Annotated in this window: 44 protein-coding genes, 1 pseudogene and 2 riboswitches (1 of these 47 only partly in view); of the genes and pseudogenes, 33 read left to right on the plus strand and 12 right to left on the minus strand. The window is 32.9% G+C overall.

The annotated features are described in order from the left end of the window. Positions 1-506: the start of a ribosomal protection-like ABC-F family protein gene (gene abc-f, locus BLP68_RS06330; RefSeq protein ID WP_091541357.1), read on the minus strand. 1,402 nt of this gene lie to the left of the window's left edge; the window shows 506 of its 1,908 coding nt (coding positions 1-506); its start codon is at positions 504-506; its stop codon lies off the left edge, out of view. Between the two features lie 118 nt (positions 507-624). Beyond that, on the minus strand, positions 625-774 hold the full coding sequence (locus tag BLP68_RS21665) for a hypothetical protein (RefSeq protein WP_176758893.1): 150 nt from the start codon (positions 772-774) through the stop codon (positions 625-627). Positions 775-939: 165 nt separating this feature from the next. Here BLP68_RS21665 and wrbA point away from each other — a divergent pair, with 165 nt between their 5' ends. From wrbA to BLP68_RS06400, 15 genes are all read left to right on the plus strand, one after another. Continuing rightward, positions 940-1,551 carry an NAD(P)H:quinone oxidoreductase gene (wrbA, locus tag BLP68_RS06335; RefSeq protein ID WP_091541359.1) on the plus strand — a complete coding sequence of 204 codons (612 nt, stop codon included), beginning with the start codon at positions 940-942 and terminating at the stop codon, positions 1,549-1,551. Positions 1,552-1,744: 193 nt separating this feature from the next. Next, positions 1,745-3,190 carry an NAD(P)/FAD-dependent oxidoreductase gene (locus BLP68_RS06340; protein WP_091541361.1) on the plus strand — a complete coding sequence of 482 codons (1,446 nt, stop codon included), beginning with the start codon at positions 1,745-1,747 and terminating at the stop codon, positions 3,188-3,190. Between the two features lie 173 nt (positions 3,191-3,363). Continuing rightward, positions 3,364-3,699, plus strand: a complete 336-nt coding sequence (locus BLP68_RS06345) for a cytochrome b5 domain-containing protein (protein WP_207647883.1) — start codon at positions 3,364-3,366, stop codon at positions 3,697-3,699. A 12-nt stretch (positions 3,700-3,711) separates the two neighbouring features. Then, positions 3,712-4,071, plus strand: a complete 360-nt coding sequence (locus tag BLP68_RS06350) for a hypothetical protein (protein WP_091541364.1) — start codon at positions 3,712-3,714, stop codon at positions 4,069-4,071. 392 nt (positions 4,072-4,463) lie between these two features. Continuing rightward, positions 4,464-5,822 (plus strand): M28 family metallopeptidase, encoded by a 1,359-nt coding sequence (locus BLP68_RS06355; protein ID WP_091541367.1) that lies wholly within the window; start codon positions 4,464-4,466, stop codon positions 5,820-5,822. A 185-nt stretch (positions 5,823-6,007) separates the two neighbouring features. Then, positions 6,008-7,468 (plus strand): M28 family metallopeptidase, encoded by a 1,461-nt coding sequence (locus tag BLP68_RS06360; protein WP_091541369.1) that lies wholly within the window; start codon positions 6,008-6,010, stop codon positions 7,466-7,468. Between the two features lie 257 nt (positions 7,469-7,725). Next, complete coding sequence (locus BLP68_RS06365; RefSeq protein ID WP_091541371.1) at positions 7,726-8,484, plus strand: DeoR/GlpR family DNA-binding transcription regulator; 759 nt, start codon at positions 7,726-7,728, stop codon at positions 8,482-8,484. 10 nt (positions 8,485-8,494) lie between these two features. Beyond that, positions 8,495-9,424 (plus strand): 1-phosphofructokinase, encoded by a 930-nt coding sequence (pfkB, locus tag BLP68_RS06370; RefSeq protein WP_091541373.1) that lies wholly within the window; start codon positions 8,495-8,497, stop codon positions 9,422-9,424. Between the two features lie 12 nt (positions 9,425-9,436). Then, the gene (locus BLP68_RS06375) at positions 9,437-9,880 is read left to right on the plus strand and encodes a PTS sugar transporter subunit IIA (protein ID WP_091541375.1); all 444 of its coding nucleotides are present in this window, start codon (positions 9,437-9,439) and stop codon (positions 9,878-9,880) included. A gap of 20 nt (positions 9,881-9,900) precedes the next feature. Further along, on the plus strand, positions 9,901-10,692 hold the full coding sequence (locus BLP68_RS22315; protein ID WP_330389098.1) for a fructose-specific PTS transporter subunit EIIC: 792 nt from the start codon (positions 9,901-9,903) through the stop codon (positions 10,690-10,692). A 23-nt stretch (positions 10,693-10,715) separates the two neighbouring features. Continuing rightward, a complete protein-coding gene (locus BLP68_RS22320; RefSeq protein WP_330389099.1) occupies positions 10,716-11,267 on the plus strand; it encodes a PTS fructose transporter subunit IIC in 552 nt (183 codons plus the stop codon). Between the two features lie 85 nt (positions 11,268-11,352). Beyond that, positions 11,353-11,616 (plus strand): HPr family phosphocarrier protein, encoded by a 264-nt coding sequence (locus BLP68_RS06385; protein ID WP_091541377.1) that lies wholly within the window; start codon positions 11,353-11,355, stop codon positions 11,614-11,616. A gap of 416 nt (positions 11,617-12,032) precedes the next feature. Next, positions 12,033-13,247, plus strand: coding sequence for an efflux RND transporter periplasmic adaptor subunit (locus BLP68_RS06390; RefSeq protein ID WP_176758894.1), 1,215 nt, complete (start codon positions 12,033-12,035; stop codon positions 13,245-13,247). Next, positions 13,247-16,342 (plus strand): efflux RND transporter permease subunit, encoded by a 3,096-nt coding sequence (locus tag BLP68_RS06395; RefSeq protein ID WP_091541382.1) that lies wholly within the window; start codon positions 13,247-13,249, stop codon positions 16,340-16,342. The genes BLP68_RS06390 and BLP68_RS06395 overlap by 1 nt, the downstream gene beginning before the upstream one ends. 201 nt (positions 16,343-16,543) lie before the next feature. After that, complete coding sequence (locus BLP68_RS06400; protein ID WP_091541384.1) at positions 16,544-17,575, plus strand: mechanosensitive ion channel family protein; 1,032 nt, start codon at positions 16,544-16,546, stop codon at positions 17,573-17,575. Between the two features lie 62 nt (positions 17,576-17,637). Here BLP68_RS06400 and BLP68_RS06405 read toward each other — a convergent pair whose 3' ends face one another. Together BLP68_RS06405 and BLP68_RS06410 are read right to left on the minus strand one after the other, a co-directional pair. Continuing rightward, entirely contained in the window at positions 17,638-18,807 is a 1,170-nt protein-coding gene (locus BLP68_RS06405; RefSeq protein WP_091541387.1) for a M20 family metallopeptidase, read from the minus strand. Positions 18,808-19,110: 303 nt separating this feature from the next. After that, entirely contained in the window at positions 19,111-20,064 is a 954-nt protein-coding gene (locus tag BLP68_RS06410; protein WP_091541390.1) for a TDT family transporter, read from the minus strand. A gap of 295 nt (positions 20,065-20,359) precedes the next feature. Between BLP68_RS06410 and BLP68_RS22245 the strand changes: the two genes are divergently transcribed. The 3 genes from BLP68_RS22245 (at position 20,360) to BLP68_RS06420 (ending at position 22,735) form a co-directional block, all read left to right on the plus strand. Then, the gene (locus BLP68_RS22245) at positions 20,360-20,491 is read left to right on the plus strand and encodes a hypothetical protein (protein WP_278278198.1); all 132 of its coding nucleotides are present in this window, start codon (positions 20,360-20,362) and stop codon (positions 20,489-20,491) included. A 146-nt stretch (positions 20,492-20,637) separates the two neighbouring features. Continuing rightward, positions 20,638-21,552 carry an ABC transporter ATP-binding protein gene (locus tag BLP68_RS06415; RefSeq protein ID WP_091541392.1) on the plus strand — a complete coding sequence of 305 codons (915 nt, stop codon included), beginning with the start codon at positions 20,638-20,640 and terminating at the stop codon, positions 21,550-21,552. Next, positions 21,545-22,735 carry an ABC transporter permease gene (locus BLP68_RS06420; protein WP_091541394.1) on the plus strand — a complete coding sequence of 397 codons (1,191 nt, stop codon included), beginning with the start codon at positions 21,545-21,547 and terminating at the stop codon, positions 22,733-22,735. The genes BLP68_RS06415 and BLP68_RS06420 overlap by 8 nt, the downstream gene beginning before the upstream one ends. A 57-nt stretch (positions 22,736-22,792) precedes the next feature. Here the strand turns inward: BLP68_RS06420 and msrB are convergent. Continuing rightward, positions 22,793-23,200: pseudogene (gene msrB / locus BLP68_RS06425) on the minus strand (peptide-methionine (R)-S-oxide reductase MsrB); the annotation flags it as partial. 206 nt (positions 23,201-23,406) lie between these two features. On the opposite strand from msrB, the gene BLP68_RS06430 reads away from it, so the two are divergent. Beyond that, complete coding sequence (locus tag BLP68_RS06430; protein WP_091541396.1) at positions 23,407-25,212, plus strand: MutS family DNA mismatch repair protein; 1,806 nt, start codon at positions 23,407-23,409, stop codon at positions 25,210-25,212. Between the two features lie 358 nt (positions 25,213-25,570). On the opposite strand, the gene BLP68_RS06435 is transcribed toward BLP68_RS06430, so the two are convergent. Next, positions 25,571-26,278: a cell wall hydrolase gene (locus BLP68_RS06435; protein WP_091541399.1), complete on the minus strand. Its 708-nt coding sequence runs from the start codon at positions 26,276-26,278 to the stop codon at positions 25,571-25,573. A gap of 6 nt (positions 26,279-26,284) precedes the next feature. Next, positions 26,285-26,414: riboswitch (cyclic di-AMP (ydaO/yuaA leader) on the minus strand. A 310-nt stretch (positions 26,415-26,724) separates the two neighbouring features. On the opposite strand from BLP68_RS06435, the gene BLP68_RS06440 reads away from it, so the two are divergent. From BLP68_RS06440 to BLP68_RS06460, 5 genes are all read left to right on the plus strand, one after another. Further along, positions 26,725-27,486, plus strand: coding sequence for an IclR family transcriptional regulator (locus BLP68_RS06440; RefSeq protein ID WP_091541400.1), 762 nt, complete (start codon positions 26,725-26,727; stop codon positions 27,484-27,486). Positions 27,487-27,787: 301 nt separating this feature from the next. Then, entirely contained in the window at positions 27,788-30,265 is a 2,478-nt protein-coding gene (locus BLP68_RS06445; protein ID WP_091541403.1) for a heavy metal translocating P-type ATPase, read from the plus strand. A gap of 295 nt (positions 30,266-30,560) precedes the next feature. Next, entirely contained in the window at positions 30,561-32,360 is a 1,800-nt protein-coding gene (locus BLP68_RS06450) for an HD domain-containing phosphohydrolase (protein WP_176758895.1), read from the plus strand. A 161-nt stretch (positions 32,361-32,521) separates the two neighbouring features. Next, positions 32,522-33,727 (plus strand): efflux RND transporter periplasmic adaptor subunit, encoded by a 1,206-nt coding sequence (locus BLP68_RS06455; protein ID WP_091541407.1) that lies wholly within the window; start codon positions 32,522-32,524, stop codon positions 33,725-33,727. A 16-nt stretch (positions 33,728-33,743) separates the two neighbouring features. Next, on the plus strand, positions 33,744-36,779 hold the full coding sequence (locus tag BLP68_RS06460) for an efflux RND transporter permease subunit (RefSeq protein WP_242876926.1): 3,036 nt from the start codon (positions 33,744-33,746) through the stop codon (positions 36,777-36,779). A gap of 71 nt (positions 36,780-36,850) precedes the next feature. Here the strand turns inward: BLP68_RS06460 and BLP68_RS06465 are convergent, their stop codons facing one another. After that, positions 36,851-37,327, minus strand: a complete 477-nt coding sequence (locus BLP68_RS06465; protein ID WP_091541410.1) for a C-GCAxxG-C-C family protein — start codon at positions 37,325-37,327, stop codon at positions 36,851-36,853. A 254-nt stretch (positions 37,328-37,581) separates the two neighbouring features. On the opposite strand from BLP68_RS06465, the gene BLP68_RS06470 reads away from it, so the two are divergent. The 4 genes from BLP68_RS06470 to BLP68_RS06485 all read left to right on the plus strand — a co-directional run bounded on the left by BLP68_RS06470 (position 37,582) and on the right by BLP68_RS06485 (position 43,289). Continuing rightward, a complete protein-coding gene (locus BLP68_RS06470; RefSeq protein ID WP_091541411.1) occupies positions 37,582-39,771 on the plus strand; it encodes a DNA topoisomerase III in 2,190 nt (729 codons plus the stop codon). A 412-nt stretch (positions 39,772-40,183) separates the two neighbouring features. Continuing rightward, positions 40,184-40,564, plus strand: a complete 381-nt coding sequence (locus BLP68_RS06475; RefSeq protein WP_091541414.1) for a hypothetical protein — start codon at positions 40,184-40,186, stop codon at positions 40,562-40,564. 325 nt (positions 40,565-40,889) lie between these two features. Beyond that, complete coding sequence (gene rsgA, locus BLP68_RS06480; RefSeq protein ID WP_091541416.1) at positions 40,890-41,921, plus strand: ribosome small subunit-dependent GTPase A; 1,032 nt, start codon at positions 40,890-40,892, stop codon at positions 41,919-41,921. Positions 41,922-42,422: 501 nt separating this feature from the next. Beyond that, on the plus strand, positions 42,423-43,289 hold the full coding sequence (locus BLP68_RS06485; RefSeq protein ID WP_091541418.1) for a tRNA 2-thiocytidine biosynthesis TtcA family protein: 867 nt from the start codon (positions 42,423-42,425) through the stop codon (positions 43,287-43,289). Between the two features lie 27 nt (positions 43,290-43,316). On the opposite strand, the gene BLP68_RS06490 is transcribed toward BLP68_RS06485, so the two are convergent. The 4 genes from BLP68_RS06490 to BLP68_RS06505 form a co-directional block, all read right to left on the minus strand. After that, the gene (locus tag BLP68_RS06490) at positions 43,317-44,321 is read right to left on the minus strand and encodes a calcium/sodium antiporter (RefSeq protein WP_176758896.1); all 1,005 of its coding nucleotides are present in this window, start codon (positions 44,319-44,321) and stop codon (positions 43,317-43,319) included. Between the two features lie 265 nt (positions 44,322-44,586). After that, positions 44,587-45,327, minus strand: a complete 741-nt coding sequence (locus tag BLP68_RS06495) for an amino acid ABC transporter ATP-binding protein (protein ID WP_091541422.1) — start codon at positions 45,325-45,327, stop codon at positions 44,587-44,589. 12 nt (positions 45,328-45,339) lie between these two features. Then, the gene (locus tag BLP68_RS06500; RefSeq protein WP_091541425.1) at positions 45,340-46,011 is read right to left on the minus strand and encodes an amino acid ABC transporter permease; all 672 of its coding nucleotides are present in this window, start codon (positions 46,009-46,011) and stop codon (positions 45,340-45,342) included. A gap of 19 nt (positions 46,012-46,030) precedes the next feature. After that, positions 46,031-46,828, minus strand: coding sequence for an amino acid ABC transporter substrate-binding protein (locus tag BLP68_RS06505; protein ID WP_091541427.1), 798 nt, complete (start codon positions 46,826-46,828; stop codon positions 46,031-46,033). A 191-nt stretch (positions 46,829-47,019) separates the two neighbouring features. Here BLP68_RS06505 and dmpI point away from each other — a divergent pair, with 191 nt between their 5' ends. Next, on the plus strand, positions 47,020-47,211 hold the full coding sequence (dmpI, locus tag BLP68_RS06510; protein ID WP_091541429.1) for a 4-oxalocrotonate tautomerase DmpI: 192 nt from the start codon (positions 47,020-47,022) through the stop codon (positions 47,209-47,211). 51 nt (positions 47,212-47,262) lie between these two features. On the opposite strand, the gene BLP68_RS06515 is transcribed toward dmpI, so the two are convergent. Then, positions 47,263-48,051 carry a hemerythrin domain-containing protein gene (locus BLP68_RS06515; RefSeq protein WP_091541431.1) on the minus strand — a complete coding sequence of 263 codons (789 nt, stop codon included), beginning with the start codon at positions 48,049-48,051 and terminating at the stop codon, positions 47,263-47,265. Positions 48,052-48,245: 194 nt separating this feature from the next. On the opposite strand from BLP68_RS06515, the gene BLP68_RS06520 reads away from it, so the two are divergent. The 4 genes from BLP68_RS06520 to BLP68_RS06535 all read left to right on the plus strand — a co-directional run. Further along, the gene (locus BLP68_RS06520) at positions 48,246-49,463 is read left to right on the plus strand and encodes a sensor domain-containing diguanylate cyclase (RefSeq protein ID WP_091541433.1); all 1,218 of its coding nucleotides are present in this window, start codon (positions 48,246-48,248) and stop codon (positions 49,461-49,463) included. Positions 49,464-49,680: 217 nt separating this feature from the next. Further along, positions 49,681-49,763, plus strand: a riboswitch (cyclic di-GMP riboswitch). A gap of 201 nt (positions 49,764-49,964) precedes the next feature. Further along, complete coding sequence (locus tag BLP68_RS06525) at positions 49,965-51,179, plus strand: bacterial transcriptional activator domain-containing protein (protein WP_091541437.1); 1,215 nt, start codon at positions 49,965-49,967, stop codon at positions 51,177-51,179. A gap of 254 nt (positions 51,180-51,433) precedes the next feature. Next, positions 51,434-52,879 carry an HD-GYP domain-containing protein gene (locus tag BLP68_RS06530; protein WP_091541440.1) on the plus strand — a complete coding sequence of 482 codons (1,446 nt, stop codon included), beginning with the start codon at positions 51,434-51,436 and terminating at the stop codon, positions 52,877-52,879. Positions 52,880-52,999: 120 nt separating this feature from the next. Then, a partial coding sequence (locus BLP68_RS06535; RefSeq protein ID WP_143003063.1) for a VWA domain-containing protein occupies positions 53,000-56,083 on the plus strand: 3,084 nt, incomplete at its 3' end.

The following is a 56,083-nucleotide window of genomic DNA, read 5'->3' on the forward strand; positions in this document are numbered from 1 at the left end:
GTTTTTTCTCCACCACTTAGGCTGGAGAAATGTCTAGACTTAAGTTCTTCACTTATCTTTAATCCATTACATATTCTACTAAGCTTTTCATCGATTTCATAGCCACCTAAGCACAGAAACTCCTGCTGTAAAATACTGTATTTTTTCATTATCCCATCGAGAGTTGCTGTACTAGAATCAGCCATTAAAACCTCCAACTGCCTCATCTTCCCCAATATTCTAAACTCTTCTTCGAAGGCGGTATTTAAAACATCAATAACTAGATAATCATCTGAAAATATAGGTATTTGATCTAGGTATCCTATTCTCGTATCTTTTTTAATAGATATATCACCACCGTCGTGCTTTTCTACTTGGTTAATTAGCTTGAATAAAGTTGTTTTTCCGGTGCCATTTCTGCCAATAATACCTACCTTTTCTCCAATTTGCACATCAAAGGTTATATCCTTTAATATTTCATTACCACCAAAATATTTTTTAATATTCTTTAAATATATATGTATCATATAAGTACCTCCTCAAATTAATGGTATATTAAACTCTTATAAAATTTAAATATCAAAAACAAAAAAACCTAGGTTAAGTAAATCTATACCTAGGCTATTTCTATGTTATCAATTATTCTCAAACATGTGGCAAAGGTGACTCACTTTCTTTAATCATTAAAATATCTAATTTTGGATAGACTACTCCCTTGTTTGAAAAATTCACATGGATTATTCCAAGTATTGGAAGTCTATTCAAAATCATATTGATTAAAGTAAGTAACTTCATTTCTTTACCTCCTGTTCCCAAGTATTTTAACACATTTATAGTTATTAAATCAATGATTTTTATTAAATCGTAAATTAAAGTAGCAAATTTAACCAATAAAAAACGGTTTTGATAATAATTCTCAGGGTATATAAGAAATATAAATTAATAAAAGGAGGCATTTAAATGAAATTACTAGTATTATTTTACTCCACCTATGGACATGTGTATCAGATGGCCAAGGCTATTGCTGAAGGAGCAATGGAAGTAGAGGGAGCAGAAGTGGAAATTAAAAGAGTTGAGGAAACTTTGCCAATGGAAGTTTTAGAAAAGCTAGGTGCTGTAGAAGCTCAAAAAGCTTTTAAAGATATTCCAATTGCAAATATAGATGATTTAGAGAAGGCAGATGCCATTATTTTTGGAACACCGACTCGGTTTGGAAATATGGCAGCTCAAATGAAGCAGTTTTTAGATGCAACAGGCTCTCTTTGGAGCAAAGGATCATTAATAGGTAAAGTTGGTAGTGTTTTTACAAGTACTGCAACTCAGCACGGTGGACAGGAATCAACAATTTTAAATTTCCATACTACATTGCTACATCATGGAATGGTGCTTGTAGGTCTACCCTATAGCTTTGGCGGACAGACTAGAATTGATGAAATTACAGGTGGCTCTCCCTATGGGGCTTCGACAATAGCTGGAGGTCAGGGGGAAAGGATGCCAAGTGAAAATGAGTTGGCAGGTGCTAGATTTCAAGGTAAACATGTAGCTGAAATTGCACTTAAACTAAATAAATAGACAGTAGTAAAAAAGATCTAATTGTTTATCGACAATTGGATCTTTTTCATTTATATTTCTGACAAGATAGAAACCGTTTACTTACATTTATAATGGGTAAAAATACAGCACTAGAAGAATATCACTTAATATACTATACATAAGTATTAAATATAATTAATAAGGTTAGATAGTTAAAAAAGGAGATGAGTCCATGTATGATATTGGTATAATAGGTGCTGGTGTTATTGGGTCAGCCATAGCTAGGGAATTATCAAAATACAAATTAAATGTCTGTTTAATTGAAAAGGAAAAGGATGTTTCGCAGGGAGCAACTAAGGCAAACAGTGGCATTGTCCATGGTGGATATGTAGCAAAACATGGAACCTTGAAGGGAGAGCTATGCTATAAGGGAAACAAGATGTTTCATAAGCTTAATGAGGAATTAAACTTTGGATATAGAAAAACTGGAGCACTGGTTATTGGCTTTGACCAAGAGGATGAAGAGAAAATTTTAGAAATATATGAAAATGGCTTAAAAATTGGGTGTGACGATTTACAGATAATAAATTATGAAGAAATTAAAAAAATAGAACCCCATATTAATGATGAAGTAAAGGTAGCACTTTATAGTAAAAGTGTTGGAGTAACATCACCCTATGAATTAGTTATAGCCTTGGTGGAAAATGCTATGGAAAATGGAGTTGAATTAAAGCTAGAAACTGAAGTTTTAGATATTAAAAAAAGGAATGGATCATTTACAATAGTCACCAATAATGGCGAAATAAATAGTAAATATATTATTAACGCTGCTGGATTATACAGTGATAAGATAGCAAAACTTCTAAATGTGGATAACTTCAGTATACTACCAAAGAAGGGTCAATATATTCTTTTCGGGAAAGATCAAGCCCACTTAGTAAATAGTGTTGTTTTTCAAGTGCCAACAAAAAAAGGTAAGGGGATATTGGTGACAACTACATATCATGGAAACTTTATGATTGGTCCCAATGCAGAAGAGGTGAATGATATTAATGATGTGGCTACCTCTATAGAAAGCCTAGAATATATTATTGAAACAGCGAGAAAATCAATACCAGGCTTTAAGGTTAAAAGAGCATTAACAACCTTTTCAGGAGTAAGGGCTAAAAGTAATCTTGATGAGTTTATTATAGAAGAAAGTACAGTAAAGGGTTTTATTAATGTAGCTGGTATAGACTCTCCAGGGTTAACTGCAGCTCCAGCCATAGCAGAAAAAGTGCTGGATATTTTAGAAAATTCAGGAATGGAGTTAAGCAAAAAGGAAGAATTTAACCCATATAGAAAAGCAATTTTTATTAAAAAAGATAAGGATTTTGATGGCTCCACGGAAGAAAATAATCCAGAAAAAAAGATTATTTGTAGGTGTGAAAATGTTACAGAAGCAGAAATTATTGATGCAATACATAGAGGTATTCCTATTAAAGCCACTGACTCCATAAAATTTCGTACAAGGGCTGGAATGGGAGCCTGTCAGGGAACTTATTGTAGATCTAGGGTGCGGGAGTTAATTGAAAAAGAATTGAAAATTCCATCTGAAGATATTACTGTAGAAATAAATAAAGCTACTAAGGATTCCCAGCGGGTAGATATAAAGATAATAAGAAAAAGTGAAAAATAAGCACATTGACTATAGGTATTCTCCATTTAGAATACCTCTTTTTTTATAAAAATTGTTGTAAAAATTCTTTCCTATTAATTATAATAAGTCATATTTTTTTCACATAAATATATCATAATTTGCTTTAAATTTCAGCTTATGGGTATCACAATTTATAGAAGGAGGAAGTGAATATGAAAAGAAAAAAAATAACAATGCTTTTAATTATACTATTACTGTTGGCTTTCTTTGTGATAGGTTGTAAAACAGAAACAGGTCCAACATCAGAAGAGGGGCTTCAGGAATTTACAATAGAAGAGCTTGCACAATATAATGGTAAAAATGGCATGGCAGCTTACGTAGCGGTTGATGGTGTTGTATATGATGTGACTGAGATTTCAGCGTGGAAGGATGGACAGCACAATGGATTTGAAGCTGGTAAAGACTTAACAGATGCCATAAAAAACCAGTCGCCCCATGGAGTATCTAAGCTTAGAAATGTTAAAAAAGTTGGAATATTAATTGAGTAGAAGGTGAATAATATGGGCGGATTATTAGGATGGATTAACATATTTTTAATTTTAACTATGGCTATGATTTATCCAATAAAAATGCAATATCAAAGGACAAGAAATAAAGATCTATTAGCAGTTTATAAGAGGGTGAAAATAGCTCATCCATTTGTAGGGGGAGCCATCATAATAATTGCTTTTGTACATGGGTATCTACAATTAGGAACACTCCGGATGCATTCAGGTTTATATGTTTTGATAACTATTGCCCTGATGGGGATTATAGCATTGATAGGACCAAGAATAAAAGTCCTTAGAAAAAGATGGAGAAGTATTCATAGGCTTCTATTCTTACCTTTAATTATACTTATATTGCTACATGTTTTATAAGACTGAACCTAGCACCCTCACGTATTTCTCTATACGCTGCAGTCGCTAGGTTTTCTTGCGCCTCAAATCTGTGGCTTTTTCATCAGTCTGCATTTTGATGACTTTGTCATCAAACTATCCATATCCTTTTAGGATATGGATTTATTTGTGGATTTCTATATAAGAAAGTATAATAATATTTACAAAAATGTAAAAATTATGAACAAAATGAAACAAGGAAAGAATTAAAGATAATCGAATAAACTAAAATAATTGAATTACATTAATAAACTGAATTAACTTACAATTATACATGACACATCAAAACAAATTTTAAGGAGGGGATTAAAATTTTTAAACAAGGATACAAACGTTACTCAATACTAATAGCTTTAGTTTTAACATTGGTTTTAATGGTTGGATGTGTTCAGACACCACCAGCTTCAACTGATTTTGTTTTCAGTATTAATGAGGATTTAGTTAATGGAACCAATGCAATGGAAATTATTGAAGAGCTAACCTCAGAGGCATACTCAGGAAGATTAACCGGAACAGAAGGTAATGAAATGGCAGTACAATATATTGAGAACTATTTTGAGGAAATTGGGCTAGAGAGTCCAAGTGGTCTAGAAGGGTATAGACAAGCTTATAAGCAAAAGGTGTTAATAAATAAAAGTAAACCAGTAATTGGAGTTACTGATGAAGAAGGAAATATAATCAAAGAGTTTGATTTTCTCTTGGATTATAGAATAATTACTAGTCAAGAGGAAGTAAAAATACAAGGTGAAACAACAGCTGAAATGATTATTATTGAAAAAGCTGAAGAAATTAATGATGAAAATGATGCTCTAGCTGGAAAAATATTACTTGTGACCAATGATACAATTATCAATAATTCCAATGGACCATTTGACATATTGGAAAGAGTTTCAGAATTAAATAGCAAAATTGCGGGAATTATTATACATCTAGATAACAGAAAAGAAGGGTATTATATAGTAAGTACAACATTGGGAGACATAAGCGCTAATTACAATGAAGCTTATAATAATGAAAATGGACCTATAATGGCCTATTTCAGCGACGAAGCATTTGAAGAGTTAACCCAAGCTGCTTTGGAAGGAAGAAGCCTGCATATGAAGGTTGATTACAGTTATACTGATGATATTATGAATAATGTTGTAGGTGTTATTTCTGGAAGAGATGAAGAAAACGAAGGATATATAATAGTAGGTGCTCACTTAGACCACGTTGGAGATAATCAAGATGGAACCTATAACCCAGGTGCTTTAGACAATGCATCAGGAACTGCTGCATTAATGGAGATCGCTAGAATTTTAAAGTCATCAGGAATAGCTCCTAAAAAAACTATAATTTTTATTGCCTTTAATGGAGAAGAACAATTTTTATATGGCTCGAGATATTATGCAAATAATCCATTATATCCTCTGGAAAATGCAACAGTCATAAATATGGATATGGTTGGATCAAATGGCAACAGCCCTTTATACATAGCAGGTTTAAGTTATAACTTGAATATGGATTTAACTGTAGTGGCAAAAGAACTAGGAATAAATGCAGTTGCCGAAACAGTATCAGTAGGCAGTGATCAAATGCCATTTAACGATCTTGGCATCGAAGCAGCAACAATTATTCATCCAGATATGAACAGAATTCATACTCCACTAGATACAATCGATAATATTGATGAGGATAGATTAAAAGATGTAATAATGCTGGTACTAAGCTATATTGTTAAAAATGCATATTAATCAAATAATTTTATCTACATACATGCTCTAATTACTAAAATCCATACCTTAACGGAATGGATTTTTAGTTTTTTCAATTGATTTATCGAGAAGTTTTTATATTATTTAAAAAATTGTAAGAGTTATGAATAAAATGACACAAGGAAATTTAAATAGTATATTGAATAAACAAAAAATACATATAAATGATTAATACATATAATTTAATAAGGGAGGGGATTAACATTATTAGTAAACGGTTTAGAGGATTAGCGATTTTTGTAGTTATATTTGTAGCTTTATCTCTAATGGTAGGATGTGTTGAAACAAAGCCAGTATCATCAGATATAGTTTCTAACATAAGCATAGAATCAATAAATGTCACCAATGCAATGGAAATTATTGAAGAGCTTAGCTCAGAAAAGTATATGGGTAGACTAGCCGGGACTCATGGAAATGAACTTGCGGTTAAATATATTGAGAATTATTTTAAAGAGATTGGTTTAGAAAGCCCAGAGGGGTTAGATGAATTTAGGCAGACATATCCTCAAAAAGTACTTATTAATGAAGCTGCACCAATAATTCGTATAGAAGATAAAAATGGAAATATAGACAAAGAATTCGACTTCCTACTGGATTATAGGATAATGGCTATTTGGCAAGATGTAAAAGTTCAAGGAAGTACAACAGCAGAAATGGTTGTAATTAACAGCGCTTTAGATATTAATAACAGTAATGAAGATTTAGATGGTAAAATTCTACTTATAGATAATAGTATAGTAGCAGGTAATCCAAATGGAGCTTATAATATTTTGCAAATGGTATTAAAGCTGAACCAGCAAATAGAAGGTATTATTATAAACCTAGATAACAGAAATAGTGAGTATTATATAGTAAGTACATCATTATTTGGTGTAGATAGAGGTAATAAGGTTGATGCCTTTAATAATAAAACAGGTCCTATTATGGCCTACTGCACAGACGAAGCATTTGCTGAGCTATCACAGGCAGCATCAGAAGGAAAAAAGCTTCATATGGAAGTAAATTATAATTATAGAGATGATATATCCCATAATGTTATTGGTGTAATACCAGGTAGTGAGGATGAAAGTAAAGAATACATAATTATAAGTGCTCATTTAGATCACGTGGGGGATAATAAGGATGGGACCTATAACCCTGGAGCCTTCGACAATGCCTCGGGGACAGCCGCATTAATGGAAATTGCAAGGGTTTTAACGTCAACAGAAGCAACTCCTAAAAAAACTATAGTATTTCTTGCATTTAATGGTGAAGAGCAATATCTATATGGGTCAAACTATTATGTTAATAATCCTTTATATCCATTAAAGGATACGGTTCTTATAAATATGGATATGGTGGGATCTAAAGAGATAATACCATTGAAAATTTCAGGTGAGCTTGATCTATTAAAAAACAAACTGTATGATTTAGCATTAGAGTTAGGATTAGATGTAGTTAAAGATGCAGATGTGGCAAGTGATCAAAGACCATTTAACCAAGCAGGGGTAGAGGCAGTAACCTTAATTCATCATGATGTTAGCAAAATTCATACCCCGAAAGATACAATAGAATATATTGATAGTAATCGACTTGAAGAAGTTATAGGTTTTGTACTGAATTATATAGATAGATATGGTTACTAGTTACTGATTCTCTTGACAGTTAAATAAGAAAGAAAGCTATTGATGTCCTATAAATACGGAAGCATATCAATAGCTTTTTTTATTGGGAATAATACAATTATAAATTTAATTAAATATTCTCTAAAAATCATAAACGGTCAGTTGACATAGTGAATATCTAATGATATAATCATAAACAATCATATAAAATCACAAACAATCAAATAACATCAAAAATTTTTAATGTATATTTTTAATAATAAATTGGAGGTATGTATATGTTTCCTGAGGAACGTAAAGCAAATATATTAAGAATCTTAGAAAGAAACTATAGAATTCAAGTAAATGACTTAACGGAAGAATTGAAAGTATCAGAATCAACAATTAGAAGAGACCTACAAGACTTAGAGCAGGAGGGTCTTCTTAAAAGAACACATGGTGGAGCAGTGAAACTCGAAAATACAAGTTTTGAGCCTACTATGGATGAAAAAGAACAAGTGAATATTGCTGCAAAAGCAGAAATTGGCAAAAGGGCGGCTGCCTTAATTGAAGATAATGATACTGTTATTTTAGATGCAGGAAGTACTACGCTTCAAATAGCAAAAAATATTAAGTCTAAAAATGTTACTGTCCTTACAAATTCAATTTTAATTGCTTTAGAGTTATCTAAAAACAATGATGTGGAGGTAGTAGTAACTGGGGGTTATATTCGTAAGGAAATCGTTTCTCTTGTTGGGCCGATTACAGATAAAATAATTAAAAGCTTTAGAGTAGATAAAGCTTTTATAGGAGCTAATAGTATCACTATTGAAGATGGATATACAACACCAAATATAGATGAAGCCCATACAAAAAGTATTATGATTAAATCTTCAAAAGAGGTTTATATTGTAGCAGACAACAGCAAGTTTGGGAAAGTTTCGTTTTCAAAAATTGCAGATGCCAATGAAGTCGATGGGATTATCACAGATAATGGAATTGAACAACATTTAATTGAGAAATATATGTCAAAAAACATACAGATTATATACAACTAAGGAGGATAATATGATTACTACTGTTACATTAAATCCTGCTGTTGATAAGACAGTAGAGATTGATGGTTTTAACCCAGGAGAAGTTAACAGAATATTAAATACAAGGTTAGAGCCTGGAGGAAAAGGAATTAATGTTTCTAAGGTATTAAGAGCCTTTGGCACAGATACTTTGACCACAGGATTTGTAGGTGGTGAAAATGGGAAATGGATAGATCAATGGTTGAAGGCGAAAGAAATACACACAGATTTTGTATGGATAGATAAAGAAACAAGGACGAATATTAAAATTGTAGATATTGCAACAAGTACTATAACAGATATTAATGATAAAGGGAAAAAAATACATGAAACCTATTTAACTGAGTTTTATAAAAAAATAGAGTATTGGGCTGAAAAAAGCAAGGTAATGGTTTTTTCAGGAAGCACACCAGATGGTCTGCCAATAACAACATATACAGATTTAATAAGAATTGCTCAAGCTAAGGGTTGTAAAGCAATACTAGATGCTGAAGGAGATAAGCTTCTTGAAGGGATTAATGCAAAGCCCTACATGATAAAGCCAAATATTCATGAATTAGAAAATCTATTAAATGTTAAATTTAATAGCGAAGGAGAGATTGTTAATTATTGTAAAGGCTTTATGAAAGATGGAATTAAATTTGTAGTTGTATCAATGGGAGAAAATGGAGCTCTACTTGTTAGTAACAAGAAAGTACTAAAGGCTGAAAAAGTCTCAGTAGAAGTGAAAAGCACTGTAGGTGCAGGAGACTCGATGGTAGCAGCATTTGCGTATGGGATAATGAAGAATCTAAATTTAGAAGATACTTTTAGATTAGCTGTTGCTGCAGCATCACTAAGTGTTAATAAAGGTACTACGCTATTTCAGTTAAACGAGGTAGAAGAATTAAAAGAAAAAGTTCGAATTATATCCATGGAGTAAAGGAGATTATATATGGAAATTAAAGATGTACTAGATCGAAAGCTAATGATTCTTAACTTAAAATCAAATAGTAAAAAAGAAGTAATAGAAGAACTTATTAATCCGTTGGTTGATGAAGGGATTATTAATAGCAAAAATGAGTTTCTAGAGAAAGTTATGGCTAGAGAGGCTCAATCAACTACTGGAATTGGCATGGGAGTTGCGATTCCACACGGAAAGTCAAAAGTAGTAAGAAAGCCAGCAATTGTTTTTGGAAAGTCACAGAAAGGTCTCGACTATGAAGCGCTAGACGACAAACCAAGCTATATCTTCTTCCTTATTGCTGTACCAGAAGGCTCTGAAAATGAACATTTGAAAGTACTTAGTCTGCTTTCTAGAAAGCTCATGCATGAGGAAATACGTACTAAATTGATGGATGCAAAAAGTGAAGAAGAAGTAATAGAAGCATTTAACTAATATTAAAAAGGGGGATTAAAATGAAATTAGTAGCAGTAACTTCTTGTCCAACTGGTATTGCCCATACCTATATGGCAGCTGAAGCCTTAGAAAAAGCTGCAAAACACAAAGGAGTTAATCTGAAGGTAGAAACCCAAGGGTCAGTTGGTGTTGAAAATGAGCTTACCACTGATGATATCCAAAATGCCCATGCTGTTATTATTGCAGTAGGTTCATCAATTTCAATGGAACGATTCGAAGGAAAGTCTGTTTTAGAAGTTTCTCTTTCTGATGCAATAAAAGATCCAGAAAATATAATCGATAGAGCATTAAAACTAAAATCCAATAAACTAGATTTGTCAAAGCAGGTAAATGAAATTAAAGAACAAAGAAGTCAGGAAAGAACAGGACCTTATAAGCACTTAATGGCAGGGGTATCATTTATGTTACCATTGGTTGTAGCAGGAGGGTTAGCAATTGCATTATCATTTATATTTGGTATAGAAGCATTTAAAGAGGAAGGAACCTTGGCTGCTGCATTAATGCAAATAGGTGGTGGAGCAGCCTTCGCATTAATGGTACCTATACTAGCGGGATATATAGCCTTTTCCATTGCAGACAGACCTGGACTTGCACCTGGATTAATTGGTGGAATGCTGGCTTCTCAAATTGGAGCTGGGTTTTTAGGTGGGATAATAGCTGGTTTTGTAGCGGGATATACAGTTGATTTCTTAAAGAAGGTAATTAAATTACCAAAAACCTTAGAAGGATTAAAGCCCATATTAATTTTACCACTATTATCATCTTTGTTTGTAGGTTTATTAATGATGTAATTGGAACACCTGTAAAAGGTATAATGGATGCTATGACAGCTTGGCTTCAAGGCTTAACAGGAACAAATGCTTTGCTCTTAGGAGCTATACTAGGAGCAATGATGGCCTTCGATATGGGTGGTCCAATAAATAAGGCAGCATATACCTTTGGAGTTGGATTATTAGGCTCAAATATTTTTGAACCGCAAGCTGCAATAATGGCTGCGGGAATGACACCACCTCTAGGGCTTGCTTTAGCGACACTACTTTATAGAAATAAGTTTTCAAAGGCTGAGGTTGAAGCAGGAAAAGCAGCATGGGTTTTAGGTATTTCATTCATTACGGAAGGTGCCATACCCTTTGCAGCAGCTGATCCTTTTAGAGTAATACCATCCATCATGGCTGGTTCAGCAGTAGCAGGTGCACTATCAATGGTATTTAATGCAGGCTTAAGGGCACCTCATGGAGGAATCTTTGTATTATTCATACCTAATGCAGTAGAAGGCTTAGTTGGCTATATGGCAGCAATTTTGGCAGGAACAGTTGTTACTGCACTACTTGTTGGGTTATTAAAGAAAAGGGTAGACGAAGCATAATAATTGCTAATAACAGAATAGAGAAGCTTTCTCTATTCTGTTTATTTTCTAAGAAAATTCAAACTAGTTTGAAAGGAAGATAAAAATGATAAAAGAAACAGTAACAGTAAAAAATGATTCTGGCCTACATGCAAGACCAGCCACAGTGCTCATAAAGAAGATTTCCATGTATAAAAGTGAAGTCACTATAGCTAAGGCAGATTATGAAGCAAATGCAAAAAGTATAATGGGAGTATTGGCTATGGCTATCAAGAAAGGCGAAGAAATAGATATTATTGTCGAAGGCCCTGACGAAGAAGAGGTTTTAAGGGAAATAAAAGTATTATTTGATACTAAATTTGGTGAATAGTAAAAAGATTGATTAATTTAAGTAATAATGATTAAATCATTAAGATATACGTAAGTTCTGGTTTTTTCAATAATGAAGAATAATTTTTTTGGAAGCCACAGTCTCCTATATGCTATCAGTATAGGAGGCTTTTTAATGATATAACTTTTAAAACAAACATATCAACTAAAGTTATACTATATATAACAATGTTTACCATTGATAGAAAATTTTACTAAAAATCTAAAAAATTACTTCAATAATCATATCAATTAGCGTATACTCTTTATATGAGAGAAATATCCAATGTATGGGTAGTTTTTTCAAATGATAAAATTATTAAAAAAGTTATTTTATCAAATTTTGCAGACTTTTTTTATATGGTTACGTATGAAAAGGTGTAATTAATTTAAAGAAATATATGGAGGTATGATATAGTGAAGGTAAAAAAGATTATAGGAACCATTTTGGTTATCTCATTGGTAATAACAACTATTGTTGGTTGTGGTAGTAAGGAGCAGGAGGAAGTAACAATTCAACTGACTTCTGTAGAGGCATATAATGCAAAAGTAGGTAATATTCAACATACATATAATGCAACTGGCAGTATAAAACCAGTAACTGAAGTGTCTATTGTACCTAAGGTTGCTGGAAAAGTAGATAATATTATGAAGAAAATGGGAGACAAGGTTTCTCAGGATGAAATACTATTTACCATTGATAATACAAATTTGTATCAGCAGCTAGAGCAATATGATGCTCAACAACGTCAACAATTGATGTTGGCAGAAAGCTCCTTAAAGCAGCAGGAATTACAATATAATACTGCAAAAGAAGATTATATTAAAAATGAAGCCCTTTTTGAGGCACAGGCAATTTCTCAGCAAATACTAGAATCATATAAAAAGGCACTTGAAATCGCAGAGTTAAATTATATGAGTGCACAAGAAAGTTACTATCTATTACAAAATAAAATTTTGCTTGGGATAGAGGAAGATGGTACTAAGCAATTGAAGGAAACTAAGTCCATAATAGAAACTCAAAGAGAAGCAACTGCCCAATCAATCAGGGATTCAGAAGTAAAATCTCCAATTTCAGGAATTGTCATACAAAGAAATGTTGAAGTAGGGGAAATAGCATCACAACAGATGCCAGCCTTTATCATAGTTGATATTGACAGAGTTGTTGTTGAAACAAGTGTTACAGAAAAAATGATAAATAGTATTTCAAAGGGACAGGAAATTGTAGTCACCATTAAAGCACTAGATGGAAAGAAATTCAATGGAATTGTTGATACCATAAGTCCTGCAGTCTCTGGGCAAAGTGTAGGTTATCCAGTTAAAATAGTGATAGATAATATAAACCATGAGCTTAAGCCTGGTATGTTTGCTGAAGTTTCATTCGTTATTGAAAATAAAGAAAATGTTTTATTGGTTCCAATGGAATCAGTTTTGACCACCAATAAAGATAGTTATGTATACTTATTAAATGATGACGATACTGTTTCAAGAAAATTAGTTAAAACTGGTCATAAGGACGGTAAATATTTTGAAATAATTGATGGTCTTAAGGAAGGTGATCCAGTTTTAGTAAAAGGTCAGCACTTTGTTTTAGATGGAGAGAAGGTTCATCCTGTAGGAGGTGCACAGTAATGAAAATTTCTCAGATAGCCATTAGCAGACCGGTTACGGTAATGATGATGGTGATGATGATTATTGTCCTAGGGGTTGTATCCCTTGTGGGTCTTAATCTGGATTTTTTCCCTGACATAGCATTTCCAATGGCAGTAGTTATTACCAATTATGATGGTGTTGGACCTCAGGAAATAGAATCCATTATAACAAAACCCTTGGAGCAGGTTATGGGTACAGTTGATAACTTTAAGAAAGTATCTTCTGTATCATCAAATGGCCAATCTATGGTCATGGTAGAATTTACACAGGGAACCAATATGGATTACGCTGCTCTGCAAATGAGAGAAAAAGTAGACATGGTAAAGGGAATGTGGTCTAATGATGTAGCTGATCCCATGATATTTCAGTATGATATGAGTATGATTCCTATTATTCAGCTTGGAATGTCATACGGAGACGATTTGGCTGGTTTAAAGACTTTGGCAGAAGACAAGGTAAAAGATCGGTTGGAACGTATAAAGGGAGTTGCAGCTGTAGACATTTATGGTGGACTGGATGAGGAAATAAAAATTGATATCATCCCACATAAATTGCAGGGCTATGATTTGTCATTGACACAAGTGGCCCAGGCTTTAAGAATGGAAAACCTTAATTTACCAGGCGGTCTGCTTAATGAGGGTAAGTACCAATATACAATAAGAACCACAGGAGAATTTAGCAATATTGATGAAATCAATAATTTACCCATTACAACAACAAAGGGCATAATACGACTATCAGATATTGCAGAAATCAGACAGGGCTATAAAGATGTTTATGTTAGAGCAAATATGAACGGTGAAGAATGTGTTATGATGCTGATAAGAAAGCAGTCTGGGTTTAATACTGTTAAGGTTTCCAACAGAGTAAATGCTGAAATGGATAAAATACTGAAGGAATTAGATGGTGTAGAAGTAAAGACACTATTCGATCAGGCTGACTTTGTAAAAGAATCATTAGGCAGTGTTACAAAGAATGCTGTTGTTGGTGGTATTCTTGCAATCTTCGTGCTGTTTGTATTTTTAAAAAATATTAGAAGCACATTAATTGTAGGTGTAGCTATTCCAGTATCTATAATTACTACATTTATACTTATATATTTTAGTGGTATTACCCTTAATATGATGTCCCTTGGTGGATTGGCACTGGGTATAGGAATGCTGGTGGATAGTGCCATTGTGGTACTTGAAAGTATATACAGGTACCGTGAAGAAGGATATAGTCGTATTGATGCTGCAAGAGAAGGTAGTAATGAAGTTGCAATGGCAGTAACCGCATCAACCTTAACAACTGTGGCAGTATTTCTTCCGATTGCCTTTATTAGAGATAATATGGCCATTGAAATGTTTCGTGAGCTTGCATTGACAGTTGCTTTTTCATTGCTGGCATCATTGATAATTTCTTTAACCCTTGTACCTATGCTGGCATCTAAGATATTAAAAATTGATCGTAATGGTGGTACAAAAAGGAAAACTCCTGGTGCAATAATAGGTCGTGGGTTCGACAAAATAATGAAAAATTTTGAAGTTAAATATGAAAAGCTTCTCCATTGGTCTATAGGACATAGAAAAACGATAGTTATTGGTATTGTAATAATGTTTGCATTAAGCATTGTAATTGCTGTGATGTTTACTGGTGCCGAATTTTTTCCCAATACAGATGAGGGAATGTTTACTATAAAAGTAGAACTACCAAAGGGTTATTCTCTTAACGAGACATCAGAGATAGCTGCTGAGGTAAGTCAGAGAATACAGGAGTTCAACGAGTTAGATTATATTTTTGTGTTGGAAGGTGATGATGGTGATCCAAGTACTGCAGTAATTTATGCATCTTTTGGATCTAAATCTACTAGAGAAAAAGGGATAGATGAGCTATTAGACGAGACGCGTGGTAAGCTACATGGTATTGCTGGTGCTAAAATAAGTGTGGATAAATATTCCATGATGAATATGGGAGCAGGTGGTAAGCCAATTACCATTAACATCATGGGTGATGATCTAGAAACTTTACAAGATATTGCAGAAACTTTAATAGAGGAAGTGAGCCTTGTACCAGGAACTAGAGAAGTTTCATCATCAATATCACAAACTATTCCAGAAGCTCAAATAAAAATAAATAGAGAAAAAGCATCACAATATGGCATATCTACATATTCACTAGCCAATACAGTTCAAACTGCAATTATGGGTCAGACAGTAACACGATACAAGGTAAGAGGAGAAGAAATAGACGTTAGACTAAGACTTCAGGAAGGCTGGAGAAGTGATTTAAAAGATTTAGAATATATTATGATTACTTCTCCAATGGGACAGCAGGTACCATTGTACGAGTTGGCAGATATTTTTTATGACCAGTCCCCTGCAAGCATTCAAAGAACTGATCAGGTAAGACGGGTTAATGTTACAGGAGATATTAGTGGAAGAGATCCCCGTAGTGTATTTGTAGATATCCAGAAGAAGATTGACGAAATGGATATTCCCAATGGATATGAAGTTAAGCTAGGTGGGGAAAATGAAGAGATGATTGAAGCTGCAATGGCCTTTGGTCTTGCCTTATTATTAGCTATATTGCTGGTATACATGATTATGGCATCACAGTTCGAATCACTATTGCATCCATTTATCATTATGTTTACTGTACCACTTGCTTTTATTGGTATTTCAGTTGCAATGGCCTTGGCAGGAAAGCCTTTTAGTGTCCCAGCATTTACAGGGATAATTATGCTGGCGGGTATTGTTGTAAACAATGCAATTGTACTTGTAGACTATATTAATACCTTAAGAAAAAGAGGAATGGAGCGAACCGATGCTATTTGTAAGGCAGGTCCCATTAGACTACGGCCTATCTTAATGACTACACTTACTACAGTATTGGGGCTTATACCTTTAGCATTGGGAATAGGAGAAGGTGCAGAGCAGCAAGCACCGATGGCAATTACTGTTATTGGAGGATTAAGCTTCTCAACATTGCTTACTTTAGTATTCATACCAGTTATATATACAATACTTGATGATTTCAAAAACTGGATGAAAAAGAAAGTATTTAGGAAGAAAAATACCACAATTAATGTTTAGAGAAGGGCTAACTATTTAGATATAAGAATATTAGTTATGTAAATTTAGTTTTATAATTATCCCCTTAGAGTAGGTACTGTGAATCTATTCTAAGGGGATTTTGTTTTTTTTCGTTAATTGTTGTATATCGCTTTAAATTTATCCTGTTTTATTATAAAATGTTTAGCATGGTACTTATAACTTATAAAAAAGGAGGAAACCATGCTATTAAATAATAAAATCATTATATTCTTTGCAATTATTATTATAGCAATAATTTTAAGAAAGATATTTGCTAAAACAATCTTACAAGGATTACTTAAGCTTACAAGTAAAACTAAAACAAATGTAGACACGGAAATTGTTAAAGCCGCAGAAAAACCACTAAAGATGTTTTTAATTGTATTTGGATTCTACCTAGCATTTAGATCATTGGAGCTTCCACAAAACTATAATCTCACCTTGACTCAGGTTTTAAGATCCTGCATTATTATACTAATTGCCTGGGGACTTATCAATTTTTCAAAAACGATATCAGAGCTTATGCTTAAGACAATGAATAAATGCGAGGTTCAAATAGAAGGTATATTTGTGCCCTTTATATCGAAAGGAATCAAGATACTAATTATTGTTTTAGCAACCAGTATAGTAGCAGATGAATGGGGTTTTGATGTTAATGGATTTATAGCGGGTTTAGGAATAGGAGGTTTAGCCTTCGCATTAGCAGCCAAGGATACGATTGCAAATATTTTTGGTGGTTTAGTGCTAACTATGGATAAACCCTTTTCAATAGGGGATTGGATATGTACTCCAAATCTAGAAGGGACAGTAGAAGAAATCTCATTTAGAAGTACAAAGGTTAGAACCTTTGCCCATGCAATTGTCCATGTACCTAATTCAACCCTTGTTAATCAACCAATAACAAATTGGAGCAGAATGGGGAAAAGGAGAATAACATTTAATTTAGGTGTAGAGTATAGTACATCAATAACAAAACTAAGAAATTGTGTTGCTGAAATAAAAGATATGTTAGTTAATAATAAGGATATTCATAAAGATACTATATTTGTAACCTTTGATAAGTTTAATAATAGTAGCTTAGATATTTTTATATATTGCTTTACAGTTACAACAAATTGGGGAGAATTTTTAGAGGCTAAGCAGGATGTTAATATTAATATTTTAGACATCCTTGAAAAAAATGGTGTTTCCGTTGCATTCCCATCAAGAACACTATATATGAAGAGTGAATAGAGATTAATCAGATGGATGAAACTATTTTATCTAAAAAAATAACTAGCCAGCTGAAAAGCTGGCTAGTTATTTTTATTTAAATAGTCTACAGCATATTGTGCATACAAGGCAGTACCAATTTCCAATCCATCCTCATCAATACTAAACATAGGATGATGATGGGGATAACAAGCTTTTTTAGCTTCATTTCTAACTCCCACAAAGGCTATAGCACCTGGGACCTTTTCAACAAATAGAGCGAAATCTTCTCCACCTGTTATCTTATCCATTTTAATGAGGGCATCTTTACCTATTAGTTGTTCTACAGATTTTTGTGCTATAGCTGCAGATGCAGCATCATTAATTGTAGGTGGAGTACCAAAGGTGTATTCTAATGTGGCCTCTGCACGATAGCTGGCAGCAGTATTTCTAATTACCCGTTCTAGGATATTTGGAAACTCATTTCTAATTTCTGGGTTAAAGCACCTTGTAGTTCCTTCTAATATTGCCTCACTGGCAATAACATTAAACCGAGTTCCCGATTGAAAAACCCCTACACTAACTACAGCAGATTCTAACGGACTAATCTCTCTACTCACTATCGATTGAATATCCATAACAATAGCAGATGCTGACACAATAGCATCAACTCCTTGATGAGGTAGTGAACCATGACCACCCTTACCCTTAACAATAACCTTGAAAATATCTGCAGAAGCCATTCTAGGGCCTTCCTGAACAGATATTGTGCCTGTAGGTAAGTCAGCCCATAAATGAATTGCAAATATATTATCTATACCATTTAAAGCGCCTTGTTCAACCATTAGCCTAGCTCCTTGAGCTATTTCCTCAGCAGGCTGAAATATTAGCTTAACTGTGCCATTAATCTCATCTTTAACATCATTAAGTATTTTTGCTGCCCCCAACAACATAGCAGTATGTCCATCATGGCCACAAGCGTGCATAATCCCAAAGTTTTGAGAAGAATAAGCCACATCGTTTTTTTCATGAACCTGGAGAGCGTCCATATCAGCCCTTAAAGCAACAGTTTTACCTTTGTTTCCTCCAGTAATTGTTGCTATAACACCTGTCTTTGCAATGGAGGTGTAAGGAATCCTCATTTTATCCAGTTCTTCTTTGATTTTTTGAGATGTTCTTACCTCCTGCCAGCTGGCCTCAGGATATTTGTGAAAATCTCTTCTTAAATCTATTACATATTGCTTTTGTTTCCTAGCTAATTCTTTTATGTCCATTAATACACCCCTAACTGTTTATTATATTTAATACTAATTATATCAATATTTAATGGGAAATGGCAAACTTAGAAGTTAAGAGTGAAGAGTTAAAAGAGTGGGAAAAACCAAACAACCCATTGGGAATATTTCCTTAATGGGTTGTTTTACTGACACGAAAGGGAAGGAAAAATCCTGTTGATAAAAACTCTCATGATTCATTATATATTTATAAAAAAGGATATGGATCAATAGATTTTAACTAAGGGATTGCAACAAAATCAGAGATTTTAGCCATCTGACTTAAATTTTCTTACTCTTAACTTAAAGAAGGGGTGTTGACTTTTCCTTAAGTACAACATCTTTTTCTGGCATTAAAAACATAATATACCGAACTAAAACATATAAAACCATTGTAATTGACCATAGCTCTAAAAATTTAACAACATAGAATAATGAAGCTATACCTCTGTTTGAGGTGACTAAAAATCCATTAGTTGCCTTTATTGCAACTGCACTAATTACAAAGGGAAAGGTGAAAGCAGAATAACTTGGGTAAAATTTAAGCTTGAATAATTTAAGCATATAAAATATTGAAGAAGTGACCATTAATAGGGATAATATTGCTAAGAAACCAACAATATAAATGTTTTTCTCTTGAAATGAGTTCAAATATCCTGCTAAACAAAGACTGGCAGGTGCAGCAAAAATAATAATTGTTGGCAGTGCAGCCTCTGGAATTTCTTTAACTGAAAACACCCTATATAAAACTAGTGGTAATAAAATTAAATAAGAGACAAAACCAAACCAAAATAAAATTTGACCCCAATTAGATAAGCCATATACAGGTGCAGTTACACTACCTACTACAATGCCAACATATACAACAAAATAGCTTGGAAAAACCTTCTTGATATTAAAGCTTAATATATATTTTTTTGTAAAGTAGATTATTAGTAAAGCGTGGAGTGTTAAACCTAAAAGCCATATCATATAGGCTATTGTTGGTAGGTAAGGCTTTAAATATGTAGATAAAATCATTACTCCCATCGTTAGAGTTGGTGTAACACTGGCCACAACAGGGTTTTCAAAACCTTCAACTAATGCATTTGGATTATTTGCTAATTTAATTAATATAAGTAATAGAATAATAGCAGAAATAACACCAAAAATATTTCGATAAATACTACCATAAGAAAGCACCAAATTACCAGTAGTGGCCAATGCAAGCATTAATCCAGCCATAGGTATTGGAATCTTTTTAATAACCTTATCCATTAATTATCACTCCCATTTAGAATATAAAAAACACAAGGAAAAACTTTTCCCTCATAGAGGATATCATATTTACTAACCGAATAATAATTGAACTTATCAATAGTTAACCTATAATATATCAAAGTTCTTTATACATGATACAAAATATTAACGCAATTATTATAAAATGTAAATAGAGTAAAATTATGCTTTATGTTATATTTATATATATAGCTAATATTACGTAAAATTAAATAGCTACATAGTTAAATAATTTAAAGCATCCTTATATAGTAATTGATTGGAGGTGAAGTGAATGAGTTGCCCTTTAACTAGAGCCTGTTGTCCTGAATGTGGAGCAGATATTAATTTTAAAAAGACAACTAAACCTTTTTGTAATTGTAAAAATTGTGATTGGATATGTAAAGGAGAATGTGAACAAAAATAGTAATATGAAATAACCCCAACTTGATGTTAAGCTGGGGTTTGTTTTGTTAAAATATTATCATTGCGCCATATCTTTGATGTTATATAATTGATAAAATATGATATAATATCAACTAAAAGTTCTTTACAAAGAAAGGTGGGAGAAAATTGAATTGCATTTTAAGTGTTGAGGGTATATGTAAGGAGTTTGGTGGTAAAAAAGTTGTTGATGATATATCCTTTCAAGTATCAAAGGGAGAAATATTAGGAATTTTAGGACCTAATGGTGCAGGAAAATCAACAACCATCAGAAGCATTATGGGAATAATTTATCCTGATTCAGGTAATATAGATTTTAGAATAGAATGTGCAAATAATACAATTCCAATAGACAAAATTGGATATTTACCTGAGGAAAGAGGTTTATATAAAAATGTAAGGATTATAGACATATTAATGTACCTTGCAGATTTAAAGAATTATCCAAAAAACAAGGCTAAAAAAAGAATTTTTGAATACCTAGAAAAGTTTGATTTAAAGGGGAAGGAAAAGGCTAAAATCGAAGAGCTTTCTAAAGGAATGGCACAAAAAGTACAGTTTATAGCAGCAGTTCTTCATGAACCTGAGATCCTAATTCTTGATGAGCCCTTCTCCGGTTTAGATCCTGTTAGTCAAGATGTTTTTAGGGAAGAAATCATTAACCTAGCTAAGGGTGGTACATCTATTTTGTTATCTTCTCATCAAATGAATTTAGTAGAAGCACTTTGTAATCGCATTTTTCTTATCCATCAGGGTAAAAAAGTTATTTATGGAAACTTAGATGAGATTAAGGAGTCCTTTGCTAATTTCAAGTGCACCATCAATGGATCGTTTAATGGAATAGATTTATTGAATTTTCCTTATGTTGATAAGGTAGAGGGGGATGAAGGTAAGAAGACTGTATATTTTAAGCCAGATGCTTCAATAAATACATTTATTAATGAAATATCAAATCATATGGAGATAAAAGAGCTCCACATCGATAGAATTTCTCTTCATGATATATTCGTAAGAATAGCAAAAGGAGGGATACCAAATGAATAACAGCATGAAGGTTGCTTTATGGGAAGTAAAGAAAAACCTTACAAATAAGTCATTTCTTATTTCAATTATATTAACCCCATTAATAATGATCATATTTGGTGGATTACCAACACTCCTAAGTATGCTGGAATATAATCAAACCCATAATCTTTATATAAGAGACGAAATAGGAATATACCAAGAGCTTCATCAGTATTTTGATGAACAAGAAGTAGACCTTATTAATTATTCTGGAACATTAGAAGAGCTTAAAGCACAGGGCAACCATAACAGGACAAGCTTTGTTCATTTAGATGATGAAATTATGGAGGTCAATTCAATTAGCATTCATGCTTTAGATGATTCTAGACCACCAACCGCCTCTATTAGAAATGCTTTAAATAATATTATTCGGAATAGAAAGATGGAAGGTTTGGGTTTAACAGCTGAGCAAATTCAGCAGGTGGATACAAATTTTGATATAAGTATTATTACTGTAAAGGGTGAAGAAGAAGACTTCTTAAGAAAAATGATTCCTGCTATTTTTGCAGCTATGATTTATTTTTCCATTTTCTTTTCTGGAGCAATGACATTCCAAAGTTCAACGCAAGAGAAAAAGGACAAGATGGTAGAAATTTTGCTATCATCTGTAACACCAGGACATTTAATGCAAGGAAAAATAGTTGGATGCTTTATTTTAGGTATGATTCAGGTGGTAGTTTGGTTAGCAGTTGGTATACCGATAGCGTATCTAGTTTTAAATATCCCTATTATACAATTAATAGCTATTAAAGAGCTTCCCTTAATGATTTTTTATGCTTTAGCTGGTTATTTATTGTTTTCTTCTATTTTTGTTAGCCTTGGTGCTACAATTGAGGATCCCCAATCGCAGGGTAATTTCCAGGGCATGATATTTCTATTACCAATGCTACCATTCTTTTTCTTTGGACCAATTATAGCCAATCCCCATGGCATAGTAGCAAAAATAGGTACCTATTTCCCATTTTCTACTCCCGGGGTAATGTTACTCAGATTATCTTTAGCTAATAGAGTACCAACATTTGACATTATACTTAGCATTATAATAATTGTTATAACAACATATTTTGTTATGAAGCTAGCTGGTAAGTTATTTAAAACAGCAATACTAATGTATGGTAAAAATGCTACACCTCAAGAAATTTTTAAATGGATAAGATATTAATGAGATAAAGACCGAGGTATACTTAGGTGTAATTCGGCCTTTATCTTAAACACTTGATCACTCAAATAATTGGATGTAATCTCCATAGCCCTCCTTTTCCAGTTTGTCTTTTGGAATAAACCTTAAGGAAGCACTATTAATACAATATCTAACTCCCGTGGGCTTGGGTCCGTCATCAAATACATGGCCTAAATGAGAATCAGCCTTTTTACTCCTAACTTCAGTTCGAATCATACCATGACTCATATCTTTTTTTTCTATAATCTGCTCTTGGTTAATGGGTTTTTTAAAGCTTGGCCAGCCGCATCCAGCATCATATTTATCTTTTGAGCTAAAAAGAGGTTCGCCTGAAATAATATCAACATAAATACCATCTTCATCATTATCCCAATACTCATTTTGAAAGGGAATTTCTGTTCCGTTTTCTTGAGTTACTTTATATTGTAGAGTCGTTAATTCTTTGATTTTTACTTCTTTATCTAATTCTATTTTTTTACTCATTTAAATATCCTCCTTTACAAATATTAATGATAATATACCCAATATTTTAATAAAACTATAGGTGATTAAACTAAAGGACATTTATTTTTCTTTATTGTATAATTGAATTAAATGTAAATACATTATGATAAGTTTATCGTCAGACTTGCAATGGGAAGGGAGCTTGAAATTTGAAGAATATACATGAAGCGTATCAAAAAAGGTACAGCTACTATGACAAGTTATCAATAAAGCTAACAAAGGATATCAATTTGATTAGTAACATGAGGCTATTACTATTTATTATTGCAGCCATCACTTTATACATATTGAGAAATAGTAGCTTCACTATTATTTGGGCAATAATTGCCATAGCCATGTTGATTTTTGTTAATCTTATATGGTTACATCAAAGCAATAAGAATAAACATAAATATGTAAGTCATTTAAAATTTATTAATGATAAGGGATTAAAAAGACTAAAGGGTGAATGGAATAAGTTTGATGATGTAGGAGTCGAATTCAGTGATTCAAATCATCCATTTTTAAATGACTTAGATATATTTGGTCAGGGCTCACTATTTCAAATGATAAATGAAACCAAGACCCAAATGGGAAGAAAAGCACTCGCTAAAATCCTAACTGCTACTGAATGTAATAAAGAGATAATAGTCAAAAATCAGCAGGCAATCAAAGAGCTATCTAAAAAAAGGTGGTGGCGTCAAAGGTTAGCCGTAGAAGGTATGATGATTGAAGGAAAGGATATTAGTAATGAAGATTTAGTTAATTGGGGGACGGCTAAAAATCAAATTTATAGGAGCTTTGGCATCATTATACTAATTCGTGCTTTACCAATAATGCTAATGATTAGCCTAGTAGCTGCCTTTTTTTTAGAGCAAATAACCTTTAAAATTCCAATTTATTTGTTTTTATTAAATTCATCCATAATAGGACTGAATATAAAAAATATTAACAACGAACTAAATAAGGTATTAAAATATAAAAATCAAATAAAGAAATATAAAAGAATAATAATACACTTTGAAAAAGAATTATTTCAATCTGAATATATTAAAGAATTGAAAAAGGGGCTTATTAATGATAACGGTAAAACTGCTGTAGTACAATTGAAGAAGCTAGAAAGATTAGTTGATAGCATATTGAACAGAACTAATTTTGTATTTTTTCCTATTAATATAATACTATTATGGGATTATCAGTGTTTAATAGCATTAGAAAAATGGAGAAGCCAGTCAGGAGGGTTAATAAAAGAATGGCTAAATTCAATAGGTGAAATAGAAGGATTATCTAGCTTAGCCTTAATACCCTACGAAAATCCCAATTGGGTTTATCCTTCAATTACTGATAAGCCATCTAACTTTACAGCAATAAAAATGGGACACCCTTTACTGGGCAATAAACAGGTTTATAACGATATCAGCTTTGGAGATGCTAAAGTATTATTGATAACAGGCTCTAATATGTCAGGAAAAAGCACATTGTTAAGGAGCGCTGGTATCAATTTAGTACTGGCCTATGCAGGAGTTCCAGTTTGTGCCAACTATTTTGAGCTGTCTATTATGAATGTTTATACCTGTATGAGGATTAGTGATAATCTAGAAAAGAGCATTTCTTCCTTTTACGCTGAGCTCTTAAGGATTAAAAGTATTGTTGAAGCAGGTAAAGGGCATAAACCAGTATTTTTCCTACTGGACGAAATATTTAAAGGAACAAATTCTCAGGATCGTCATTTAGGGGCTAAGCTATTAATTAAACAGCTATATGAAAATGGAGCAATTGGTTTTGTTTCAACCCACGATCTTGAACTGGCAGATATGGAAAGAGAAACAAATGAAAAGCTAATAAACTATCATTTTCAAGAGCATTATAAAAACAATGAAATCTTTTTTGATTATCGACTTAGGAGAGGTGTATCAACCACAAGAAATGCGCTGTATTTAATGAGGCTTGCTGGAGTTGAAACAGGATATAATTGAATGGTAGATGTTGAATGTTGAATGATGAATGTTGAATGTTGAATGTTGAATGAGATTAAAGCAATGAGTAAAGATCGCAATAATTGCTATAGCAGGTAAGCTAGAAGACATTAGAGAAGTTTGGTATTAATTTAAGTAGGGGCGGACGACTCTGTCTGCCCATTTCAGTATTTAATGACAACTAACCAGTTTAAGTTAGAAGTATATCCTTTTATAAGTTAATATGAGTCGGAATTTATAAATTAGAATGTAAACTTATGTAGAAGTGGTTTCAACACGAGACCATTAAATCAAATAATAAAAAGGTGTGGATATTTCCACACCTTTGAGATTGTTGAAAAAGTAAACAATAGTAATCCTACTGATAGAAGGCATGGCCTCCAATTTTTGTTACATAACTTTTATTTCTTACTATCCATGTTCCTGCTGCTTTAGACGGATTAAAGAAGTAAGTTGAATTACCAACTGATCTAGAACCGTTAATTGCTTCTCTGGCAGCCTGTGTACATTCATTACATGGATTATTGTATATAGAACCATCAGCCACAGGACTAAATTGAGGAATGTTTTTGTAATACTCAAAAATTACATTGTAAATTGTATTGGGGAAATCTTTAGAATTTACCCTATTTAAAACTACGTTTCCTACTGCTACCTTTCCTCTATAGGGCTCACCAGCAGCTTCTGCATGTATAATTCTTGCCAACCAATATACGTCTCCTGTATTAATACTAGCTGTAACTGTATTGCTTCTTGTAGAAACAGGATTTGTTTTCCCGTATAAGGTAGATTGGGTTTGAGGGCCGGCTATTCCATCAATTCTTATTCGACTATCTATTTGAAAATTAATAACAGCTCTTTCTGTAATTTTTCCATAGATGCCGTCAACTGTGAAATTATAATAGGCCAAGTTTTGCAAAGCCTGTTGTAGTCTTACCACTTCATTACCTCTGCTGCCAAACCGTAGCATGCTGTAAGACTCTCCCGCAAAAACTCCTATTACCTGTATCGATATTAAAAATATTATTAATATCAACGATACAACCTTTTTATTGTTTAACTTCATTTCCTACACTCCTTCCTTTATGCTTCCGAAGTTAGCTGACGGGTTCGGGATAGAAGGCTCCCTACCATATACATGGATTAACCCCTTAGATGGTTCCTCCGTACTCATATAATATGAGATTCAGCTGTGAATAAAGTAAAGCATAAAGGTATTATACAGGAGTGAAGATATTATGTAAACCTGAAAACTGAATATACCAGTAAATACTAACTTTCATATATAAGTATTTAAAGATATTTAAATTAACTTGTTCTTTTAAGTTTAAATGCACCTTAATAGTAACTATTCCCTTACAGCACTTGAAGGTTTTAGTCAATTAAAGAAATATTATAATACCGCTTGAATATTGGAATAATAGCATTTAATAAATAATCTATTTTGTAATGATTTAATTTATGTTAAGATAATAAGATGAAACCTAGTTAAGAAAGGAGATATACATATATATGAAGGATATTGTGCAGTCTGTTGATAGGACTTTATCTATTTTAGAAGTTCTTTCAGATTATCAAGATGGTCTTGGGATTACGGATTTAAGTGGTAAAATTAATCTTCATAAAAGCACAGTACATAGATTATTAGCAACTTTAATACATAAAGGATATGTTATACAAGATAATGTAACCAATAAATATCAAATAACATTTAAATTATTTGAATTGGGGAATAAGAGACTTGAAAATATAGATTTATTTAGTGTTGCAAAACCTTTCTTAAAAGAATTAATGAGTAAAACAAATGAAGTTGTACATCTTGTTATAAGAGAAGGAAATGAAATTGTATATATCGATAAAGTAGAATCAGAAAACACCATCCGAATGTTCTCGAAAATAGGTAGAAGAAGCCCGTTATATTGTACTGCTGTTGGAAAGGCAATTTTAGCACAGCTACCAGAAGAAGAAATAGAAAGAATCTGGAATAATAGTGTTATTGAAAAGTTTACTGACCATACAATAATAACAATTGAAGAAATGAAAAAGGAATTACAAGAAATACGCAAAAAAGAGTATGCAGTAGATGAACAGGAAAATGAGCTGGGAGTACGATGTGTTGGAGCGGTTGTATTTAATCATACTGGCGAAGTAGCTGGTGCAATTAGTATATCTGGCCCCACAATACGGGTTACAAAGGAGAAGGCCAGTGAGTTTTCTAAATTAGTCATTATGTATAGTAAGATGATATCAAAAGAGCTTGGTTACAGAGGATAGATGTAATCAAGTTTTTTATTGATATTTAAGTATATTTTACTAGATGAAGAAGCACACCATAAAAGTAGTATAATAACTTTTCAATTATCATCATATTTAAGAGAAATTAAAAAAATTTGATTGACACATACCCCAAGGGGGTATATAATTTATACCATAGGGGGGTATATGAATGTTGTAATTGATTTATTTGACACAATTAGTGAATAATACTTAAATAACTAAGGTATAAGTAGAATAATGTTATTTAAGATCAATTTCAATTTACATTATATAAATATAGTTGAGAGGAGAAGTGTTTATGAGCAATGATATAAATAAAAAAACAATTATATTCAAAATTGAAGGGATGTCTTGTAGCAGTTGTGCTGCAATAATTGGAAAAAAGCTAAATTCAATTGATGGCATTATAAACTCTAATATTAATATTGCCACCGAAAAGGGGCAGGTAGAATATAATAACAATTTAATAGATGAAAAGATAATTATAAAGGCGATAGATGATGCAGGCTACAGAGCTGTGCTGGAGGAAGACAATAAAACAGAAAAGATTACTTTGAAAATTGCAGGCATGACATGTACAGCCTGCGCTAGTAGGGTTGAAAAAACATTAAACAAATTAGAAGGGGTTATAAATGCAAGTGTTAACTTTGCGGTAGAAAAGGTAACTGTGGAATATGATCCCCAAAAAATTAGACTATCCCAGATGAAAAATAAAATTAGTGATTCAGGATATGAACTCATATTAGAAGAGGAAAAGTCTAATGATGTAGATGAAGATGAAGTGAAAATGCAGAAGGCTAAGAAAACAATGTTAACATCAGGCTTCCTTTCAGGAGCAATTATGACCCTTATGGTAATACACATGTTCATTATACCAATTCCTGTTTATTTACCGATTGTTGCACTATTAGGTTTCCCAATTATTTTTGGGACAGGACTTCATGTTCATAAGGCTAGTTTTAAGGCACTTAAAAACAAAAACCCTAATATGGATGTATTGGTAACACTTGGGTCTTTACCTCCCTATGTAATAGGCTTAATGGGTTTCTTTTTTCCAATTCAAACATTTATTGAAATGGCAACAACTATAATGACTTTTCATTTGATTGGAAAATATTTAGAGGTTCGTGCTAAAGGAAGGGCATCTCAAGCCATAAAAAAATTACTTCAAATGGGTGCTAAAACAGCAAAAATTATAGTCGATGGAGAAGAAATGGAAATTCCAGTTAAAGACTTACAGGTAGGAGATATTATGGTAGTGCGTCCTGGAGAAAAGATTCCTACTGATGGTATAGTTGTTGATGGCAATAGTTTAGTAGATGAGTCTATGGCAACTGGAGAGTCTATGCCTGTAAAACGAGAAAAGGGCCATGAAGTAATAGGAGCAACGTTAAATAAGCAAGGGTTGTTAAAGGTAGAGGTAACAAAAATAGGAAAAGATACCTTCTTATCGCAAGTAATTAAGATGGTGGAGGAATGTCAGGGTTCTAAAGTACCAATACAGGAGTTTGCAGACCGTGTTACTGGATATTTCGTTCCTGCAATAATCATTATTACATTTGGTACGTTTATTTCCTTTAATATATTTCCAGAATTTCATTTAAGAATTATTCAGTGGGGTTCAACCTTCTTACCATGGGTAAACCCAGACCTGACACCACTTACTTTAGCATTTATTACAGCTACTGCTGTTTTAGTTATCTCTTGTCCTTGTGCATTAGGGTTAGGAACACCAACTGCTTTAATGGTAGGTAGTGGTATAGGAGCAGAAAAGGGTATTCTAATTCGAAACGGTGAAGCCATTCAAACCTTTAAAGAAGTAAGGGCTATTGCCTTTGATAAAACTGGTACCATTACAAAGGGTAAACCAGAGGTGACTGACTTAATAATGGTAGATGGTGTTACAGTAAAAGATTTTCTTTACTATGCAGGTACAATTGAAAATGGATCAGAGCATCCTTTAGCTCATTCTATTGTTGAAAAAGCTAAGGATGAAAAGATAAAATTAGGTGAAGTTATAGATTTTAATGCAGTTGTTGGTATGGGTGTAATAGGGATTATTGACGGAGAAGGTGTACTTGTAGGAAATAGAAAATTAATGAAGGAAAACAACATTGCATTTGAGGCCTATGAAGAAGAACTAATTAGATTAGAGGAAGAAGCAAAAACAGCTATGCTGCTTGCTAAAGGAAATGAATTATTAGGTATCGTAGCCGTAGCCGATCCAATAAAGGAAGATTCAGCACAAGCTATAGCAGAATTAGAAAGTATGGGTATTAAAACAGCCATGATTACAGGAGATAATAGAAGGACTGCTGCTGCCATAGGTAAAAAAGTAGGAATAAGTCATGTGATTTCAGAAGTGCTACCAGATGGTAAGGTAGAAGAAGTTGTAAAGCTACAAGAGAAATATGGTACAGTAGCTATGGTAGGAGATGGAATAAATGATGCTCCTGCATTGAAGCAATCTAATGTTGGAATTGCCATTGGAACAGGGACAGATATCGCTATAGAAGCTGCTGATGTTACGCTAGTAAGAGGAGAGTTAACGGGCATAGTATCTGCAATCAAATTATCTAGAGCAATCTTCAAAAAGATTAAAGAAAATTATTTCTGGGCTTGGTTTTATAATGCTATAGCAATACCAGTAGCAATGTTTGGATTATTACATCCAATGATAGGGGCAGCTGCTATGGCCATAAGTTCATTAAATGTTGTTTATAACTCATTAAGACTGAAGAAAGTTGATATAGAGCCCAGCTATAAGAGGGCGTAGAGGTAATATACTAAAGAATGTTCTTTAGTATGATTAGTAAAAAACTCTGTATAGATAAACTGAAATAGCTTTAATATGAGATAATAGATAAGTTAAAAATGATGTCCAGTATATACAATGCTGGACATCATTTAATTTTTGCTTGTTGTAGATAAATAATCTGCTATTGTAATTAATTTGAAATTGTAAGATTATTGTGTAAATTTCATTTTTAAAGAAGGAAAAATAAGAAATCTGTCGAAAAACTAGTAGTGATTAATTATGTAAAACAAAATACTATAAAAGAGGGATGCTAGTGAAATTAACCATCAGAAAGAAAATTACAGTAATGGTACTTATTCTAATATTGACATTAGTATCTACTTTAGGAATTATAGTATATAGATATTCAAAGGAAATTCTAATTGAGGACACTAAAACCAAAAGCTTAAACACTATTAATAATATAAATGACTACTTTTTGAAGAATTTCATGAGAGACATGGAACAGGTTGTGAATTATTGGGCACAAGACGAAGATATTATTAACTATAGAAACATGCCTAATCAGCCGAAGCTAGTAAGAGATATTCCCGAACATTTTCAATACGTTGCAGATCAGTGGGGGGGGTATATATCGGTAAACCCTGATGTTGCTTGGATATATTTTGGAGTACAGGAGGATGGATCTATTCTTTTAAATCCATTAGATCCCACAATGCCAGAGGATTATGATTGTAGAGAAAGAGATTGGTATTTAAGTGCAGTAGATCAAGATGGTAAAGTTATTTGGACAGACCCCTATCTTGATGCTGGAGAAACGGGTGAAATAGTTGTAACAGTTGCAAAGGCAGTAAAAAATGAGAATGAGTTAGTTGGAGTTATTGGCATTGATATAAGGCTTAATAAATTCACAGAAATAATTAAAAATCTAGTTTTCGGTGAAGAAGGTCACTTAATGCTTGTAAGTAATAATGGTGACATTTATGCTCATCAGGATGAAGCTAAGGTATTGGAGAACCTTTCTGAAGAAGCTTGGTTTAATGAGTTGTTATTAAATGACACTGGAGTGAACCTATACAAAGATTTGGATGACAATGATATTATTGTTACTTATCTTACAATTCCAGAAACTCAATGGAAGCTTATAGGGGTTACCCCATTAAATATAAATGAAATCATGATTCCTATTAGGAATCAAGTGATGGGTACTGCTTTAATTAGCTTTATAATAACACTATTTTTAGGTTATGGACTCTCACTAATTTTAACGAAACCAGTTGAAGAAATAATGAGTACCATAAATAAAATTTCCATTGGTGAAATGGGTGTCCGAGTTAACATTAAATCAAGAGATGAATTTAGGATATTAGGTGAGAAGTTCAACGAAATGATATTTGAAATAGAAAGCCTATTGAAGGAAAGAAGCCTTCATGTAGGTGAACTAACAGAAAAGAATAAAGAAATAATGGAGCAAAATGATGAAATTCTAGCTTACTCAGAGCAAACTGAAGCGATGAACAGAGAACTATCAAACCTTGTTGGTGAGATTAGAAATAATTACTTATCTACAGTAAAGGCACTTGCTAATTCTATTGAAGCTAATGATAGATATACACGTGGTCATTGTGAAAGAGTAAGAAATTATGCATTAGAAATAGCTAATGGGATGGGGTTTGGAAAGGTAGATTTGAATAATCTTGAGTTTGCCAGTCTTCTTCATGATATAGGGAAAATCGGTATTACCTCTGAAATATTAAATAAGGAAGGCAAACTAACCTTTGATGAATGTCAAATTGTTAAAAGCCATCCACAAATAGCCTATGATATTTTATCTGATGTAGACTTTCTAAAGGATAGCAGAGAGATTATCTATCAACATCATGAAAGATTTGATGGCAATGGATACCCTAGAGGGTTAAAGGGTGATGAAATGCATTCCTCAGCAAAAATACTAGCTGTGGCTGATGCATATGATGCTATGACAAGCACCAGACCCTATAGAAAAACTCCACTAACTAAGGAAGCTGCAATAAAACAGCTGCAGAAGGGAAGGGGTACTCAATTTGACCCTACAATAGTTGATGTATTTATATTAATTTTATTAAATAGTTAAGAAGTATAATGGGATTCCATATGTGGGGGTCCCTTTTAAAGTTCTTATCAGTTTATTTTTGTTTATATACTAGAGGAATTAAATGCAGTAAGAAGAATATTAGTAGTATATAATTTAAATAGAAGACACATATATATGAATTTAGTTGGAGGTTGAATCTAGTGAAAAAATACATTTATATTACTCTTTTAGTATTGAGTATTTTTATATTGTCATCTTGTAGCTCAGTGTACCCAAACAAAGCAAATGAAGAAAATCAAGGAAAACCGGTTAAGACAGTAGACTTGATTAAGACAGGATATCCGCTTTATCTTGAGTACATAGGTATGGTTAAACCAGAAGAGATAAAAAAATATAGCTTTAAGACCTCAGGTAGAATAGAAAAAATATACACAGAAAAGGGAGAATTTGTACTAAAAGGAACACCTTTAGTACAGCTAAGCTCTGAAGATTTAAACTCTGCATTAAAGGCTTCGAGGGCTCAATTAGATTCTGCTTCAAGTCAATATAATAAAGCGTTGAAAGGTGCAACAGCAGAAGAAATTAATCAAATAGAGCTAAAGGTAACACAGGCTCAATTAGCATATAAGCATCGACTTGACCTATATAACAAAATGAAGGAGCTCCATGAGGCAGGAGTGATTTCAAAACAAGATTTAGATAATTCAAAACTAGAGCTAGATTTGAGTAGAACTGAGCTGAATCTTGCAGAAGAGGTAGAAAAACAAATAAAGGAAGGTACCAGAAAAGAGGACCTCGAAACACTTCGTTCTCAGTTAAATATGGCAGAAGCAGATTTTCAGCAGAAGGAAAGTTTATTGGAGGATGCCATAATATTTGCAGATACAGATGGATATGCAATTGATATTCTATATAAGGCTGGAGAAATGGCACCAGCCGGTCATCCGGTAGTTATTTTTAAAGGAGAAGGTCAGATTCTTAAAACAGGGATATCACAGAAGGATAAAAATAGAGTAGAAGTTGGCATGCCAGTAATTGTGAAGGGTAACGATATTGAGGTGGTTGGAGAAGTAATGTATATTCACTCATTACCAGATGAACAAACGTTAACCTATGAGACGGAGATAAGTATCCCCTATGAGACCTTTTCTATAGGAGAAATATTGAAGCTATCAATAGAAGTTAGTCATGAAGAGGCTGTACAAATACCCATTCAATCAATTATGTCTAATGACATAGACTATGTATTTTTAGTTAAGGAAGGAAAAGTAGAGAAAAGAGAGATCGAAATATTAGAGATCAGAGGCAGTCATGTAACAGTAAAGGGATTAGAAAATGGAGAAGAGCTTGTAGTACAAGGGATGAAAAGACTAAAACCAGCAGACAAGGTTATTGTTGAAAGATAGGGATGGGGTGAATGAGGTGAATAAGGGCATATTGCAATCGGCTATTAAAAATAGAAGGGTGACTCTTTTTATTGTAATATTAATATTTATATCTGGTATTTACAGCTTTTATATAACCCCTAAACAAGAGTATCCAAATATAACAGCACCATTTGCTTTAATTACAGCTGTTTATCCAGGTGCATCGCCTGAGGATGTCGAAAAGTTAGTGACATCTAAAATAGAGGATGAATTGGTGGAAATTGAAGGCTATAGCTATTCAAAATCCTTTTCTAAAAACAGTATCTCTATAATAATTTTAAGACTAGATGATAAGGTTGATGTTGAAGAAACCTGGACCACTTTAAGATACAAAATGAAGGAGCTTCAAAAAAAACTACCAAAGGAAAGTCAGGATATTGAAGTAAATACTGATTTAGCTGATACAGCAGGAATGATTATCAGTCTTTCAGGTGATGGATACAGCTATGATGAGTTAACCAATTATGGAGAAATATTTAAAAGGGAACTGAGTAGAATTAGTGGCATGTCTAAAATAGATATCGTTGGGAAACAGGAAAAGGTCATAGTGGTGGAAGTATCTGTTGAAAGACTAAATTATTATTCAATTTCCTTAGATGATATTGTGGGTATAATTAAATCACAAAATTTAGATATACCTACAGGAATGATAGGTGATGGTGAAACTAAAATTAATATCAGGGTACCTGGAGGACTGACTGATATAAGGGATATCGAAAATATAATTGTAGCTGTTTCACAAAGTAACGGAAGTCTAGTTAGACTAGGTGATATAGCAGATATTTATATGGAGGTAGAGGATGCTAATTATAAAATAAAACAGGATGGTGAAAATGCAGTATTAATAACAGGATATTTTAGTGAAAACGAAAACATTTTATTAGTTGGAAAAAATGTAGAAAACACATTGAATAAATTAAAGGCTGAAATCCCTTCAGATATACTAGTACTAGATGCCGTTTATCATCCAAGGGATGTTGGAAGTGCGGTTAAAAACTTCTTGATGAATCTTATAATAGGAATGATATTTGTTTTGATTATAGTTTTTATTGGAATGGGCTGGCGAAATGCATTAATAGTTTCAGCAGCAATTCCACTATCTATATTATCTGCCTTCACAATTATGAATGTACTTGGTATTAAGATTCATCAAATATCAATTGCAGCACTAATAATTGCACTGGGAATGTTGGTTGACAATGCAATTGTAATAAGTGATTCTATACAAGTATATCTAGACAATACTGAAAATCGTATTGATGCATGTGTTAAAGGTACAAAAGAGGTGGCAATTCCTGTATTGACTTCTACCCTTACAACAATAGGAGCTTTTATTCCACTAATAATGCTGCCATCAGTGGCTGGGGAATATATACGCAGCATTCCGCAGGTTGTAATAATTACCCTAACTGCCTCCTATTTAGTTGCAATATTTGTTGTACCTACTTTAGCCTTTATGTTTTTAACAGAAAGCGTTGCAATAGATAAAAAAACCCGGACTAGACTATTTTTTATGGATACCCTGAAAAAAGCTTTAACGGCTAGAAAAAAGGTTGTTATTTCTTTAATAGCTATCTTTATTGGTACAATTTATATTGTAACACTATTAGGATTACAGTTTTTCCCAAAGGCTGATACAAATATTATTTATATCGATGTCACTAGTGAGAAGTTAATGGATATAGATGAGACAGAGAAGGTTGTAGAACAGGTATTAGAAATTCTTCATAGAGAAAAAGAGGTAATTAGCACAACAGCATCTATTGGAGACGGACTTCCTAAGTTTCATAATGCATTGCCTGCGCCAATTAAGTCTCAGGATTATGCTCAAATAATGATGCAGCTGGATCTTAAGAAAGGAAAAAGATTGAAAACAAACTCACAGTTTATCGAGTATCTACAGGAAGAAATTAATAATTCTATTGCAGGTGGTACTATTATTGTAAAGGAATTAGAACAGGGAGAGCCTATTGGAGCACCTGTTACTATAAGGGTTACAGGAGAAGATATTGAAAAAATACTAGCTGTAACAGAGAATATAAAGGATATTTTAACAATAATTGAAGGCACTATAAATATTCAAGATGATTATGAAGATAAAAGCTATGAGTATTACCTTGATATAGACAATGATATAGCTGCATTGCTTGGAATCACCAATTATGATATCCAAAACGAAATGAACATTGCTTTAATGGGAAGGGAAGCGACATCTTTAATTAAGGAAGGTAATGAGTATAAGATCATTGTAAAAAGCAATATAAAAAGCATTGATGATATGGAAAACTTTCATGTTGCATCCTCCTACACCAATAATAAGGTGCTATTAAAGCAATTGGGGTCAGTTACTTTAAATAGTAAAACTCCAACCATTAAAAAATATAACAGAGAAATGGCTGTAACTATTCAAAGTGATGTTAAGCCTGGATATAGCTCTGTAGTTATACAAAAGGGTGTAGAGAATAAATTGGATGATTTAGATTTAACCGATGTAGAAGTAGTGTTTGATGGAGAAAGAGAAAAAATTAGAGAGTATTTCGGCAATGTGGGTGTTTCTTCTATCTTCGCTATTTTCTTAATTTATTTAGTATTGCTATTGCAGTTTAAATCACTAATTCAACCCATAATTATTCTATTGACTATACCCCTTTCTGCTATTGGATCAATACTAGGATTATTCATTTTTCGCCAACTACTTTCCTTTACTTCACTGTTGGGAATCGTAAGCTTATTTGGAATTGTAGTTAATAATGCAATAGTACTAATGGACTTTATTAACAATGAGAGAAAAGACGGAATGGAAATTAAAGATGCCTGTGTTACTTCAGTGGCTAAAAGATTTAGACCAATTATGTTGACCACCATTACAACAGTAGCAGGTTTATTGCCTTTAGCCTTTGGTAGAAATGAGCTTTTTGTACCTATGGCCATATCACTAATAGCAGGGCTAATGGTATCCACACTATTAACACTAGTAATAATACCTGTTGTTTATAGCTTAGTTGAAGGATATAAAATAAAGCAAAATTAAAAAAAAGCCAGATCATTTGATCAGGCTTTTTTTTAATTCAACATTCAATTTCTTTATAATAATTATTTTAATTATTTCTTAAAGTTCATATCTATTTTACAGGCAGTGTCCTCATCCTTCATCAATTCTTCAGCAATGAAGGCAGCAACCTCTCCAGTAATTTTTACACAATGGTTTTTTCTTTCTGGGCTTGTAAACTCATAATCCTTCACCAACACACGGCAACAGGTACTCTTATACATATTTTTAATATGATCATGAAGAGCTGCCGATATAGGAAACATCTTTTCTTGCATAGTCTCTCCGTGACTTCGACCATATACCATTCCTAGAGCCATGGAACCTCCACTAACTGCACCACAAAGACATCCTGACTTTCCTAAACCAATTGGGAAGGCTGATGACAACTTTGTAATTTCTTTAGGAAATGGCCATCCTAATAATTCATTAATTGTATGTACAACTGCTTCAGAACAGAAAAATTCACCTCTTTGAAAATATCCTTCAGCTTTTTCTCTTACATCTTCTATTAATTGCTTATTATCCATTTTCATTACCCCCATCTTTAATTTACCTCTATATATTATTATATTGATTAGTAAAGGACAAATAGATTTTATCAATAATAGATGTAATATCTATAGAAAAACCTTAATGAATTCATTGAGAATTGGTTTTATAATTAATAGAATGATATACTGTGAATAGTAGAGCTACTTAATAGAAATGGATATAATAAATGAAAAAGCGTGAATCAATACATATAGCGTAGAATGATTATGCTACTTGAAAGGATGTTTACATGTTAAAGAAAATAGTTATAGCTGAAAAACCTTCTGTAGGAAGAGATTTAGCAAGGGTATTGAACTGCAATAAAAAAGGTAACGGATATTTTGAGGGTGAAAAATATGTTGTTACATGGGCATTAGGACATTTAGTAACATTAGCAGATCCTGAAGTATATAATCCCAAATATAAGACATGGAATATTGACGACTTGCCAATGCTGCCCTCAGAATTAAAGCTAGTTGTTATTAAGCAAAGCAGCAAGCAGTTTCATGTAGTTAAAGAGCAATTGCATCGCAAGGATGTAAATGAAGTTGTAATTGCCACCGATGCAGGTCGGGAAGGAGAACTTGTAGCCAGATGGATACTGGAAAAGTCAAATGTAAAAAAACCAATTAAAAGATTATGGATTTCTTCCGTAACTGATAAAGCAATAAAGGAAGGTTTTAATAAATTAAAAAATGGTAAAGAATATGAAAATCTTTTTGCTTCTGCAGTTGCTAGAGCCGAGGCAGATTGGTTGGTGGGATTGAACGCATCTAGAGCACTAACCACTAAGTTTAATGCACAATTATCATGTGGACGTGTTCAAACTCCAACATTAGCCATTATTGCCAAGAGGGAAGAGGAAATACAAAATTTCCAATCAAAAAACTTTTATGGAATTGCTGCTAAAGCCAATGGATTCAAATTAATTTGGCAGGATAATAAATCCAATGAAACAAGATCCTTTGATAAGAAAAAGATAGATAATATTGTATCATCTATAAAAAATAATGATGCAGAAATTGTTTCAGTTAATAAGGCATATAAAAAGAGCTATGCTCCACAGCTATATGACTTAACAGAGCTTCAGCGGGATGCAAATAAAATTTTTGGGTTTACTGCTAAAGAGACACTATCTATTATGCAGGGGTTATATGAAAGTCATAAGCTTTTAACCTATCCTAGAACAGATTCTAGGTATATATCAAATGATATTGTAGAAACTTTGAAGGATCGTGTAAAGGCCTGTGGTGTAGGACCATATTCTCAAATAGCCTCAAAGATTGGAGCAATAAATGTAAACAAATCCTTTGTTGATAATAGCAAGGTATCGGATCATCATGCAATAATTCCAACAGAGCAAAAGGTGCTACTGGGTGCCTTAAATGACAAAGAAAGAAAAGTATATGATTTAGTAGTTAAGCGGTTTTTAGCAGTATTATATCCACCCTTTGAGTATGAACAGACTACAATTCAAGCTCAAATTGCTAAGGAAAGCTTTATAGCTAAAGGGAAAATTGTTTTGAAGCAGGGATGGAAGGAAGTGTATGGGAATTATCAAGATAAAGAAGAGGATGAAGAGACAGATTCTGGTCTAACCGAAGAAATTTTACCAAATGTAAAAAAGGGTGAGCTCTTGAAAATTAAGGAAATCGTTGAAACTACTGGCAAAACAAAGCCACCTGCACTTTTCAATGAAGGTACTTTGCTTTCGGTAATGGAAAACCCTAAAAAGTATATGGAAAAAGATGATAAAGCCCTGATAAAAATGATAGATGAAACAGGTGGACTTGGAACTGTGGCAACTAGGGCAGATATAATAGAAAAATTATTTAGTAGCTTTTTAATAGAGAGAAAAGGTAAGGATATTCTAATTACCGGTAAAGGTAAGCAACTATTAGAACTAGTGCCTACTGACTTGAAATCGCCAGCATTAACAGCTCAATGGGAAGAAAAGTTAGCATCCATTTCAAAAGGTGTATTACGAAAAGAATCTTTTATACGTGAGATGCGAGACTATACAAAGGAAATTGTTAATGAGATTAAAAGAAGTGATAACAAATTTAGCCATGACAATATAACGAGAAATAAATGTCCAGAATGTGGCAAATATATGCTGGAGGTAAATGGCAAAAAGGGGAAACTACTAATCTGTCAGGATAGAGAATGTGGAGAAAGAAAAAGTGTATCAAAAATTACTAATGCTAGATGCCCAAATTGTCGTAAAAAATTAGAGCTGCGTGGAGAGGGTGAAGGGCAAATTTTTGTGTGTGTATGCGGTCATAGAGAAAAGCTGTCCTCCTTTAATGAAAGGAAAAAGGAAAAGGGTAATGCTGCTTCTAAAAAAGAAATATCTAAATATTTAAAGGATCAAAAAAAGGCAAAGGATGAACCAATAAATACTGCTTTAGCAGATGCTCTATCGAAATTGAAGCTGTAAAAATGGTGAAATTTTATTTATTAATAATTAGGCTTCCATCGTTGCTGCCATTCAACTAGTAAAGTCAGCAAAGAATGATATTTGACTTAAGGAATTTTCCAATGTAATTTTAAACTTATATTTCAAAACTTCTTGTTAAGAATATTTATAATCATTTCAGTAATATTGATATATAAAACAATTCTTAAAATGAAAGAAGGGGTTAATAAATGAAGTCAAAATATCACTGGGAAAAATATAACAATAACTATTAACAATTAAATTATATATAAAAAAATAGCTTCCTATATACCTAGGATGCTATTTTTTATAATTTATTATAATTTTAGACAAAATAATTGAATTAATTACCATTTATGGTACAATATATATATAGCGATAATATGAAAAAACGACTGAAGGGATGATTAAAATGATTTATAAGTATGACTTAAGGCATAAGCTTTATACTATATTTTTTCTACTAGTTTTTTTAATAAAATCAATTCATTCGTTGTTAACAACTACCCATAATGCCATGTTATTAGTATATTTAGTTGCATTGGGTTTTCTTATTATTAGACTGATTTACATTCTTTTTTATAAAATAGTATTACTAGATAGAAAGATTATTTTAAATGGCTTAACTAAAAAAGAGATAGACTTCTATAGTATCAAAAAAATAGTAATCAATAAAAAAAGTGTTGCAATAGAAACCTTAAACAACCAAAACATAAAGGTTTGTAGTTCTGACATTGGTAAATTCAATGAGTTTGCTGCAAATTTATCTCTAAAAATTGAAGAAAGTATATAATGAATTATTTTTATAGCAGCTAGTGCAAATATTATATTGATTTTTCAAGTTTTTCAGATATAATAGTTTATAAGGATTATTTTGTCGAGGGGAGAGTTGTATTATGAAAAAAATATCTAATAGGGTGATAAAATCATAATTTAATAGATGCTCTATAATAATAATGCATAGTCCAGTGGAAACTGGTCTATTTATTGATGGCTTCTAGAGCATAAACACAATTAAGTAACTATTAAGCCTGAAAATGAATAAGAAATTATGTAGGCACGGTAGGTTATCGTGTTTTTTTGTGTTCAAAAATAATATAACTAATAGGAGTGTTTGAATGAATCTAAAAATGCTAGGATGGAATGATTTTTTTCAAGAAGGCTATAACAACTCACAATCTGAAGGGTATGAGATGGGAAGGATTTGTGTAGAGCATAAGCATATCTATAGGATATATACACGAATAGGAGAAGTTATAGGCGAGATTTCTGGGAAAATGAGATTTCATGCCAATGGAATGAATGATTATCCTGCTGTAGGTGATTGGGTTTTAATCAACCTAAGGGAAGAAGAGAAAAAAGCAACTATTAATGGGATTATTCCTCGTAAAAGTAAAATTTCTCGAAAGGTAGCAGGGAATGAAACAGAAGAACAGATTTTAGCAGCTAATTTTGATACGGTTTTTATTGTTAGCTCATTAAATAAAGACTTTAACGTTAGGAGAATAGAGAGGTATTTGATTATGGCTTGGGAAAGTGGAGGAAGCCCTGTTATAATTCTAAGTAAAGCAGATTTATGTGATAATATAGATGAAAAAATTGAGGAGCTCTTACCAATTGCACTTGGGGTACCAATACATATAATTAGCTCTGTTGATGGTATTGGAATGAGGGAAATAGAACAATACTTTGGCATGGGAAAAACAGTGGCAGTTCTTGGGTCATCGGGGGTTGGCAAGTCAACATTAATAAACCATCTAGCTAAAAAAGAAGTTCTGGAAGTTCAAAATATTAGAGAAGTAGATGATAGAGGACGCCATACAACAACACATCGTCAGCTAGTTATACTTCCATCTGGTGGAATAATTATTGACACACCGGGGATGAGAGAGTTTCAATTGTGGGATGGAGATGAAGGGGTAAATGATACATTTGAGGACATCAACTCCTTGGCTCTAAATTGTAAATTTAATGATTGTAGCCATGAAGCTGAGCCTGGATGCGCAGTAAAAACTGCAATAAAGGATGGCAATTTACTTGAAAGTAGATATAAAAGCTTCAAAAAGCTAGAAAAAGAGCTTATACATTTTGAAAAAAGAAAAAATGAATTAGAGCGAATTAATAATAAAAAGAAGGGAAAGAAATATTAAAATAAGAGTATAATGCTAGTTATAAGCTTTGTATTTTAAATATTTAAAGCCAAGCCTCCTTAAGGGAGGCTTGAGGTTGATGACAAAGTCATCAAAATGCAGACTGATCAAAAATCGCAGATTCAAGGCGCAAGAAAACCCAGCGACTGCAGCGTATACGTAATACGTAAGGGTGCTGGGTTTTTGCAGTAACGAAGAAGATGGAGGATTTTCAACAGTCTGAGAGCCTATGAAGGGCTCTGAGGTTGTTGAAAAAGTCAACAATATCCAGACTGTTCAAAATTCTTCAGATTCAAGGCGCAAGAAAACCCAGCGACTGCAGCGTATACGAAATACGTAAGGGTGCTGGGTTTTTGCAGTAACGAAGAAGATGGAGGAATTTCAACGGTTTGAGCCTCCTTGAGGGAGGCTTGTTTTTTATTAGTGTTTAAACGTATAATAATAATGTTATATTTCACCTTAACATTACTATTAGTACTATATTTGAGAGGAGGCAGTATAATGGATAAAATTGCAGGTGAAGGCTGTGATATTCTGAAACCCTTAAGTGAAAGAAAACCATTGCAGGAAATAGAACGCTCAATAATTACTAAATATAGAAAAGATATATGGTCAAAGTTTATTAAAGCTATTAAAGAGTATAAATTAATCGGAGACGGAGATAAAATAGCTGTTGCTATCTCGGGTGGAAAAGATAGCATGCTTATGGCAAAGCTATTCCAAGAATTAAAGCGACATGGTCATGATAATTTTGAATTAGAATTCATTGTAGCCGACCCAGGTTATCATGATAGTATAAGAAAGCTAATGATAGATAATTGTAAATATTTAGATATCCCAATTCATATATTTGATTCGGGTATTTTTCGGATTATTAACGATCTATCAAAGGACTACCCCTGTTATATGTGTGCCAAAATGCGAAGAGGAGCTCTTTATAATAAAGCATTAGAACTAGGCTGTAATAAATTAGCATTAGGGCATCATTTTAATGATGTAATAGAAACCACCCTGTTAAATTTATTGTATACAGGGAATTTTGGCACAATGCTTCCTAAACTAAAGTCTACTAATTATGATGGAATTGAGCTAATTAGACCATTATATCATATTGAAGAAAATGTAATTGCTGATTTTACACAGTGGAATGGTATATGGCCTCTAAATTGCGCCTGTATGGTGGCAGCAAAAAAGACTGGCAGTAAACGTAATGAAGTTAAAAAGTTGATAGAAGACCTAAAGCAAAATTTTGATGCTGTAGATAAGTCGATATTTAAAGCTGCTTCAAATGTGAATCTAGATAGTGTATTGGGTTGGCAAAAAAATGGATTTAAACATTCTTACTTGGATTATTTTGATGCAGAATGAGTTAATAACTAAGTCTATTTAAAACTATTATATAAATACAGTGATCAAAGTAGTTAAATATGCAATATAAGTTAGAAGTAGGGCAACACCAAGGCTTCTATTAAGTTTTTTCAGAAATATTCCAGCCAGGGTTAATATCGAGATCATTAGTATAGCGACAGGTAAATCGAAATATAAAGTTTGCGGAATAAAATAACTAACCTCCCTACCAAAGGAAGCAATTTGATAGCTTAACTCCAAACCACCTTTTGAAAGCTGTGAAGAAAAGCCCACAACCATTAACATATTTAAAATATTGGCACCTATAATGTTACCAACTGATATTCCATATTCCTTTTTAAGAATAGAAGTGATGGCAGTTACCAGCTCTGGAAGAGAAGTGCCAAAAGCAACTAAGGTTAAACTTATGATTTGCTCTGAGACTCCCAGCATACTGGCTAATTTCACTCCATTATTCACCAATAAACGGGCTCCCAATACGATGAACAGAGCGCCTAGTAAAAACCGAAGCATATTTCGATGCAGCATTTTTTTTGATATTTTACCATCTTTAGTTTTCTTATTAAGAGCTTTTTCATCCCTGCGGACTTCAATAATGTTTAATATAAGGAAAAACCCACAAAATAATAGAAGTACAATACCCTCAATGCTGGTTATAAGGGTATCAAACGAGAAATAATATAGTATAAGCGCCGACATAAGCATAAAAAGGCTCTTTATTGCAAGGCTTTTACTAACCAATTGCTTAGGGGAAAAGATAAGTGATATTGGTAAAACTAACCCTAAGTTGCAAATAACAGATCCTAGTGCATTACCAAGGGCCACATCATAATGACCTTGATATGTAGCAATAGATGAAACAAGCTGTTCTGGTAAGGTAGTGGCTATACTTATAATTGTTGCACCTATTATAACATTTGGGATACCAGTTACCTTGGCAACCCAAACAGCAGATTCCACAAACCAATCTCCACCTTTAATAATAATTATAATACCAATAACAAACAACAAAACAATTGATACAGTTTCCATTTTAATCCCCCTAAATAATTTGATTGTAATACTTAAGAATAAGGCTTGTTTAATTATTAAAATAAAAAAGACCTTTAACACCATTCTGCTAAATACACAGAATCATGTTAAAGGTCTTGCTTCCCATATGGAGTAATGAGCCAGGCACAATGGCCGGTTGTTGACTCGTTAACTTATAAGCTACTCCCCTTTATACATTTTTAATATAGCATAAATATTAAGGGAATACAATACTAGAATTAATAAAAGCTATAAACAGATTATGCTATATTTTATCTAAAACCTGATGTAAAAACTTTTTTGTCCTTTCATTTTGGGGGCTAGTAAATATTTCTTTTGGGGTTCCTTCTTCTATGAAAACTCCATCATCCATAAAAATAACCCTGTCAGCTACATCCTTAGCAAAACCCATCTCATGAGTTACTATAAGCATCGTCATTTTTTCATAGGCAAGCTTTCGAATAACATTCAATACTTCGCCCACCAATTCAGGATCTAGGGCTGAGGTTGGCTCGTCAAAAAGGATAAGCTTTGGATTTACAGCCATGGATCTTGCAATAGCAACTCTTTGCTGTTGACCTCCAGATAAGGATGAAGGGTATTGATGTTTTTTCTCTATTAGACCTACTGTATGAAGAAGAGCTTCAGCAATTTCATTAGCTTCATTTGTAGACTTTTTTTGCACTATAATTAGTGATTCTGTTATATTTTCTAAAACAGTTCTATTCTTGAACAGATTATAACTTTGAAAAACCATAGCGGTTGATTTTCTTAATGCATTTATAGTGCTACTATTTGGATTCTCAGCATCTAAAATAATACCATCAATTGATATTGAACCGCTTTGTGGGATTTCTAGATAATTTATTGACCTTAATAGGGTAGATTTTCCAGATCCTGATGGCCCTATAATAACAACAACTTCACCCTTATTAACAGTAAGATTAACTCCCTTTAAAACCTCTAAATTCCCGAAACTTTTATAAAGATTCTTAATAAATAACATAATTTATCATCCTTAATATGCTTGATTTAATTTAGCCTCTAGCTTATCTTGAAGAATTCCAACTACTATAGCAATAGCCCAATATACAAGAAGAACTACAAGATAGCTTTCAAAAAACTGATAGGTTGATGCTGCAGACATTTTAGCCTGAGCCAGCATTTCAGCAACACCCAATGTAAATGCCAAGGAAGATTCTTTAATTAAGCTTATAAAGGAATTTACTAGTGGTGGCACTACAATTCTAAAGGCTTGAGGCAGAACAACTCGTCTCATACCCTGTAGCTTGCTCATACCAACAGATAAGCATGCTTCCATTTGGCCTTTGTCTATAGAAATAACGGCACCTCTAATTGTCTCAGACATGTAAGCAGCACTGTGTAAACTTAAACCAATTAATGCGGCGGTATAAGCATTCATGCCAGCAAAAATTGGAAGAACCCTAGGAATACCGAAGTATAGAAGAAATAGCTGTGCCAAAAGTGGAGTACCTCTAAAAAAAGATATATAAACCTTTGAAAGTGGATGTAATACTTTTATTTTGAACACACCTATTAAGGCTAATATAGTGGCGATGATTAGACCAAGGATCATCGCCATTGTTGCTAAACCGAGGGTTATATGCAGAGTTTTGAGAATTCTAGGTAATATTTGTAGCATAAAGCCATAGTCAATATTGAAATTCATCGGGAATCACCATTTCTAATTATTTTGATGTAATATCTACATTAAACCACTTATTTGAAATTTCCTGTAAAGTACCATCTTCTCTCATTTCGTTGATTGTCTTATCTATAGTCTTAATGAACTCTTCATTTTTTTCATTTTTTACAAATGGGAAAGAGTTTTCTAGCGGATGAACTGGGTCTCCACCAAGCTGTAGATCTAATCCAGATCTATCTATATTAATTATTGCAGCTAATTTATCATTCATTACAGCATCAATTCTGTTTAGGGCAACATCCTGAAGAGATCCACCAAAATCTTCATAGGTAATGATGTTTATCTCATTATTAACGTCAAAGTTTCTAATTAATTCTTCATAATTAGAACCAAGACTTACACCAATACTTTTACCTTTTAAATCTTCCAGAGATTGTATTTCATTATTGCCTTTTTGAACTATCAATTGAGCTCCTGAAAAAACATATGGTGTTGGAAATAAATATCTTTCTTTTCGTTGCTCTGTCATTGTTATTTGATTGGAAATGGTATCAATCTTATCTGTATCTAGCATTCCAAATAAACCACTGAATTCGGCTGTGTTAAATTCAATTTCATAACCAATTCTTTTGCCAATTTCTGTCCATACATCAATTTCGAATCCATCTAATGCTCCCTTTTCATTCATAAAGGTGAATGGAGGGTAACCTCCTGAAGTACCAATTCGAATTACATTTCTATCTTCCGATATAACAGAAGAATTGGAAGAGCAGCCTACAATTAAAACCATTGCTAGAATAACTGCCGAGATAGTAATTATTCTTTTTTTATTAAGTATCATATTTCATCCTCCTTTAATTTTAATTCCAAGTAAACACATCGGAATATAGTAAATTTATTTTAACATTAATTTATTGATTGGTCAATATTGATTATCAAAAAATATAACTTATTATTTTTACTGGATATTTATTGCATTTTAATAAGTCAGATTGTTATACTATAGTTATAACTGAAACAAGGAGTGTTTATATGCCATTTATTAGCTTTGATGGACCAAAATTAACAAAAGAACAGAAAGAAAACCTTGTCAAAGGGTTAACGGAAGTATCCAGTGAAGTACTAAAAATGCCAAAGGAAATCATTAGTATTGTAATTCGTGAAAATGAGGCAGAAAATGTAGGGGTTGGTGGTGAGCTGCTGGTTAATAGGCATAAAAAATAGGACTCTAATTTGAATTAGAGTCCTCAGATTGATGAATAACCTTCATCTGCATTAAGCAAACTTATTTTTTAATTTTTCAATAACATCCACGTATTTTCGGTTATAATTATCAAAGGAAGCATCGGTAGCTATAAATCTTTGATTCATTTCATCTATTATTTCATCATTGAGAATTCTATCTAGCCAAGGATATAGTATTTCGTCTTCTTTCTTAATATGCTCTTGTAGTAAAGTACCATAATTCTTAAGGGATTCTATTAATAAATTTTTATCATTAGCCTTAATTCCCTTAATCATCGATGCTACATAACCTCTACCCTCTATATGATCCATCTCCATTGCTTCAATTATATCAACACCTCTATTTGCATAAGGGAATAGTATATCCTCCTCCTTTGCATGATGGAAACCGTCAGCATAGGATCGTATAAAATCTATAATATCTGCCATCATATTTCTATCTATAGACTGAGAATGAACAATGTAATTGCAAACATCTGGTATTAGCTTTAATAATTCTTTTATAACAATATGTTCATCGACTAACATTTTCATTGGTCTAGAATAGATTAGTTCTGTTTTAGTGCTTTGCTGCTGTGGTATTCCTTCTGATTGAATGTTAATTTCTATATTTCTTTCAGGGTATATGGCCTTTTCAATTCTTTTCATCATTAGTTCTTCAACTTGTTTCGGTACATCATGAATACTAATTATATCCTTCAATAAACAAATACCAACACCGCAGGTGGTACAACCTATATCAAACTCCTCTAATATTATACCTACCTCTGGGAATTCTGACATTACTGACTTTATATCGCGATTCAATTGTTTTTCCATTATAGTGCCTCCTTAGTCTTTTTACATCTCTCTTTTCTTAATATTAACCAATATTACTTCGAAATTATATGACATATATCAAATTTTTACTCATATAAAAAATAAAATATTATATAGACAAAAGGATATTTTATTAACTTGTAGAATTCATTAATAAGTTATATTTATACTATCATTATTAAACGGGGTGTGAAATGAAGAAGAAATTATTTTCCAGTATACTTTTTATTCAAATCATTACAGCAGCAATTATAATCATTGGGACATTTATGTTATCAATTCTATTTAGTGAGAACTTCGTTTTAATAGAAATAATATTTGTATTAACTGTCTTAATCAGTATGTTTTTTTTAATTAATAGTGTAATCCAGAAGAAATTGCATAAAAGGAATCGATTATATGAAGGGAATAGGAAGCTGCTGGAGAGCCTAATAGAGATTAGTGACTGTATTTTGAAAATTGAAAATGCTGAAGAACTATTTAAGCTTATAATTGAAAAGGCTGTTGATATAATTGATGGAGCAGAGAAGGGTAGCTTAATGATCATTAATGATGATAATAAATTTGAGTATAAAGCATTGGTGGGTTTTGAGAAGGATATAATGGATTTAAAAATAGATTTGGAAGATAGTTTTCTTTATCGTATTGGGGAAGGTAAGATTAACAATTGTTCATATATTATAGAGGACGTTGAAGAATTTGATAAACGTGTTATGGATTATAATGAATATGAAAAAGTAAGAGATTCCGATTTCTTTAATACTAAAACAGCAATAAGTGCACCAATTATTATTGATGATGTTCTTTATGGAATAATAAATGTAGATAGCACAAAAAAGAATGCATTTAAAAAAGACGATAAAATTATAATGGAATACTTTGCAAAACAGGCAGGTACAGTCATACGTAATCACCAATTGGTAGAGAAGTTGGTCTATCTATCGCAGTATGATAAGCTTACTAATGTGTTAAATAGGGGTTACTTTGAAGAATTATTTCAAAATTTTTTTAGTAAGGCCGAAAGGTATAATGAAAAATTTGCTTTAGTCATTTTTGATTTGGATAATTTAAAAACTACAAATGACACCTATGGCCATGAAGTAGGTGATCAGCTGATTGTCAATTTTGCTAGAGGAATGAAGGAGAAAATCAGGCAATCAGACATCTTTGGTCGTTACGGTGGAGACGAGTTCATAGCCGTATTTTTTGAAACAAATTATGATAATATTGAGAAGAAAATAGATAGTATATTAGAAGAGTTTCGAAGAAATCCAATTACCATGAATGGTAATGAGCTGTTTATTGAATTTAGCTATGGGGTTGCCCATTATCCAGATGATTCAGTTGCAATGAATCAGTTAATTAGAATAGCTGATGATAGAATGTACCAGCATAAACAAAGAGTTGAGTAAATATCAATAATGTAGAAGTCTGTATTTTAAAGATTATGACTACAATATAAGAGTTATATAATTAGTTAATCTTTAGATAATGATTTATTAATAAAATTAATATTGTTCCATAATTAATTAGTTAAATAGCAAAATTCGACAAATGAATTATTTAATTATATTGTAAAATAGAAATATACAGTCGTTAGGACTAAATACCTATATGGTGAGTAATAAGAAAAAGTTAGGAATGATGATATACGTTCTGTACTTGGGCACCTTGAACGTATGGAGTGTGTGGTGCAACCGACCTTTCAATTTATAATTGAGGGTTTTTTTGAATAGAAATATATTTGTTGATTTTTAAAAAAGTAAATTGGGTAATTATACACAAATAATGTTAAATATATATTTTTTTTAGAAAACAAGACCAGCTAAAACCTTTAAATACCTATATACAAGTTAGAAGAACTAAGAAAAATTACGATATTTAGAAAAGATATAGATGGGGGGAGAAACCACATGAAATTAGGAATTAAGACACTTGGAGCCTTTGATATAACGTATAATGATGAATCATTAATGAAGGAAAATGGAATAGCCTATAAGCTGAATAAACTGTTAATGTATTTTATAACCTTTAGGGGTAGGAAGCTATTACCAGAAACAATAATTGATAATTTATTATCAGATATTGAGTACAATGATCCCAAAAATGTACTCAGAACTCAAATTTTTAGACTAAGGCAAAGCTTAAAGAAACTGCTGCCTGAGGAATTAGAAGGTGAAAGTACTTTTAATATTACTTTTAATAATGGCTATTATTGTCTTGAGTTGGATAATAGGGCTGTGATAGATGCCGATGAGTTTACTAGTCTTATTAACTTGGCAGTAAGTGAAAGCAACATTAGTATTGATGATAGAATTCAGCTTTATAAAAAGGCTCTAGGGCTTTATAGAGGATCTTTTTTATCGGAAAATTCCTATGAGGTTTGGCTGGTTCCCATTAGAAATCACTACCGTAGACTTTATTTAAATGTCTTTTCTAAGCTAATAGAACTTCTGAAGGAAAGGGAGGAAAATATATTAATAATGGAGCTATGCGAAGAAGCAATATTAATAGAGCCCTTTGAAGAGGCTTTACATATATATTTAATAGAAGCTATGCTAAAGGCAGGTCAAGTTAAAGCTGCATTGAGCCATTATGAATATATATCATCCCTAATTAGGAATGAAATGGGCATTAAATCTTCACCTGGCTTAAGAAATATATATAGGAAAATACAAAGCTATTATGAGGAGAAAAGTGAAGGAAGCATAAAAAACATTATAGTAAAGCTGGAGGAATCTACACTAGATGGTGCTGTATTATGCGATTCTGACTACTTCAAATTTTTATACAATATAGAGAGGAGAAAATGTCTAAGAGGCGAAAAGAATGAATTTGTAAGCTTAATTACTCTAAAACATATGAATAGTAAAGAGCGAAACAAGGAAGAACTGTATAAATCTACATCTTCCATGGCAAAAGTATTAGAAAGATCCTTAAGAAAAGGGGATATCTTTTGCTTCTGGAATGATACTCAGGTCTTGATTATGCTGCATGAAGCTAAGGAAGAAAGTCTACCTATAATTAAAAATAGAATTATAAAAAATTATAATTATCTTGTAAAGGCTAATATATGTAGTATAAATATAGAATTCTTTTCTATAACTTCCGATAATAATATTGTTTAGAGAAATAAAACCTAATATTTTACTTTGAAATCAGTCTGGGCCCTCTTAGGGCTTTTTTTTATTTAAATACTAGGCATGTTGAAATTTTAATATTCATTAGGAGAAATTATAATGTTGTAATTGGATTGTAATTTGAATGTAATTATAAAAAAATTCTTATTTAATTTCTTTGTAATTCAAATAAACAGAATATGTAATTATTAGATGATATATTATTTCTAAGAGTTACGGAAGTATAGTTTGGAGGTGAAATTATGATGGAATTTCCTTCGCGGAATGATTTTTTTCTTAGCTTTAAAGCATTAAAAGATGATGACGGACATTTTTTTGACTATATATTAGTGAATATAAGTAGCAATTTTCATCATGTTACAAATATAAAGTTTGCAGGAGTTCTTGGAAAACGGTTAACTGACCTCATCATCGAATGGGAGGACGAGATGATAGGGTTAAAGGAGCTCCATTACTATATGATACCCAAGACAAGAAGAAAGTTTGAGAAGTACTTTGAAGAAATCGATAGATGGTATTTAATAAGTATTTTAAGTGATGATATAGATACACTGGTTGTTTTTTATACCGATATTACGAGGATCAAAAAATCAAAGGATCCAATAGCCGAGCCATTAGATGTTAATGGAAGGGTATTCAACCTTGGAGATAAGCAAAACTGTTATGGCTATAAGGATAAATTAACTGGAGTATATAATCGTGGCTTCTTTGAAGAAGAACTTTCTCGTCTTGACAGTGCAAGGCAACTGCCAATTAGTATTATAATGGGAGATTTGTGTGGACTTAAGCTAATAAATGACGCCTTCGGACATAGCATGGGTGATAGGGCTCTGAAACAAGTTGCAGAACTGATGAAAAAGATCTTCCGTAAAGAGGATATTATTAGTAGGGTTGGTGGAGATGAGTTCGTGGTGCTATTGCCCCAGACAAATGAACAAACAGCCGAAGGGATAGTGGAAAGAATCCAAGCAGAATGTTCTGAAAGTCCATTGGAATTTATTAACATCAACGTAAGCTTTGGAGTGGCTACAAAAATCAGAGAAGATGAAGATATACTTCAGGCCTATAGAAAAGCTGAGGATAGAATGTATTTTAATAAGTTGAAGGAAAGTAAAGAAATCAAGCTATCTATGATAAAGTATATAAAGGACAAGCTTGAAGAACTAACATTCGAGACAAAGGACCATTATAGTCGTTTAAAGGCTCTTAGCTTGATGATAGCATCAAAGCTTGGACTTACTGACCTAGAGAAGGAAGAAATAAAGCTTTTGTGCGAATTTCATGATATAGGTAAGGTTGGAATCTCATTAGATATTTTACATAAGAGTGAACCACTTAATGAAGACGAGTGGGATCAAGTTAGGCGCCACAGTGAAATAGGCTATCATATAATCGGTGCATCAAAAGAAAACTTAGCAATTGATGAATTAATACTTGTACACCACGAAAGATGGGATGGGAATGGATATCCTGGCCTTCTAAAGAGAGATGAAATACCCTTAATAGCAAGGATATTTGCAATAGCAGATGCATATGAAGCAATGGTTAATGAGAGACCCTATAAAACCTGCATGAATAACAGAGAAGCATTATTAGAAATAGAAAATCAAGCAGGAAAACAATTCGACCCATATTTGGCAAAGGTTTTTGTAAATATGATGAATGAAAGAGTAACATCAGTTGTATAAGATATGCAAATTAGATGAATTGCTGTGATTATCATACTGCACAATGAAATTTAGCAGTATGGTTTATTATAGAATCAATAAAAATTACGAATTCAGCTTATAAGAAAAGGAGGTGAAAAGATGAAAGGAAAGGTAAAAAAATCCATTGTATTAATAATGGTATTGGCATTGATTTTTAATGGTTTTGCTGTAACATATGCTGGAACTGTTCCAAGTAATCTAGATGACGATAATGAAGAATGGGTGGACACTCAAACCCAGGATGAATTTAACTCCGGTGAAGAAGACAATGATGGTGAGGACACTGATAAACCAGAGGATTTGGTTGGAGAGGAAGAGAATTCAGAAGACCCAACTGATACAGACGGGGAAGATGAAAATTCAGAAGACCCAGCTGATACAGACGGGGAAGATGAAAATTCAGAAGACCCAGCTGATACAGACGGGGAAGATGAAAATTCAGAAGACCCAGCTGATACAGATGGAGAGGAAGAAAATTCAGAAGACCCAACTGATACAGACGAGGAGGAAGAAATTTCAGAAGACCCAACTGATTTAGAAGAAGTGGAAGAAGAATTAGGAACAGGAACAGGAACAGGAACAGGAACAGGAATAGTAGTACCTGTACCTGTATATGAACGACCTTATGTAATCAACTATTTAGTTGAAGCAACAGAGGATTCAGTTCCTGGTTTGGAAAGCCTATACGGCTTTGGTCAAGTGGGAGACACAATAGAAGTTCTTTATCCAGAAATAGAGGGATACTTTGTTCTGGAGAACCAGCCTGTTAGCTTCGTAATAGTCGAGGAAGAAGAATTTAATATTATCAACGTCTATTATGGGAAGGTAATAGTGATTTATGAAAAAGCATCTTTAACTGTAAATCATATTTTGGTGTCTGAAGGTGGAGAAGTACTAATAGACACCACCTTACTAGAAGGCTTGGAAATTGGAGCACATGTTAATCTATTGGATTTTGCAAAAGAAGATGACACTATGGAACTGCTCTATGATAATCTCGAAGAGATTTTCCTGACGGAGGAAGAAAACTTAGTAAATCTTTATTACCAAAAGAAGCCTGGAAATGAGCAATTTTATGTAATCAACTATTTAGTTGAATCAACAGAAGATTCAGTTCCTGGTTTAGATAGTATATCTGGCTTTGGTGAAGTAGGAGATACAATAGAAATTCTTTATCCAGAAAGAGAGGGATACTTTGTTCTGGAGAACCAGCCTGTTAGTTTCGTAATAGTCGAGGAAGAAGAATTTAATATTATCAACGTCTATTATGGGAAGGTAACAGTGATTTATGAAAAAGCATCTTTAACTGTAAATCATATTTTGGTGTCTGAAGGTGGAGAAGTACTAATAGACACCACCTTACTAGAAGGTTTGGAAATAGGAGCACATGTTAATCCATTGAATTTTGTAAAAGAAGATGACACTATGGAACTGCTCTATGATAGTCTCGAAGAGATTTTCCTATCGGAAGAAGAAAACTTAATAAATCTTTATTACTATGAGAAGCCTGTAGCTCAAGATTTCTACTATCCGATAATGCCAATGATGATGAGATTTTCAACTCTAAGTTATGGTACAGAATGGCCTAATCCCGGAGCGATAAAGCTGACAAAGGAAGCAGAACCAGTTCAAGACTCTGAAAATAGTTGGGAAGTTACCTTGACTATTGAAGGCAAGAACATACAGAGCAGCAGCAAGGTTGTTTTGGTAATAGACAAATCCGGCAGTATGGGGCCCGGATATGGTAGCGGTGACAGAATGGTAAATACAAAATTGGCAGCCAAAGAATTTGTAGATCGTCTGCTACTTGATGATGGAGCTACAGAAATTGCTGTTGTCACTTTTGATCAAAATCCTCAGGTTGTCGCTAACTTTACAAGCTTTGAGGATAAGGACACTTTAAAAGCAGCCATAGATGGAATCCAGGCCGATGGCGGTACAAATATCCAAGCAGGTATCCGACAGGCACAAATACTATTGGATGCAGTAGATGCTGATAATAAAGTGATGGTTATTCTAGGAGATGGAGAGCCTACCTATAGCTATAGGGTGACTGGTGTCAGTGGAATTACATTGACGTGTAGTTTCTGGTCTGGTCATACATTCAATTATGACAATGCAGAAATAACCAGTTTTAATTATAATCAAATACGTGGAAATGGGAGGGATTATAGCCTGCCAAGTAACCACCGTTATTCAGTTACAATTCCATGCTCCACATGGGGACACGGTTCCCATACTACAACTTATCCTAATGACAATGGTATACCCACCATCTACGAAGCAGGCTTAGCTAAAGACAAAGGTACAGATATTTACTCTATTGCTCTGGAAGCTGATGCTAATGGTCAAGCTGTTCTGAATAGTATTCAGAACAAGGGATATTATCAGCTTAATAACTCAAACTTGTCGGGCTTGGAGGCAGTTTTTAATGAGATTGCAGGAAGTATAACTTATGCCGCTAGTAATGGTATAGTAGTAGATCCAATGGGAACAATGTTTGATCTTATAAGTTCTGAAGCTGAAATTTATGTTTCTCAGGGAAGTGTTACCATTAATCCAGCCAATACAGTTAATTGGAATGTTGGCAACGTAGCTGAAGGTACACCTGCCATCCTGACCTATATTGTACAGATCAAGAGCGATGCAGATGCAAATGTAATGTATCCGACAAACGATACTACTACTTTTACCTATACCGATGTTGATGGAAACACAGTAGAGGATGAGTTTGATATTCCTGAGGTTTCCATAGCTGGAGGTAGAATTCTTTTAAAGGGATACCTTGTAAATGATAATGGAGATCCAATTAATAAAAATGGTGTAGTGGTAGATAGACCTGATCTTGCATACAAACTATTCGATAAAGAATATCCCGGCAGTCCATTAGGATTTAATGAAGTCTATACTGTAACTCAGCCCGGAGCTGAAGGGTATCATTATCTTAAGTATGTTTGGAATAACTCAACTGGATCCGATGAAACGGTATCAGTGCTTCTGCAAGCTTCTAAACCAACTGAAATTGTTTGGTTTGGGTATAGGGAGGTAGCAGAATTAGAGTATACAGTAGAATACTACATCAATGGCCAAGGAGAACCATTTGCTACAATAGCAGGTGAAGTACCAGTAGCCAATCCAGTAGTAGGAAGTGTAAGCTACGAAAATAAGCCAGCAGGTTACAAG

The organism is Alkaliphilus peptidifermentans DSM 18978 (assembly GCF_900101495.1).
GTDB classification, from domain to species: Bacteria; Bacillota; Clostridia; order Peptostreptococcales; family Natronincolaceae; genus Alkaliphilus_C; species Alkaliphilus_C peptidifermentans.

What these genes read in the sequence shown, in the direction of transcription:
- BLP68_RS21665 (WP_176758893.1), bottom strand. Translation starts at nt 774, where the DNA reads ATGAAGTTACTTACTTTAATCAATATGATTTTGAATAGACTTCCAATA.
- wrbA (WP_091541359.1), top strand. Translation starts at nt 940, where the DNA reads ATGAAATTACTAGTATTATTTTACTCCACCTATGGACATGTGTATCAG.
- BLP68_RS06340 (WP_091541361.1), top strand. Translation starts at nt 1,745, where the DNA reads ATGTATGATATTGGTATAATAGGTGCTGGTGTTATTGGGTCAGCCATA.
- BLP68_RS06345 (WP_207647883.1), top strand. Translation starts at nt 3,364, where the DNA reads ATGAAAAGAAAAAAAATAACAATGCTTTTAATTATACTATTACTGTTG.
- BLP68_RS06350 (WP_091541364.1), top strand. Translation starts at nt 3,712, where the DNA reads ATGGGCGGATTATTAGGATGGATTAACATATTTTTAATTTTAACTATG.
- BLP68_RS06355 (WP_091541367.1), top strand. Translation starts at nt 4,464, where the DNA reads ATGGTTGGATGTGTTCAGACACCACCAGCTTCAACTGATTTTGTTTTC.
- BLP68_RS06360 (WP_091541369.1), top strand. Translation starts at nt 6,008, where the DNA reads ATGATTAATACATATAATTTAATAAGGGAGGGGATTAACATTATTAGT.
- BLP68_RS06365 (WP_091541371.1), top strand. Translation starts at nt 7,726, where the DNA reads ATGTTTCCTGAGGAACGTAAAGCAAATATATTAAGAATCTTAGAAAGA.
- pfkB (WP_091541373.1), top strand. Translation starts at nt 8,495, where the DNA reads ATGATTACTACTGTTACATTAAATCCTGCTGTTGATAAGACAGTAGAG.
- BLP68_RS06375 (WP_091541375.1), top strand. Translation starts at nt 9,437, where the DNA reads ATGGAAATTAAAGATGTACTAGATCGAAAGCTAATGATTCTTAACTTA.
- BLP68_RS22315 (WP_330389098.1), top strand. Translation starts at nt 9,901, where the DNA reads ATGAAATTAGTAGCAGTAACTTCTTGTCCAACTGGTATTGCCCATACC.
- BLP68_RS22320 (WP_330389099.1), top strand. Translation starts at nt 10,716, where the DNA reads ATGGATGCTATGACAGCTTGGCTTCAAGGCTTAACAGGAACAAATGCT.
- BLP68_RS06385 (WP_091541377.1), top strand. Translation starts at nt 11,353, where the DNA reads ATGATAAAAGAAACAGTAACAGTAAAAAATGATTCTGGCCTACATGCA.
- BLP68_RS06395 (WP_091541382.1), top strand. Translation starts at nt 13,247, where the DNA reads ATGAAAATTTCTCAGATAGCCATTAGCAGACCGGTTACGGTAATGATG.
- BLP68_RS06400 (WP_091541384.1), top strand. Translation starts at nt 16,544, where the DNA reads ATGCTATTAAATAATAAAATCATTATATTCTTTGCAATTATTATTATA.
- BLP68_RS06405 (WP_091541387.1), bottom strand. Translation starts at nt 18,807, where the DNA reads ATGGACATAAAAGAATTAGCTAGGAAACAAAAGCAATATGTAATAGAT.
- BLP68_RS06410 (WP_091541390.1), bottom strand. Translation starts at nt 20,064, where the DNA reads ATGGATAAGGTTATTAAAAAGATTCCAATACCTATGGCTGGATTAATG.
- BLP68_RS22245 (WP_278278198.1), top strand. Translation starts at nt 20,360, where the DNA reads ATGAGTTGCCCTTTAACTAGAGCCTGTTGTCCTGAATGTGGAGCAGAT.
- BLP68_RS06420 (WP_091541394.1), top strand. Translation starts at nt 21,545, where the DNA reads ATGAATAACAGCATGAAGGTTGCTTTATGGGAAGTAAAGAAAAACCTT.
- BLP68_RS06435 (WP_091541399.1), bottom strand. Translation starts at nt 26,278, where the DNA reads ATGAAGTTAAACAATAAAAAGGTTGTATCGTTGATATTAATAATATTT.
- BLP68_RS06440 (WP_091541400.1), top strand. Translation starts at nt 26,725, where the DNA reads ATGAAGGATATTGTGCAGTCTGTTGATAGGACTTTATCTATTTTAGAA.
- BLP68_RS06445 (WP_091541403.1), top strand. Translation starts at nt 27,788, where the DNA reads ATGAGCAATGATATAAATAAAAAAACAATTATATTCAAAATTGAAGGG.
- BLP68_RS06465 (WP_091541410.1), bottom strand. Translation starts at nt 37,327, where the DNA reads ATGGATAATAAGCAATTAATAGAAGATGTAAGAGAAAAAGCTGAAGGA.
- BLP68_RS06470 (WP_091541411.1), top strand. Translation starts at nt 37,582, where the DNA reads ATGTTAAAGAAAATAGTTATAGCTGAAAAACCTTCTGTAGGAAGAGAT.
- BLP68_RS06475 (WP_091541414.1), top strand. Translation starts at nt 40,184, where the DNA reads ATGATTTATAAGTATGACTTAAGGCATAAGCTTTATACTATATTTTTT.
- rsgA (WP_091541416.1), top strand. Translation starts at nt 40,890, where the DNA reads ATGAATCTAAAAATGCTAGGATGGAATGATTTTTTTCAAGAAGGCTAT.
- BLP68_RS06485 (WP_091541418.1), top strand. Translation starts at nt 42,423, where the DNA reads ATGGATAAAATTGCAGGTGAAGGCTGTGATATTCTGAAACCCTTAAGT.
- BLP68_RS06490 (WP_176758896.1), bottom strand. Translation starts at nt 44,321, where the DNA reads ATGGAAACTGTATCAATTGTTTTGTTGTTTGTTATTGGTATTATAATT.
- BLP68_RS06495 (WP_091541422.1), bottom strand. Translation starts at nt 45,327, where the DNA reads ATGTTATTTATTAAGAATCTTTATAAAAGTTTCGGGAATTTAGAGGTT.
- BLP68_RS06500 (WP_091541425.1), bottom strand. Translation starts at nt 46,011, where the DNA reads ATGAATTTCAATATTGACTATGGCTTTATGCTACAAATATTACCTAGA.
- BLP68_RS06505 (WP_091541427.1), bottom strand. Translation starts at nt 46,828, where the DNA reads ATGATACTTAATAAAAAAAGAATAATTACTATCTCGGCAGTTATTCTA.
- dmpI (WP_091541429.1), top strand. Translation starts at nt 47,020, where the DNA reads ATGCCATTTATTAGCTTTGATGGACCAAAATTAACAAAAGAACAGAAA.
- BLP68_RS06515 (WP_091541431.1), bottom strand. Translation starts at nt 48,051, where the DNA reads ATGGAAAAACAATTGAATCGCGATATAAAGTCAGTAATGTCAGAATTC.
- BLP68_RS06520 (WP_091541433.1), top strand. Translation starts at nt 48,246, where the DNA reads ATGAAGAAGAAATTATTTTCCAGTATACTTTTTATTCAAATCATTACA.
- BLP68_RS06525 (WP_091541437.1), top strand. Translation starts at nt 49,965, where the DNA reads ATGAAATTAGGAATTAAGACACTTGGAGCCTTTGATATAACGTATAAT.
- BLP68_RS06530 (WP_091541440.1), top strand. Translation starts at nt 51,434, where the DNA reads ATGATGGAATTTCCTTCGCGGAATGATTTTTTTCTTAGCTTTAAAGCA.